The 57,333-nt window shown below is 66.4% G+C and carries 57 protein-coding genes (1 of these 57 only partly in view); 19 read left to right on the top strand and 38 right to left on the bottom strand.

All coding sequences use genetic code 11. The features are described 5' to 3' along the window. Positions 1-979, top strand: partial view of a nucleoside hydrolase gene (locus tag WBB07_RS15975; RefSeq protein WP_526309355.1) — the 3' portion only. Its footprint begins 104 nt before the window's first position; 979 of the gene's 1,083 nt are visible here — the last part of the coding sequence; its start codon lies beyond the left edge, outside the window; it ends in the stop codon at positions 977-979. 19 nt (positions 980-998) lie between these two features. Here WBB07_RS15975 and WBB07_RS15970 read toward each other — a convergent pair whose 3' ends face one another. The 3 genes from WBB07_RS15970 to guaA all read right to left on the bottom strand — a co-directional run bounded on the left by WBB07_RS15970 (position 999) and on the right by guaA (position 5,209). Then, complete coding sequence (locus WBB07_RS15970; protein ID WP_526309353.1) at positions 999-2,621, bottom strand: DNA polymerase Y family protein; 1,623 nt, start codon at positions 2,619-2,621, stop codon at positions 999-1,001. Next, positions 2,621-3,310: a DnaE2-dependent mutagenesis accessory factor ImuA' gene (imuA', locus tag WBB07_RS15965; protein ID WP_526309351.1), complete on the bottom strand. Its 690-nt coding sequence runs from the start codon at positions 3,308-3,310 to the stop codon at positions 2,621-2,623. Before imuA' ends, WBB07_RS15970 begins: the two co-directional genes overlap by 1 nt. 330 nt (positions 3,311-3,640) lie before the next feature. Next, positions 3,641-5,209 carry a glutamine-hydrolyzing GMP synthase gene (guaA, locus tag WBB07_RS15960; protein ID WP_526309349.1) on the bottom strand — a complete coding sequence of 523 codons (1,569 nt, stop codon included), beginning with the start codon at positions 5,207-5,209 and terminating at the stop codon, positions 3,641-3,643. A gap of 150 nt (positions 5,210-5,359) precedes the next feature. On the opposite strand from guaA, the gene WBB07_RS15955 reads away from it, so the two are divergent. Next, positions 5,360-6,100 (top strand): beta-phosphoglucomutase family hydrolase, encoded by a 741-nt coding sequence (locus tag WBB07_RS15955; protein ID WP_526309347.1) that lies wholly within the window; start codon positions 5,360-5,362, stop codon positions 6,098-6,100. Then, positions 6,097-8,463, top strand: a complete 2,367-nt coding sequence (locus WBB07_RS15950; RefSeq protein ID WP_526309345.1) for a glycosyl hydrolase family 65 domain-containing protein — start codon at positions 6,097-6,099, stop codon at positions 8,461-8,463. The genes WBB07_RS15955 and WBB07_RS15950 overlap by 4 nt, the downstream gene beginning before the upstream one ends. Before the next feature lie 27 nt (positions 8,464-8,490). Here the strand turns inward: WBB07_RS15950 and WBB07_RS15945 are convergent, their stop codons facing one another. The 3 genes from WBB07_RS15945 to guaB all read right to left on the bottom strand — a co-directional run bounded on the left by WBB07_RS15945 (position 8,491) and on the right by guaB (position 12,989). Continuing rightward, positions 8,491-10,227, bottom strand: coding sequence for a GMC oxidoreductase (locus WBB07_RS15945; RefSeq protein ID WP_526309407.1), 1,737 nt, complete (start codon positions 10,225-10,227; stop codon positions 8,491-8,493). Between the two features lie 133 nt (positions 10,228-10,360). After that, entirely contained in the window at positions 10,361-11,488 is a 1,128-nt protein-coding gene (locus tag WBB07_RS15940) for a GuaB3 family IMP dehydrogenase-related protein (RefSeq protein WP_526309406.1), read from the bottom strand. A 22-nt stretch (positions 11,489-11,510) separates the two neighbouring features. Then, the gene (gene guaB, locus WBB07_RS15935) at positions 11,511-12,989 is read right to left on the bottom strand and encodes an IMP dehydrogenase (protein ID WP_526309405.1); all 1,479 of its coding nucleotides are present in this window, start codon (positions 12,987-12,989) and stop codon (positions 11,511-11,513) included. A 294-nt stretch (positions 12,990-13,283) separates the two neighbouring features. On the opposite strand from guaB, the gene WBB07_RS15930 reads away from it, so the two are divergent. Then, positions 13,284-13,688: a DUF5319 family protein gene (locus tag WBB07_RS15930; RefSeq protein WP_526309343.1), complete on the top strand. Its 405-nt coding sequence runs from the start codon at positions 13,284-13,286 to the stop codon at positions 13,686-13,688. A gap of 16 nt (positions 13,689-13,704) precedes the next feature. Here WBB07_RS15930 and WBB07_RS15925 read toward each other — a convergent pair whose 3' ends face one another. The 3 genes from WBB07_RS15925 to WBB07_RS15915 form a co-directional block, all read right to left on the bottom strand. Continuing rightward, a complete protein-coding gene (locus tag WBB07_RS15925; protein WP_526309341.1) occupies positions 13,705-14,916 on the bottom strand; it encodes an anti-sigma-D factor RsdA in 1,212 nt (403 codons plus the stop codon). Continuing rightward, the gene (locus WBB07_RS15920) at positions 14,909-15,487 is read right to left on the bottom strand and encodes an RNA polymerase sigma factor (RefSeq protein WP_526309339.1); all 579 of its coding nucleotides are present in this window, start codon (positions 15,485-15,487) and stop codon (positions 14,909-14,911) included. The genes WBB07_RS15925 and WBB07_RS15920 overlap by 8 nt, the downstream gene beginning before the upstream one ends. 144 nt (positions 15,488-15,631) lie before the next feature. Then, on the bottom strand, positions 15,632-16,396 hold the full coding sequence (locus WBB07_RS15915; protein WP_526309404.1) for a hypothetical protein: 765 nt from the start codon (positions 16,394-16,396) through the stop codon (positions 15,632-15,634). A gap of 427 nt (positions 16,397-16,823) precedes the next feature. Between WBB07_RS15915 and WBB07_RS15910 the strand changes: the two genes are divergently transcribed. Then, positions 16,824-17,114 (top strand): WhiB family transcriptional regulator, encoded by a 291-nt coding sequence (locus WBB07_RS15910; protein ID WP_526309337.1) that lies wholly within the window; start codon positions 16,824-16,826, stop codon positions 17,112-17,114. A gap of 79 nt (positions 17,115-17,193) precedes the next feature. Here WBB07_RS15910 and WBB07_RS15905 read toward each other — a convergent pair whose 3' ends face one another. Beyond that, positions 17,194-18,162 carry a DUF4349 domain-containing protein gene (locus WBB07_RS15905; RefSeq protein WP_526309335.1) on the bottom strand — a complete coding sequence of 323 codons (969 nt, stop codon included), beginning with the start codon at positions 18,160-18,162 and terminating at the stop codon, positions 17,194-17,196. 83 nt (positions 18,163-18,245) lie between these two features. Here WBB07_RS15905 and WBB07_RS15900 point away from each other — a divergent pair, with 83 nt between their 5' ends. After that, positions 18,246-18,746 (top strand): nuclear transport factor 2 family protein, encoded by a 501-nt coding sequence (locus WBB07_RS15900; protein WP_526309333.1) that lies wholly within the window; start codon positions 18,246-18,248, stop codon positions 18,744-18,746. A 184-nt stretch (positions 18,747-18,930) separates the two neighbouring features. On the opposite strand, the gene WBB07_RS15895 is transcribed toward WBB07_RS15900, so the two are convergent. The 16 genes from WBB07_RS15895 to WBB07_RS15820 form a co-directional block, all read right to left on the bottom strand. Next, on the bottom strand, positions 18,931-19,263 hold the full coding sequence (locus WBB07_RS15895; RefSeq protein WP_526309331.1) for a hypothetical protein: 333 nt from the start codon (positions 19,261-19,263) through the stop codon (positions 18,931-18,933). Between the two features lie 182 nt (positions 19,264-19,445). Then, the gene (locus tag WBB07_RS15890; RefSeq protein WP_526309329.1) at positions 19,446-20,306 is read right to left on the bottom strand and encodes an 8-oxoguanine DNA glycosylase OGG fold protein; all 861 of its coding nucleotides are present in this window, start codon (positions 20,304-20,306) and stop codon (positions 19,446-19,448) included. Continuing rightward, a complete protein-coding gene (locus tag WBB07_RS15885; RefSeq protein WP_526309327.1) occupies positions 20,303-20,533 on the bottom strand; it encodes a hypothetical protein in 231 nt (76 codons plus the stop codon). Before WBB07_RS15885 ends, WBB07_RS15890 begins: the two co-directional genes overlap by 4 nt. 226 nt (positions 20,534-20,759) lie before the next feature. Then, entirely contained in the window at positions 20,760-21,035 is a 276-nt protein-coding gene (locus WBB07_RS15880) for a hypothetical protein (protein WP_526309325.1), read from the bottom strand. A 237-nt stretch (positions 21,036-21,272) separates the two neighbouring features. Next, positions 21,273-21,545, bottom strand: coding sequence for a DUF1883 domain-containing protein (locus WBB07_RS15875; protein ID WP_526309403.1), 273 nt, complete (start codon positions 21,543-21,545; stop codon positions 21,273-21,275). A gap of 435 nt (positions 21,546-21,980) precedes the next feature. Beyond that, on the bottom strand, positions 21,981-23,606 hold the full coding sequence (gene groL / locus WBB07_RS15870; protein ID WP_526309323.1) for a chaperonin GroEL: 1,626 nt from the start codon (positions 23,604-23,606) through the stop codon (positions 21,981-21,983). An 82-nt stretch (positions 23,607-23,688) separates the two neighbouring features. Continuing rightward, the gene (gene groES / locus WBB07_RS15865; RefSeq protein ID WP_068915716.1) at positions 23,689-23,991 is read right to left on the bottom strand and encodes a co-chaperone GroES; all 303 of its coding nucleotides are present in this window, start codon (positions 23,989-23,991) and stop codon (positions 23,689-23,691) included. A gap of 166 nt (positions 23,992-24,157) precedes the next feature. Beyond that, positions 24,158-24,607: a nuclear transport factor 2 family protein gene (locus tag WBB07_RS15860; RefSeq protein ID WP_526309321.1), complete on the bottom strand. Its 450-nt coding sequence runs from the start codon at positions 24,605-24,607 to the stop codon at positions 24,158-24,160. Next, positions 24,604-25,626, bottom strand: coding sequence for a tRNA (adenosine(37)-N6)-threonylcarbamoyltransferase complex transferase subunit TsaD (tsaD, locus tag WBB07_RS15855; RefSeq protein WP_526309319.1), 1,023 nt, complete (start codon positions 25,624-25,626; stop codon positions 24,604-24,606). The genes WBB07_RS15860 and tsaD overlap by 4 nt, the downstream gene beginning before the upstream one ends. Then, positions 25,623-26,102, bottom strand: a complete 480-nt coding sequence (gene rimI, locus WBB07_RS15850) for a ribosomal protein S18-alanine N-acetyltransferase (protein WP_526309317.1) — start codon at positions 26,100-26,102, stop codon at positions 25,623-25,625. Before rimI ends, tsaD begins: the two co-directional genes overlap by 4 nt. Continuing rightward, positions 26,099-26,737 (bottom strand): tRNA (adenosine(37)-N6)-threonylcarbamoyltransferase complex dimerization subunit type 1 TsaB, encoded by a 639-nt coding sequence (gene tsaB, locus WBB07_RS15845; protein WP_526309315.1) that lies wholly within the window; start codon positions 26,735-26,737, stop codon positions 26,099-26,101. The genes rimI and tsaB overlap by 4 nt, the downstream gene beginning before the upstream one ends. Continuing rightward, positions 26,734-27,201: a tRNA (adenosine(37)-N6)-threonylcarbamoyltransferase complex ATPase subunit type 1 TsaE gene (gene tsaE, locus WBB07_RS15840; RefSeq protein ID WP_526309313.1), complete on the bottom strand. Its 468-nt coding sequence runs from the start codon at positions 27,199-27,201 to the stop codon at positions 26,734-26,736. Before tsaE ends, tsaB begins: the two co-directional genes overlap by 4 nt. Further along, positions 27,194-28,279, bottom strand: a complete 1,086-nt coding sequence (locus WBB07_RS15835; RefSeq protein WP_526309402.1) for an alpha/beta fold hydrolase — start codon at positions 28,277-28,279, stop codon at positions 27,194-27,196. Before WBB07_RS15835 ends, tsaE begins: the two co-directional genes overlap by 8 nt. 22 nt (positions 28,280-28,301) lie before the next feature. Further along, on the bottom strand, positions 28,302-29,450 hold the full coding sequence (gene alr / locus WBB07_RS15830; protein ID WP_526309311.1) for an alanine racemase: 1,149 nt from the start codon (positions 29,448-29,450) through the stop codon (positions 28,302-28,304). 36 nt (positions 29,451-29,486) lie between these two features. Next, positions 29,487-30,869 carry a glutamate decarboxylase gene (gene gad / locus WBB07_RS15825; RefSeq protein WP_526309309.1) on the bottom strand — a complete coding sequence of 461 codons (1,383 nt, stop codon included), beginning with the start codon at positions 30,867-30,869 and terminating at the stop codon, positions 29,487-29,489. Positions 30,870-30,901: 32 nt separating this feature from the next. Beyond that, on the bottom strand, positions 30,902-32,314 hold the full coding sequence (locus tag WBB07_RS15820; protein ID WP_526309307.1) for an NAD(P)H-hydrate dehydratase: 1,413 nt from the start codon (positions 32,312-32,314) through the stop codon (positions 30,902-30,904). Between the two features lie 79 nt (positions 32,315-32,393). Here WBB07_RS15820 and WBB07_RS15815 point away from each other — a divergent pair, with 79 nt between their 5' ends. Next, positions 32,394-32,768, top strand: a complete 375-nt coding sequence (locus WBB07_RS15815; RefSeq protein ID WP_526309305.1) for a DUF4440 domain-containing protein — start codon at positions 32,394-32,396, stop codon at positions 32,766-32,768. A gap of 425 nt (positions 32,769-33,193) precedes the next feature. Further along, a complete protein-coding gene (locus tag WBB07_RS15810) occupies positions 33,194-34,615 on the top strand; it encodes an HNH endonuclease signature motif containing protein (RefSeq protein ID WP_526309303.1) in 1,422 nt (473 codons plus the stop codon). Positions 34,616-34,777: 162 nt separating this feature from the next. On the opposite strand, the gene WBB07_RS15805 is transcribed toward WBB07_RS15810, so the two are convergent. Beyond that, positions 34,778-35,677 (bottom strand): alpha/beta fold hydrolase, encoded by a 900-nt coding sequence (locus WBB07_RS15805; protein WP_526309301.1) that lies wholly within the window; start codon positions 35,675-35,677, stop codon positions 34,778-34,780. A 110-nt stretch (positions 35,678-35,787) separates the two neighbouring features. Between WBB07_RS15805 and WBB07_RS15800 the strand changes: the two genes are divergently transcribed. Beyond that, positions 35,788-36,195 carry a hypothetical protein gene (locus WBB07_RS15800; protein ID WP_526309299.1) on the top strand — a complete coding sequence of 136 codons (408 nt, stop codon included), beginning with the start codon at positions 35,788-35,790 and terminating at the stop codon, positions 36,193-36,195. Between the two features lie 37 nt (positions 36,196-36,232). Here the strand turns inward: WBB07_RS15800 and glmS are convergent, their stop codons facing one another. Beyond that, a complete protein-coding gene (gene glmS, locus WBB07_RS15795; protein ID WP_526309297.1) occupies positions 36,233-38,101 on the bottom strand; it encodes a glutamine--fructose-6-phosphate transaminase (isomerizing) in 1,869 nt (622 codons plus the stop codon). A gap of 66 nt (positions 38,102-38,167) precedes the next feature. On the opposite strand from glmS, the gene WBB07_RS15790 reads away from it, so the two are divergent. The 9 genes from WBB07_RS15790 to WBB07_RS15750 all read left to right on the top strand — a co-directional run bounded on the left by WBB07_RS15790 (position 38,168) and on the right by WBB07_RS15750 (position 46,814). Then, positions 38,168-39,010 (top strand): dienelactone hydrolase family protein, encoded by an 843-nt coding sequence (locus WBB07_RS15790; protein ID WP_526309295.1) that lies wholly within the window; start codon positions 38,168-38,170, stop codon positions 39,008-39,010. Positions 39,011-39,050: 40 nt separating this feature from the next. Further along, entirely contained in the window at positions 39,051-40,091 is a 1,041-nt protein-coding gene (locus tag WBB07_RS15785; protein WP_526309293.1) for an LLM class F420-dependent oxidoreductase, read from the top strand. A 163-nt stretch (positions 40,092-40,254) separates the two neighbouring features. After that, positions 40,255-40,998 carry a GntR family transcriptional regulator gene (locus tag WBB07_RS15780; protein ID WP_526309291.1) on the top strand — a complete coding sequence of 248 codons (744 nt, stop codon included), beginning with the start codon at positions 40,255-40,257 and terminating at the stop codon, positions 40,996-40,998. After that, positions 40,995-42,041, top strand: a complete 1,047-nt coding sequence (locus WBB07_RS15775) for an ABC transporter substrate-binding protein (protein WP_526309289.1) — start codon at positions 40,995-40,997, stop codon at positions 42,039-42,041. Before WBB07_RS15780 ends, WBB07_RS15775 begins: the two co-directional genes overlap by 4 nt. Further along, a complete protein-coding gene (locus tag WBB07_RS15770; RefSeq protein ID WP_526309287.1) occupies positions 42,038-42,874 on the top strand; it encodes an ABC transporter permease in 837 nt (278 codons plus the stop codon). Before WBB07_RS15775 ends, WBB07_RS15770 begins: the two co-directional genes overlap by 4 nt. Before the next feature lies 1 nt (position 42,875). Next, entirely contained in the window at positions 42,876-43,718 is an 843-nt protein-coding gene (locus WBB07_RS15765; RefSeq protein ID WP_526309285.1) for an ABC transporter permease, read from the top strand. Between the two features lie 25 nt (positions 43,719-43,743). Continuing rightward, positions 43,744-44,511, top strand: a complete 768-nt coding sequence (locus WBB07_RS15760; protein ID WP_526309283.1) for an ABC transporter ATP-binding protein — start codon at positions 43,744-43,746, stop codon at positions 44,509-44,511. Between the two features lie 28 nt (positions 44,512-44,539). Further along, complete coding sequence (locus WBB07_RS15755) at positions 44,540-46,078, top strand: aldehyde dehydrogenase (protein WP_526309281.1); 1,539 nt, start codon at positions 44,540-44,542, stop codon at positions 46,076-46,078. A gap of 1 nt (position 46,079) precedes the next feature. Further along, positions 46,080-46,814: an enoyl-CoA hydratase/isomerase family protein gene (locus WBB07_RS15750; protein WP_526309279.1), complete on the top strand. Its 735-nt coding sequence runs from the start codon at positions 46,080-46,082 to the stop codon at positions 46,812-46,814. 49 nt (positions 46,815-46,863) lie between these two features. Here WBB07_RS15750 and WBB07_RS15745 read toward each other — a convergent pair whose 3' ends face one another. The 8 genes from WBB07_RS15745 to rplM form a co-directional block, all read right to left on the bottom strand. Then, complete coding sequence (locus WBB07_RS15745; RefSeq protein WP_526309277.1) at positions 46,864-48,246, bottom strand: hypothetical protein; 1,383 nt, start codon at positions 48,244-48,246, stop codon at positions 46,864-46,866. A gap of 41 nt (positions 48,247-48,287) precedes the next feature. Continuing rightward, positions 48,288-48,587: an ESX-1 secretion-associated protein gene (locus WBB07_RS15740; RefSeq protein WP_526309275.1), complete on the bottom strand. Its 300-nt coding sequence runs from the start codon at positions 48,585-48,587 to the stop codon at positions 48,288-48,290. A gap of 46 nt (positions 48,588-48,633) precedes the next feature. Beyond that, the gene (glmM, locus tag WBB07_RS15735) at positions 48,634-49,971 is read right to left on the bottom strand and encodes a phosphoglucosamine mutase (protein WP_526309273.1); all 1,338 of its coding nucleotides are present in this window, start codon (positions 49,969-49,971) and stop codon (positions 48,634-48,636) included. 67 nt (positions 49,972-50,038) lie between these two features. Further along, entirely contained in the window at positions 50,039-50,515 is a 477-nt protein-coding gene (locus tag WBB07_RS15730; protein ID WP_526309271.1) for a hypothetical protein, read from the bottom strand. 188 nt (positions 50,516-50,703) lie between these two features. Further along, positions 50,704-51,228 carry a hypothetical protein gene (locus tag WBB07_RS15725; RefSeq protein WP_526309269.1) on the bottom strand — a complete coding sequence of 175 codons (525 nt, stop codon included), beginning with the start codon at positions 51,226-51,228 and terminating at the stop codon, positions 50,704-50,706. A gap of 205 nt (positions 51,229-51,433) precedes the next feature. Beyond that, positions 51,434-51,943, bottom strand: coding sequence for a hypothetical protein (locus WBB07_RS15720; protein WP_526309267.1), 510 nt, complete (start codon positions 51,941-51,943; stop codon positions 51,434-51,436). Positions 51,944-52,248: 305 nt separating this feature from the next. Beyond that, positions 52,249-52,680, bottom strand: a complete 432-nt coding sequence (gene rpsI / locus WBB07_RS15715; protein WP_526309401.1) for a 30S ribosomal protein S9 — start codon at positions 52,678-52,680, stop codon at positions 52,249-52,251. A 98-nt stretch (positions 52,681-52,778) separates the two neighbouring features. Next, on the bottom strand, positions 52,779-53,222 hold the full coding sequence (gene rplM, locus WBB07_RS15710) for a 50S ribosomal protein L13 (RefSeq protein WP_526309265.1): 444 nt from the start codon (positions 53,220-53,222) through the stop codon (positions 52,779-52,781). Between the two features lie 201 nt (positions 53,223-53,423). Between rplM and WBB07_RS15705 the strand changes: the two genes are divergently transcribed. Beyond that, the gene (locus WBB07_RS15705) at positions 53,424-56,705 is read left to right on the top strand and encodes an ATP-binding protein (protein ID WP_526309263.1); all 3,282 of its coding nucleotides are present in this window, start codon (positions 53,424-53,426) and stop codon (positions 56,703-56,705) included. A 40-nt stretch (positions 56,706-56,745) separates the two neighbouring features. On the opposite strand, the gene WBB07_RS15700 is transcribed toward WBB07_RS15705, so the two are convergent. Together WBB07_RS15700 and WBB07_RS15695 are read right to left on the bottom strand one after the other, a co-directional pair. Next, positions 56,746-56,952, bottom strand: coding sequence for a hypothetical protein (locus WBB07_RS15700; RefSeq protein ID WP_526309261.1), 207 nt, complete (start codon positions 56,950-56,952; stop codon positions 56,746-56,748). Positions 56,953-57,041: 89 nt separating this feature from the next. Beyond that, the coding region (locus WBB07_RS15695; RefSeq protein ID WP_526309259.1) for a response regulator transcription factor at positions 57,042-57,333 on the bottom strand (292 nt) is incomplete at its 5' end.

The raw sequence follows: 57,333 nt of genomic DNA, 5'->3' as shown, positions 1-57,333 counted from the left end.
TATCGAGATCGTCGGGATCGCATCGACGGGTGGCAATGTCCCGGTGGATCAGGTGTCCGAGAACAATCTGGGCCTGCTCGAGCTCTGCGGCGCCGACGATATTCCGGTGTCTTCCGGCGCCCCGCACCCTCTGGCGACGCCGCTGCGTACCGCCGAGGACACCCACGGGCCGAAGGGCTTGGGGTACGCCGACTTACCGCCCACCGAACGTCGTCTCACCGATCAGGACGCCGCCCAGGCGTGGGTACGGGCTGCCCACGCGCATCCGGGCGAACTCGTCGCGATCGTGACCGGCCCGCTGACCAACCTGGCGCTGGCGATGCGTAAGGAGCCTGGCCTGCCGCGACTGCTGCGACGGCTGGTGATCATGGGCGGCGCGTTCGGCTACAAGGGCAACACCACCCCGGTGGCGGAATGGAACATAAGTGTGGACCCCGAGGCCGCCGCCGAAGTCTTCAGCGGGTGGAGCGCGGCATGGGGACTGGACACCCCCGGGCACCTACCGATCGTATTGGGACTCAACGTAACCGAGAACATCGCGATGACACCGGGCGGGCTGGCGCGACTGGCGGCCGCCGCCGGTTCGGCCACTGTGACCATGAGTGTGCTCGACACCAGAGGCACGCGGTCGACGGCGGCAAATCCGCTGATCCGAGTGCTCGAAGACGCCATGCGCTTCTACTTCGAATTCCATTACGACCAGGGTGAGGGATTCCTGGCCCACCTCCACGACCCACTGGCCGCAGCGGTGGCACTGGATCCCGACCTGGTACGCACCAGGCCTGCCACCATCGACGTGGAATTGGTGGGCACCTTGACCCGCGGTATGACGGTGGCTGACTGGACCGGTATCTGGGGGCGCGAACACAATGCGTTGATCGGCATCGAGGTGAATCCGACGGTGTTCTTCGATCGGTTCACCGAACGGGTCGGCCGGTTCGCACGCTCCCTCGGGGGAGCGGCCGGCCACCTCCCCTGAGTCCAGCAGTCACACACAACTATTCATATACCCCCTCCACATACCAGCGCCGGCGTCGATAACACAACAGCAACGCCCGGGCGGAATCGACAGCCCGGGCGTCACTTTCCAACAAGACCTGCACCCGCGCGGTGCGTCCCGCCGATGCTGCCTGCGGGTCCCACCACCGCTCGTCAACCGGCCACGGACCCGCCCACCACTGCAGATCTCCACGAAACGATCCGGTCCTCACGCCTGGCGCAGCGGGGGCGTCCAGCCGGACCGGGTCGGCACTGAACAGACCGCGACTGGTGACGCGCACCGGATCACCGTGGGCGTCGAGCAGTTCCACCGGTTCATCGAGAACCACGGTGGGAGAGGGCTCCGGCAACTGACCTGGCCATGGCTGGGTCGGGTCTGCCCTGGGTACCAACTCATCACCGAAGGGCGTCAGCGTGATCCGTTCGATCGGACCACGCCCGCCGCTGAGGACCGGGATCCGCACCGCCTCAGGGCCGAGCAAACCTTGAACCCGCACCAACGCCCGCCGGGCCCGCAGCCGGTCCTCCTCCCCCAGCCCGCCCCACAACGGCAGCTGTAGCGCCCCCGCCGTGATCACCTCCACCGGTTCCAGCCGCAGCTGGATGATCGGAGCGCTGGGCCGATCACCGGGATTGCGCCGGTTCAACCAGCCGTCGAGCTGCCAGCGGATCCGGTCGGCGGTGGCGTCCTCGGTCAACGGTTCTGCACATCGCCAGACCCGTTCCAGCTCTTCACCATTGGCTGTCACCGCGCTGATGCCCAACCGGGTGCAGCCCACTCCGGAAGATTGCAGGTTGCGGTGCAGCTCGCTGGACAACGACCGGCCCGCAAACGCCGCCGCGTCCACCCGGTCGATCGGCGGGTCGCAGCTCATGACGGCTGTCAGCTCCGGTGGCGGCTCCTGACCGGACGGGCCCCGCATGGGCTCTGCCAGCACAAGCCGGTGAGCGAGAACGGCGTCGGCCCCGAACCGGGAGGCAACATCACTTCGAGACAGTTCCGCGAACTGTCCAAAAGTCTTGACTCCCATGCGCCACAGCAGGTCCGCCAGATCCACCCGCCCCGGTGAGGAAAGACTGGGTTCGGCGGCCAGCTGGCGGATCGACAGTGCGGACAGGAACTCGGCGTCTGCACCGGGGACGATGATGCGGCCCGTCCTGGCGGCGAACACCGCGGTGGGAAGTTGATCGGCGATCCCGATCTGGCATTCGGCGCCGCCGGCCGCCACAGCGTCGACCAGCCGTTCCGCGGCGGATTCCTCGGAGCCGAAGAACCGCGCGGCACCACGCACCGAGAGCACCAGCAGCCCTGGTCGCAGCACCTCCGCCTGCGGCACCAACGCGTCGACGGCGACCGTCACCTCCTCGAAGTACCTGGCATCACGCGCGGGGTCGGCGGTCACGACATGCAGCTCCGGACAACGCGCCTGCGCTTCCCTGCGGCGCAACATCCGCTTGACCCCAACTGCCCGGGCCGCCGCCGAGCACGCAATCACCCGGTTGGCCAGCGTGACAGCGACCGGCGCCGTGGCAGGCAGCTCTGCCGAGTGCGCCGCCGCCACCGCGGGCCAATCCATGCACCAGATCGCCAGCACCCGCGAAGGAGAACGCGACCCGGCCATCAGCCCGCCAACGATCGGGACCGCGCACCACGACCGGAACCGCGGAACGCCAACTGGACCCTGCCGATGCGCCCGCGTCCGGGCACCGATCCGACCGTCGTCTCATAACCGCGCACCCGCGCCTCCAACCGCATCGATGCCCCCGGCCAGTCCCCTCCGGTGGCCAGCAGGGTGCAACCTTTGTGCTGAGCCCTGGCCGTCACCGCACGCGCCCGAGTGGGCGCAACCGATCTGCCGTTCAGCCCGAGTACCACCAGATCCATGCCGTCCATCAACACGGCGGCCACTTCCACCGGATCGGTGCCGGGATCGGGGATCACGGCCAGCCTGCTCAGGTCCGCACCCATCTCCACCGCGGCCAGGAGCCCGACATCGGGATGTCCGACGATCGCCACGTGCCCCCCGCGGGCGGTCACCGCGGCCGCCATGCTCAGCGGCAGCGATCGGGCACCGGTCAACACCGCGACCACCCCTCGCGGCAACCCAGCCGGGAGCAGCTCAGCCAGCGATTCAGGCACCGGTAGCAAACTTTCCGAGGCCGGTAGCGGATCAACGGACCCCAAATCAGCCGGCTGAGCACGCCGACTCGACCCCACCTTCCCGGACACGCCCGCGATCTGACTGCGCAGCTGTTTGAGCAGCTCAGCGCGCTCAGCACCGGCATGAAGAGGCGAAACCGCCGTCGTCACCACACACCTCCCCACTGGGCCACCATCCCGAGCATTCGAACTCTTGTTCGACATGGCGAGTAAACACCCAGCCACCGACAGAATCAAGCCGACCGAGACGCCTGCCAACGGGTGGGGCCAGTGAGATTCACGGGATGTCACCGCACGACAAAACCCCGCCGTTTCCCAGGCCGCTGGGGATGGTGCCGAACCTGAAATCGGCGCGCGCCAGTGCTCGAGAAAGCCCGGACCGAAAAACCTCGATGCCGCGAGGGCGAGATGCCGTCAGCGCCGATCGAGTCGCCGGTCGCTCAGCTGCCCGCTGAGCTCAGCGGGAAATCGCCGAGCGGGTCACTCCCATTCGATGGTGCCCGGCGGCTTGCTGGTGATGTCAAGGACCACCCGATTGACCTCCGGAACCTCGTTGGTGATCCGCGTCGAGATCCGTTCCAGCACCTCATACGGCACCCGGGTCCAGTCCGCGGTCATGGCGTCCTCGCTGGACACCGGGCGCAGCACGATCGGGTGCCCGTAGGTGCGGCCGTCACCCTGCACGCCCACCGAGCGCACGTCGGCCAGCAGCACCACCGGGCACTGCCAGATATGGCTGTCCTGACCGGCGGCGGTCAGCTCCTCGCGGGCAATGGCGTCGGCCCGGCGCAGGGTGTCCAACCGCGGACCGGTGACCTCGCCGACGATCCGGATACCCAGACCCGGACCCGGGAACGGTTGGCGCCCAACGATTTCCTCCGGCAGTCCGAGTTCGCGACCAACGGCGCGCACCTCGTCCTTGAACAGCAACCGCAGCGGCTCGACGAGCTTGAACTTCAAGTCGTCGGGCAGACCGCCCACGTTGTGGTGGCTCTTGATGTTTGCGGTTCCGGTACCACCGCCGGATTCCACGACGTCGGGATACAACGTGCCCTGCACCAGGAAATCGACCTCCGGGCCGCCATCGGCGACCACGTCACGCACCGCGCCCTCGAACGCCCGGATGAACTCCCGGCCGATGATCTTGCGCTTGCCCTCCGGGTCGGTGACACCGGACAGGGCTTCGAGGAACCTGTCCTCCACATCCACGGTCACCAGGTTGGCTCCGGTGGACGCCACAAAATCGCGTTGCACCTGATCCCGTTCCCCGGAACGCAACAGGCCATGATCGACAAACACACAGGTCAGCCGGTCACCGATGGCGCGCTGCACCAGCGCCGCGGCCACCGCGGAGTCGACACCGCCGGACAGTCCGCAGATGGCACGACCCTCACCGATCTGAGACCGCACCTGCTCGATCAAGGTTTCGGCGATATTGGCCGCCGTCCACTTGGCACCGATCCCCGCGAACTCGTGCAGGAACCGGCTCAGCACCTGCTGGCCATGCGGGCTGTGCAGCACTTCGGGGTGGTACTGCACCCCGGCCAGCCGTCGTGCCCGGTTCTCGAAGCCCGCCACCGGCGCACCCTCGGAACTGGCGACGATCTCGAAACCTTCCGGCGCCTCGGTGACCGCGTCGCCATGGCTCATCCAGACCGGCTGCATCTCAGGCAAACCCGAATGCAACTCGCCGCCAACAACTTTCAGTTCGGTGCGGCCGTACTCACTGGTGCCGGTGTTCGCCACCGTCCCGCCGAGCGCCTGCGCCATCGCCTGGAAGCCATAACAGATACCGAACACCGGCACATCGAGGTCGAACAACGCGGGGTCCAGCTGCGGGGCGCCTTCGGCGTACACACTGGACGGGCCGCCCGACAGCACGATCGCCAGCGGATCCTTGGCCTTGATGTCCTCGACCGTCGCGGTGTGCGGAAGGACCTCGGAAAACACCCGCGCCTCACGCACGCGGCGGGCGATCAGCTGGGCGTACTGAGCACCGAAGTCGATGACCAGCACCGGGCGCGGTGACGAAGAGGAGTGAGCTGCCACCGGGACAGTCTAGTGACCCGAAAACCCTCCGACGATTCGAGAGGGATTCGAGAGGGAACTGGCGGACCGCGGGACCTTCTCCAGGTTTCCGAACCACCGGCCTTCGCCATCCCGACATACCGAGCGCCCCGATCGGGTAAGGGTGTAGTCGTGTTCGGATTACCCGAGAACGTACGAACCTGCCTGTTCGATCTCGACGGTGTGCTCACCGACACCGCCAGTGTGCACACCACGGCGTGGACCCGGATGTTCGACGCCTACCTACAGGCACGTTCCGGGGACGGCTACCTGCCTTTCGACCCCGACAGCGACTACCTCACCTACATCGACGGCAAGAAGCGCGACGACGGCGTGCGATCGTTTCTGACCAGCCGAGGTATCACCCTGCCCGACGGCCGACCCGACGACACCCCCGACGCCGAGACCGTGCACGGCCTCGGCAACCGCAAGAACGAGTTGTTCCAGCACACGCTGCACACCGAGGGGGTGATGGTCTTCGAAGGCTCACGCCGCTATCTCGAAGCCGTCAGCGCCGCCGGTTTTGCCGTCGCAGTGGTGTCGTCGAGTTCCAACACCGAGGAGGTGCTGGGCCTCACCGGGCTGGACCGATATGTCGACGTACGAGTCGACGGCGTGACCATGCGCCAGGAGAACCTCCCGGGCAAGCCGGCACCGGATTCGTTCCTGCGGGCCGCCCAACTGCTCGACACCCCGGCAGCAGCCGCCGCCGTCTACGAGGACGCGCTCGCCGGCGTCGAAGCCGGCCGGGCGGGTGACTTCGGCGTTGTCGTGGGAGTGGACCGCCGCCACCAGGCCGACGCGCTGCGTGCGCACGGCGCCGACATCGTCGTAGCCGATCTCGCCGAGCTGTTGAAGGAGCCCACCCCATGATCAGCCAGGACGTCTTCCCCGTCGAACCCTGGCAGATCCGGGAGACCCAACTCGATTTTGATCTGCTCGACGAGGCCGAGTCGCTGTTCGCGCTGTCCAACGGGCACCTCGGGTTACGCGGCAACCTCGACGAAGGCGAACCCCACGGCTTGCCGGGGACCTACTTGAACTCCTTCTTCGAGACCCGGCCACTGCCCTACGCGGAGGCCGGATTCGGCTATCCGGAGGCGGGCCAGACCCTGGTCAACGTCACCAACGGCAAGATCCTGCGACTGCTGGTCGACGACGAACCGTTCGACGTGCGCTACGGCGAACTGCTCGGCCACGAACGGGTCCTGGACCTCCAGTCGGGCACCCTGACCCGGGACGCGCACTGGCGCTCCCCCGCCGGCAAGCAGGTGAAGGTGCATTCGACACGGCTGGTTTCGCTGGTGCACCGCAGTGTCGCGGCCATCGAGTACATCGTCGAAGCAGTCGGCGAGTTCGTCCGTGTCACAGTGCAATCCGAACTGGTCACCAACGAGGACCAACCTCCGACCTCCGCTGACCCGCGGGTGTCCGCGGCGCTGAAAGATCCCTTGGAGCCCATCCACCACGAGCACACCGATCTCAGTGCGCTGCTGGTCCATCAGACCCGTGGCAGCAAGTTGATGATGGCGGCGGCGATGGACCACGACATCGACGTGCCGGGCCGGGTGGAAAGCAGCACCGACATCCACAAGGACGTGGCCCGCACCACCGTGATCTGCGGGCTCCGACCGGGCCAGAAGCTGCGCATCGTCAAATACCTGGCATACGGCTGGTCCAGTCTGCGGTCGCGCCCGGCGCTGCGCGATCAGGTCGCCGGCGCCATTGCCGGCGCCCGCTACGCCGGTTGGCAGGGGCTGCTGGATGCCCAGCGCGAATACCTCGATGCCTTCTGGGACGGTGCCGATGTCGAGGTCGAAGGTGACGCCGATGTCCAGCAGGCGGTGCGATTCGGCCTGTTCCACGTGCTGCAGGCCAGCGCCCGCGCCGAACGCCGGGCCATCCCGGGCAAGGGGTTGACGGGCAACGGCTATGACGGGCACGCCTTCTGGGACACCGAAGGTTTTGTGCTGCCGGTGCTCACCTACACGGTGCCGACGGCAGCCGCTGACGCGTTGCGCTGGCGGGCAACAACTCTCGACCTCGCCAAAGACCGTGCTCAACAGCTCGGCCTGAACGGCGCCGCATTCCCCTGGCGCACCATCAGCGGCGAGGAGTGTTCGGCGTACTGGCCGGCAGGTACCGCGGCCTGGCACGTCAACGCCGATATCGCCATGGCGTTCGAGCGCTACCGACTGGTCACCGGCGATGACTCGCTGGAACGGGACTGCGGTTTTGCCGTACTGGTCGAGACCGCGCGGCTGTGGATGTCGCTGGGGCACCACGACCGGCACGGGACCTGGCACCTCGACGGTGTCACCGGCCCCGACGAATACACCGCGGTGGTCCGCGACAACGTGTTCACGAATCTGATGGCCGCAGGTAATCTGCGGGGCGCCGCCCAGGCCTGTCTGCGACATCCCGATGCCGCACTGGATTTGGGCGTGACCAACGAGGAGACCGCTGCATGGCGTGACGCCGCCGACGCGGCGCACCTGCCCTTCGACGCCGAACTCGGTGTGCACCAACAGCACGACGGTTTCACCACGCTGCGTGAATGGGATTTCTGCGCCAACACCAGATACCCGCTGCTACTGAACGAGGCCTACGTCCGCCTCTATCCCGCCCAAGTGGTCAAACAGGCCGACCTGGTCCTGGCGATGCAATGGCAAAGCCACGCATTCACCGAGGAACAGAAGGCCCACAACGTCGACTACTACGAACGCCGGACCACTCGGGACTCGTCACTGTCTGCATGTACCCAGGCCGTGATGTGTGCCGACGTCGGACATCTCGAGCTCGCCCACGACTACACCTACGAAGCGGCGTTGATCGACCTGCGCAACCTGCACCACAACACCCGCGACGGCCTGCACATGGCGTCGCTGGCCGGCGGGTGGACGGCGCTGGTCGCCGGATTCGGTGGGCTCCGCGACGACGAGGGCTTCTTGTCACTGAACCCGCATCTACCCGACGGCATCAGCCGGCTGCGATTCCGGTTGAGCTGGCGTGGATTTCGCTTGACCGTGGACGTGACCCACCACCATGTGGCCTACACGCTGCGCGACGGACCCCACGGCGAGTTGACCATTCGCCACGCCGGTGAAGAACTCCACCTCGACACCGAGAAGCCGACAAGGGTGCGCGTCTTCCGCCGAGAACCGCTGCTGCCGACACCAAAACAACCGCCCGGTCGCGAACCGATGCGCAGACGGCTCAACGACCCGACCCGCTGAACTGCGGCCCGACCAGCGCCGAGGACCTCAGCCCGCCGAAGTCACCGGCTCGATAGGCAAGTGCCGCAACGCCGCCGGAGCGCTCTCGGGGACGACGGGGTGACGCGGCGCGACGGGTGCGAGCCGGCGGTAGGGCTGACCCTGGCTGGGCCGCTGGTCCTCTTCGCCCTTGTTGGGCCACAACGACGCCGCCCGCTCGGCCTGCGCGGTGATCGACAGTGACGGGTTGACCCCGAGATTCGCCGAGATCGCCGCCCCGTCTGCCACCGACAGGGTCGGATAGCCGTGCACCCGCTGATACGGGTCGATGACCCCGTGCTCGCGATCTTCGGCGATGGCGGCACCGCCGAGGAAGTGTGCGGTCAGCGGGATGTTGAACAGCTCACCCCAGGTGCCACCGGCCACGCCGTCGATCTTGGCGGCGATCCGACGGGTCACCTCATTGCCGGCCGGGATCCACGTCGGGTTCGGCTCGCCGTGGCCCTGTTTGCTGGTCATCCGACGGAACCCCAGACGGGTCTTGCGGGTATAGGTGGTGATCGAATTGTCCAGGTGCTGCATCACCAACGCGATCATGGTGCGCTCGCTCCACTGCCTCGGATTGAGCATCCGCAGCATCTGACGCGGGTTGTCACCGGCCTGGTCCAGCAGCTGCCGCCACCGCGGCACATCGGTACCACCGGGGCCGGAACCGTCGGTCATCAACGTCTGCAAGAGACCCATCGCATTGGACCCCTTGCCGTAACGCACCGGCTCGACATGGGTATCGGGTGTCGGGTGGATCGACGAGGTGATGGCCACGCCGTGAGTGAGGTCGAGATCCGGTCGCGCCTCGAGGCGGCCGGCACCGACGATCGATTCCGAATTGGTGCGGGTGAGCACTCCGAGCTGATCCGACAGGCCCGGCAGCCGACCGGTGTCACGCATCTTGAACAGCAGCTTCTGGGTACCGAACGTGCCGGCGGCCAGCACCACATCGGAGGCGGTGAAGGTGCGTTTGCGGCGACGGAGCGAGCTGCCGGTCCGCACGGTCTGCACCTCCCACAACCCGTCGCCCCGTTGCCTGAAACTGGTCACCGTCGTCATCGGATGCACCTGCGCCCCAGCAGATTCCGCGAGTCCCAGGTAGTTCTTCAGTAGCGTGTTCTTGGCGCCGAACCGGCAGCCCGTCATGCAGGAACCGCATTCGATGCAACCGGTGCGCTCGGGGCCGGCCCCGCCGAAATACGGGTCCGACACCCGCTTGCCCGGCGTCTTGGTGCCGTCGGGCCCGAAGAACACCCCGACCGGAGTGGGTACAAAGGTGTCGCCGACGCCCATGTCGTCGGCCACTTCTTTCATGATGCGGTCGGCATCGGTGAACGTGGGGTTGGTGACCACACCGAGCATGCGCTGGGCCTGCTCGTAGTGCGGCATCAACTCAGCGCGCCAGTCGGTGATCGACTTCCACTGCGGATCGTTGAAGAACTGCTCCGGCGGCACGTAGAGGGTGTTGGCGTAGTTCAGAGAACCACCGCCCACCCCGGCGCCGGCCAAGATCATCACGTTGCGCAACAAGTGGATGCGCTGGATTCCGAAGCAGCCGAACTGCGGCGCCCACAGGAACTTGCGCAGGTTCCAGGAGGTCTTGGCGAACTCTTCATCGGCGAAGCGCCTACCCGCTTCGAGCACACCGACGCGGTAGCCCTTCTCCGTCAGCCGCAACGCCGTGACGCTGCCGCCGAAGCCCGATCCGATGACCAGAACGTCGTAGTCCGGCGTCATTGAGCAATCAGGTGCCATGGGTCACATTATGAATCTACCCGCCGGTAACAAGCAAAGTTTTCTTCGGCGAGCAGTCACAAATTCGGGTGATCTCACGTCGCAGAGCCCGAGTTTGCGACTGCTCGGCGGGCAATCAGGAGCCGACCGCGAGACCGACCTTCTGGAATTCCTTGAGATCGCAGTAACCGGCCTTGGCCATCGAGCGCCGCAGTCCGCCGACCAGGTTCAGCGAGCCGAAGGGATCATCGGACGGGCCGTTGAGCACCTGCTCCAACGACGGCCGCTCCCCGGCGGCCACCTGCAGCAGCGCGCCGCGGGGCAACGACGGGTGCGCCGCGGCGGCCGGCCAGAACCAGCCGTCACCCTGCGCTTCGGCCGACGCCGCCAGCGGCGTGCCCAGCACCACCGCATCGGCGCCACAGGCGATCGCCTTGGCCAGCTCGCCGGAAGTGTGGATGTCGCCGTCGGCCAGCACGTGCACGTACCGGCCACCGGTCTCGTCGAGGTACTCGCGCCGCGCGGCGGCCGCATCGGCGATCGCCGTCGCCATCGGCACGCTGATGCCCAAAACCTCGTTGCTGGTGGTCACACCCCAGGTGGAGCCGTAGCCGACGATCACACCGGCCGCTCCGGTGCGCATCAGGTGCAGCGCGGTGCGATGGTCCAGGACACCGCCGGCCACCACCGGCACGTCGAGCTCGGAGATGAACTTCTTCAGATTCAGCGGCTCGCCATTGGACGCGACCCGTTCGGCAGAGATGATGCTGCCCTGGATGACCAACAAGTCGATACCGGCGGCCACCAGCGCCGGCGTCAGCTCCGCGGCGTGCTGTGGACTGACGCGCACCGCAGTGGTGACGCCCGCCTCCCGGATCCGCGTGACGGCGGCACCCAACAGCTCCGGATCCAGCGGCGCGGCGTGCAACTGCTGCAACAACCGCACCGATGCGGAGTCATCGTCGGCGGCTGCCGCAACTTCGACGACCTGCGCCACCTTGGCTTCCACATCGGCATGCCGACCGATCAGGCCTTCACCGTTGATCACGCCGAGCCCGCCGAGACGGCCCATCTCGATGGCGAACTCGGGCGACACCAGAGCGTCCGTGGCATGGCTGACCACCGGGATCTCGAACCGGTACGCGTCGAGCTGCCACGCCGTCGACACGTCCTTGCTCGACCGGGTGCGCCGTGACGGCACGATGTTGATGTCATCGAGTTCATAGGTACGGCGGGCAGTCCGGCCCATGCCGATCTCGACCATGTCACGCATCAGTGATGGACCCCTAGCGGGAGTAGTAGTTCGGGGCTTCGACGGTCATGGTGATGTCGTGCGGATGGCTCTCCTTGAGCCCCGCAGCGGTGATCCGCACGAATTGCGCCCGCTGCAAATGCTCGATGGACGACGACCCGGTGTAGCCCATTGCGGCCCGCAGACCACCGGTGAGCTGATGGATCACCGTGGACAGCGGGCCACGGAACGGTACCCGACCTTCGATACCTTCGGGCACCAATTTGTCCTCGGAAAGCACATCGTCCTGGAAGTAGCGGTCCTTGGAGAAGGACTTGCCCACGCCGCCCGCCGCGCCACGGCCCTGCATGGCGCCCAGTGATCCCATACCGCGGTAGCTCTTGAACTGCTTACCGTTGACCAGGATCAGGTCGCCGGGAGCCTCGGCGGTTCCGGCCAGCAGCGATCCCAGCATCGCGGTGGACGCGCCGGCCGCCAGGGCCTTGGCGATATCCCCGGAGTACTGCAGGCCACCGTCGGCGATGACCGGCACCCCGGCACGCCGGCAGACGGCGACGGCTTCCAGGATCGCGGTGATCTGCGGGGCGCCGACACCGGCGACCACCCGGGTGGTGCAGATCGAACCCGGTCCGACACCAACTTTGACCGCGTCGGCGCCGGCCTCGACCAGTGCGGCGGCGGCAGCCCGGGTGGCGACGTTGCCGCCCACCACCTCGACACGGTCACCGACCTCGGCCTTGAGCTTGCCGACCATCTCCAGGACCCGACGGTTGTGTGCGTGTGCGGTGTCGACGATGAGTACGTCGACACCGGCATCGGCCAACGCCATGGATCGCACCCAGGCGTCATCGCCGACACCCACGGCCGCACCGACCAGCAGCCGGCCGTCGCTGTCCTTGGTGGCAAAGGGATGCTGCTCGGTCTTGACGAAGTCCTTGACGGTGATCAGGCCCGTCAGCTTGCCGTTGCCGTCGACGATGGGCAGTTTCTCGATCTTGTGCCGCCGCAACAACCCCAGGGCGGCGTCAGCGGTGACTCCCTCGCGCGCGGTGATCAGCGGCGCCTTGGTCATCACCTCGTCGACGGGCTTGTTCTGGTCGACCTCGAAGCGCATGTCCCGGTTGGTGATGATGCCGACAAGAGAGCCTTTACCGTCGACCACCGGCAGCCCGGAGATCCGGAACCGGGCGCACAGCGCGTCCACCTCGGCCAGCGTGTTGTCCGGCGAGCAGGTCACCGGATCGGTCACCATCCCGGCCTCGGAGCGCTTCACGGTCTCCACCTGGGCGGCCTGCTCGGCCACCGGCAGGTTGCGGTGCAACACACCCATTCCGCCGGCACGGGCCATCGCGATCGCCATCCGGGACTCGGTCACGGTGTCCATCGCCGAGCTGACCAGCGGGACCCGCAACCGGATCTTCTTGGTGAGCTGACTGGATGTGTCGGCGGTCGCCGGGATGATGTCGGATGCCGCGGGCAGCAGCAGCACGTCATCGAACGTCAGACCGAGCATGGCGATCTTGTGCGGATCGTCGCCGCCGGTCGGCACGTAATCCTCGCTGAATCCGCGCACAGCAGCGGGCTCAGCAGAAGATGCGGTGACAAACGTTCCCTCGGCATCGGAAACAGGTCGAGCCATCAGTGGGGCCTCCAAGAAAAACAGTGCCTCCACGAACTATGCGGAGTGAAGTACCCATCCTATCGGCTCAGCACGGCGATCCGGACGGCGCGGTGACCCCTTCGGGTGTGCGCCGCGCAGGGGGTCATCAGCTAGCGCGATGCCGCGACGGCTGCGTACTGTAGAGGCGTGCGCGACCACCTTCCTCCGGGTTTGCCACCCGACCCCTTCGCCGATGACCCCGCCGACCCTTCGTCGGCCCTCGATGCGATCGAGCCAGGGCAACCTCTGGACCCGCAGGAGCGGACCGCGGTCGAAGCGGATCTGGCCGACCTTGCAGTGTATGAAGCACTGTTGGCGCACAAGGGAATTCGCGGTCTGGTGGTGTGCTGCGACGAATGCCAGCAAGACCACTACCACGACTGGGACATGTTGCGGGCAAACCTGCTGCAGCTCCTGATCGACGGCACGGTCCGCCCCCATGAGCCCGCTTACGATCCTGAACCGGATTCCTACGTCACGTGGGATTACTGCCGTGGCTACGCGGACGCCTCACTCAACGAGGCAGCATCCGAGAGTGACGGATATCGCTGACGGCGCAGCCGTCAGCTCAATTGACCTCCGGGATCGGCAGCTCGACCGGTCCGTCCGGCACCACGGTTGTGGTGGTCGGCGCAGTGACCGACGGCGCCTGACGCACTGACGTCGGAGCCTGCGCAGGCGTCGAAACCGTCTCGGTTTCTGCTTCCACCATCGTCGAACTCGGCACCGATGGCTCCGCCGCCGGCGCCTCGGCAGCCGGCGCCGGCAGAACCGTCGTTGTTGTCGTGGTCGTGACGGTCGGTGCCGTTGTCGTGGGTGCCGTTGTTGTCGGTGCCGCCGACGTCGTGGTTGTCGGTGCCGCCGACGTTGTGGTTGTCGGCACCGACGACGTCGGCTCGGTCACCGGGCTCGGCTCAGTTGTCGAACCCGGCTCGGTCGTCGGGCTCGGCTCGGCGGTCGGGCTCGGCTCAGTTGTCGAGCCCGGCTCGGTCGTCGGGCTGGGAGTCTCGCCCGAGGTCTCCCCCGGCGGCGTCGTCGTTTCCGACGGAGGAGTCGTCTCCTCCGAGGACGGGGTGGTCGGCGTCGTCGCCTCGACAACGGGGAGCGGCAACGTCAATGCCGGTTCACCTGGGGCCGGCGGCGGCAGCGTCGCGGCAGGATCGCGCGTCTCCACCTTCTTGTTCAGCTCGTACCACTCGTTGACAAGTTCCTGCTGACGCGTCGCGTCGCCGACATCGGCCACCGCAGTGGTGACGGTCTCCAGCTTCTGCTGCGCCTGTTCCCAGTCGCCCTGGTCGATCAGCCGCTGAACCTCTGCCATCTCGGTCTGAGCTGCCAGTGCCACCCGGTCGTCACGCACCGACTGTGGCTCACCGAACAACGCGGTCCGCACGCCGTACAGCGAATCACCCGGCCCGGCGCCGGCAACAACGGCACCGAAGCCGCCGATACACAGCACCGCAGCGGCGATCGAACCGACGGCGGCAAGATGCCTGCGGGTGCCCTTGTGCACGGAAGGTCGCGCTGCGACCCCACGCTGTATCGCCGCGGCAGCTTCACGTTCGTTGATCAGGTCGCCGGCCGGGGGCCGACGCACACCGTCACGCCACCCTTCGAGCAGCGCAAGAAGTTCCGCTTCCCCGGCGTCACCTGCGCGTACCCGCTGCTGACCACCGGCCAAGGCGTCGAGTAGCTGGTCGCTGCGTGCGATGTCATCGAGGGATTCGGGGTCGCGTGCCCGTCCAAAATCGGCGCCTGAGCCCCGTCCGAAATCAGGCATAGTCGTATCCCGTCGCCGTGATCTCGGTCTTCAGCCGCGCCAATGCCCGGTGCTGCGCAACACGGACCGCACCGGCGGTGCTACCCACGGCCTCGGCGACCTCTTCGGCGGACATCCCGACCACCACACGCAGGATCAGGATCTCGCGTTGCTTCTCCGGGAGGATCTTGAGCAGCGCCTCCATCCGGGCGGCCGCATCGGAGTTCATGGCCAGCTGTTCGGGGCCGGCGTCGACACTGAATCGCTCCGGCACCACCTCGGTGGGGTCAGACTTGTTCCGGCCTGCCGCACGATGTGCGTCAGCTACCTTGTGCGCTGCGATGCCATACACGAAGGCCAGGAACGGTCGTCCCTGATCCTGGTACCGCGGCAACGCCATCATGGCGGCCAAGCACACCTCCTGAGCCACGTCATCAGCTGAGAGACCGCTGCGCTCCGCGATCCCGATGCGAGCCCGTACGTAACGGACCACAATGGGGCGGATGGTCTCCAGCACTTCCCGGAGCGCATTCCGATCGCCGGCCACTGCCTCAGCAACGACAGCGTCGAGACGTTCTCCTGGAATTGTCATCGACGGCGGTATCTCCAACGTTACGAACCGGACCTGAGAACCGGGCTAGCGCGGCTGATTGGCTCAGCTAAACAATAGCGACCGCTCCTCCGATGGGACGCCCCGCAGCCGTCGGGGCGTCGGCGCGTCGCCGTAATTCCCCGCTCAACCGGCGAAGACACCGCCGCGCTGCCGGATCTCCTGGGCGGCCTGATGCCGGATTTCGGCGATCTCACCCGCAGAGCGCTGCGCGCTGCCGATACCGCCGAGCAGACTGGAGACCGCCCAGGACAACGGCACCAAGCCGCTTGACGCGGTGGACGTCAGCGCAAGGTCCGCCACGGCACGCGCGTCGCCGAGTTCACCGGCACTGCACTGGGCGGCTGCCAACACCACTTCACTCTTGAGCCGGTGCCGCAGCGAGCTCAGGCCGGTGGCGAGCTCGACACCGCGACGGGCGTGCCGCACCGCCTCGGCACCCTCGCCCATCACCATCGCCAATTCGGCGCTGACCCAGGCCACCCTGACGGGATGCCGGGCCGGCCCCCCTTCGAGGCGATCGGCTTCGGCGAGCAAGCGGGCCGCCACTGCGAACCTCCCGACACCCAGCGCGTCGGCGGCCAGGCCCACCAGCGCGTCGCCGCGGGCCTCGGGGTCCTCCCCGGAAAGCCGCAGCGCAACGCTGTCCCAGTGTCGGGCCCGGTCATGCCAGCCCAGCTGGCGCAACAGCGACGCGGTGGTGCTGTAGGCCAGAGATGCCGGCGGACCGTGCTGTGGCAGCTGTCGACGCAGGTGCGCCAGGTCGGTGTGAGCGCTGGCGTAGCGCCCCTGCCCACCCGCGGCCACTGCTCGCAACCAGAGTTGGACCGGCGTCTTCGCCGGCGGCAGCGGCCACATTGGCACCGCGTCACCGAACGCCGCTTGCTGCAGCGCCTCCTGAGATGACGAGCTCTCGGATTGCGAGGTCACCGTCGGCACGGTACCAATCCTGGGGACTGGATTTTTTACGTCGGCGATGGTTAACAGTTTGTCGTCGGGAAGTTACCGGGAGATCAACTACCGAGCGGGCGCTAGAAATTCAAAGCCCGCCGAGCTCCGATCCGAACTGCTGTTTTGTCCGATCGTCGGCAACATCCGGCAGGCCAGTACCACACATTGCGCCGCCCAGCACGTCTACGGATGAACGCGGTGTTAATTCTCGCGCCGCGACTATGCGGTTAAGCACATCTTCAGGCTATTGACGGAGTTTCCTAAGCACACCTACTTTGTCCTCACGGGTAGTCATCGGCGACAGCGCTCGGATCGGTTCCACAACTCTCGCGATGTCCAAAAGTGCGCGGAGAGAGGGGTTTTCCAAATGCCACAGCCGCAGCAGTTACCTGGCCCCAACGCAGACATCTGGGATTGGCAGATGCACGGACTTTGCCGGGGCGTCGATTCCTCGGTGTTCTTCCACCCCGATGGGGAGCGTGGCCGGGCCCGGTCCCAGCGGGAAATGCGCGCCAAGGAAATGTGCCGGCGCTGCCCCGTGATCACCCAATGCCGTTCACATGCCCTCGGCGTCGGTGAGCCTTACGGGATCTGGGGCGGACTCTCGGAGTCCGAGCGCGAAATGTTGCTGAAACGCGGTATCCGCCGCACGGCCTGATCACCTTCGAGGACACAACACCCGACTTCAGCGTGAGCCCGGGTGTTGTTGTTTGTACGGTCGTCGCCTGCGCGGTGTCTCACCCCCGAGTTTCCGGATCGGACACCGCTGCCGGTTCCTCATCATTTTTGTCGGCGCCGTTGCTGTCTGCGTTGTTGGTGGCGTCTTTGGCGGCCGCAACCGGCGAACGCTGCCGACCGCCGAGCAAGCGGGTCAGGCCGTAGCAGAGGACAGCCACGACACCCAGGACAGCAAGCCAGGGCAACGCCAGCCCGAAGAGCAGAACACCGCTGCCGATCACCGAGATCAGGCCGTCCCAGCCTCGGTGGATCTGCCCCGAGAATCCTTGGTACTGCTGCGGCGCCGGGCCGCCGATACGTTCGGCGGTGAAGGTGACGTTGACAGTGCTGTAGTCGACGCGATCGCCGAGCGCTTCTCGCTGCGCCCGCAGACTGTCCAGATCGGCCTGCCGCTGCGACAGCGCGTTTTCGGCGGAGATCAGCGCTTCGGGATCGCGCGCATCATTCATGATCGCCAGCAGCCGGTCCACCGAGGTCTGCAGCGCCCGGATGCGTGCGTCGAGATCAACACGCTGCGCCGTCACATCCTCGGAGGTGGTCTCGGCGTATTCGACGGTGCCCAGATCCTTGAGGTCACGCACCACCCCGTCGAGTTCAGCAACGGGGACCCGCAGCACGATCATGGTGAGCGCCCGGCCGGTTCCCGAACCGGCATCTTCGGTGCGGCTGTCGACCCTACCTCCGACGTCTTCGACCAGCACCGCGGCGTCGTCGGCGGCCTTGGACGAATCGGCGACGGTGATCCGCATCGTCGCGGTCTTGACGACGTCCCGTTTCTCGAACGGAACCTGCCCAGGGACGTTCTGCGGCATCGGCGCGGCGGCGGCGACACTGCTGTCGGCGACCCTGCTCTCGCCAACACCGCCGCCGGCTCCGCTGGATTCGGGTGAATCGGAGCCACCGGCACACGCCGTCAGCGCTCCGAGCACAGCGATTGCAGCGACCAGTTGAGCCCACCTCTGTCTCATACCGGCAACTTAGCTGTTCGGCCCGTCTGGATGGGAGTACTGCACCCTGCCGGTGCTGCATCGATATCACTACGTTTCGAACCATGACCACAATTCGATGGACCACCAGGGCGCTGGCCGCCGCATTGGGAACAGTCGCCGCCTTCGGCGCAGGCGCCACCGCGCACGCCGCACCCACCACGGATGTCGAACAACGCAACGTCCAACTGATTCAAGAGGCATTCGCGCGCGGTGTCGGCGCGGACGACACCTTTTACGCGATCCTGGCCGACGACGTGCAGTGGACGGTGGCCCGCGCGGACACGCCGTCGACGTACACCGGCCGACAAGACTTCCTCGACAATGGCGCCGCACCCATCGTGGATCGGCTGAACGGCGAAATCCGAGCCCAGGTACAGGAATTGGTCGCCGACGACAATCAGGTGGCGGCCCGCTGGCACGGCACCGCAACGGCACGAGACGGCCAGCCCTACGTCAACGAGTACGCCTGGTTCATGACCATGGAGAACGAGCGGGTGACCCGGGTGGTGGCCTACCTCGATCTTGTTGCGCTCAATGACCTGATCGAACGGGTACCGGTGTGAGACCTTCTGCAGTGAGGTGAACACCTTCCGCCCCTGCGGATCTCGGGGACCGCTTGTCGCCGAAGCGAATCCGTGAGGCCGCATTCAACATGCGCGATACTGCGAAAACATCCACGGGCCAACGGAAGTGGTCCCCGGAAGCCAGGCTCTGAGGCCATGACTGGCCGCGCGAACTGGGCAACAGCTAGTTCCTCAACACCTCCGACAGCTCAGTGCGCATGTCGTGGAGCTGCTTTTCCATGTAGAACGCGTTAAACAGCGACAGCGCCAACAGCACGACGGCAAGCCCGCGTACCCACTTCGCGGCACCCATGAAAAATGCGACAGCCGTATCGGCTCCCACCACCCCCACGCCTGTCCACACCGGGCCGGTACCCGTCAACAGGCTCACCGATTGCATCGACATCACGAGCCCAATGACGACAAGCACACAGATGCCGATGGCAACGGGCAGTCTGGCGCAGCGGGAGGCAGAGCGCCAGGCCGACGAAGTGGCCGCGATGTCGACGGCGGACATGATCCGCTCGATGCTCGCCGAAGATCACGCCCGCAGGGTGCCTCAGACTGCGACAGGCACCACCCCCATACGGGCACGGACTACGACTCTGACAGATCCGCTACCGCTCAACGGCCCGCGACTGCAGCAGGCAGCCGAGGCCATACTCCGGTGACCCGCCGGCGAAGATTCTTCGGTCGGCCTTAGTCTGCGGCGCGACCCGCTATAAATAGCTCGGCCTCCGCAGCCTCAGGGTCGGCGGGGTTCTGGTCCTGGCAGTAGGTCAAGTACCGCTCATACAGGGTGCTCGGCCAGTCAGCATTGTCAGCCTTGGGACCGAATACACCTCGGGCTCGAAGCTCGGTCGCGACTCGCTTATCCAGGATCAATGGACGCAGCCCGGTCACCGCTGAGTTCTGGTAGCCGATGAAGAACAGGAACTTCGTGAAGTAAGCCGGACCCATGAACTTGGTCTGAGCCTCACCGCCGCGCAGCATTGACTGGTACGCGGCCACCGCGCCGTCACTCTCCAGGATTGAAGCCGACTTTCGCAGGTTGTCCTCTACGGTGTCTGCGTTGGTGGTGAAGGCGCGCACGAGGCGCCCAATGGAGTAGGCGTTCTCCCCCAGGCCCCAGACATACGCCGCGACAGCCGTGTGCAGTTCGCGGTGTTCGGATTCAGTGGCGGCCAGGGCGAATACATCGCTACGTGAGAACCAGCGATACCCGTTGTTGTCTATTTCCGGCTGATCCAGTTGCGTTGGCCAGAAGTAACTCAACTCTCCTGTGAAGTATCGCGTCCACCACTCCGACCGATACTTTGCCCAGTCGTCGTAGGCCCGTACGTCATCCCCCGTGACAGTATGAGCGGAGTACGCAGCAACGCACCGACGCTTCGCAGCAAGATCAACCTGCGGTGTCGCTAGGCCAGCGCCTGCACCCTGGGCATCACCCCTATGAACGTGAAGGACTTCGACGCGGGTGAAGAACTCGTCGGCGATGTCGACATCGGCCAGCTCGATACGGCTGCTGTCGACGGGGTGGTGCCAGTCGTGGTCGCTCACGCGCCGAGGCAGATGTCAGAGCACCACGCCGGGACGATCTCGTACGGCCACGCGATCAACTGGCCGGCCTGAGTACCGTCTGCGTTGACTGGTCCGCAGATCTCGCTTCCATATGTGACGTAGGAGAAACCGTGCTCGTCTTCCTCGATCTGGGCTGCGGCAACAGCAGGTGATGCCCCGACGGTTGCAACGAGAGCGATTGCAACAGAGGCGATTAAGCGATTCATCTGAGTTCCTTCGGTGGCGGTGGGGGTGTTCCCGGCTGGGACGGCAAGACCCCGACACAGTCGAGAGACCCCTGCCAACGGCTGAGGTACTCAGATGTCCTGTGCTGCAACAACAGTGGATCGCAAAGGCGAATGGGGAGGCAGGGTGCAAACGCCAGCTCCGAGCGAGCGACATCCCGGACGGCGCTGCCTACCAACTACCAAGCGACATCGCACAGTGGCCCCCTCAGCGATGACGCAGCGACCACCACACGTATGTCCAGGCGGCAGACCAGAGGAAGAGGAATCCGTGGATGTTCGACTGAGCCTCGGATAGGACGTACCCCAGCCCGAAGAACGCCGTCGGCAAGGCCGAGAGCACCGCCAGCATGACGAAGAAGGCGTTGAGCTTCGGCTTGGTATCAGGAGTTGGCGGGGCGTCCCGCCAAGTCGTTCCATCCCAGTAGCGGAAGCTTCCGTCCCCTTTCGGATACCACCCTGGCACTGGCGACGACTGAGTCATGCTGGATTCCCCCTGTGAACTTGTTGTTCGTCGTGCTCGGGGGAGAATAGCAAGCTGCTCAGACAGGCGCGGCCGGGACGACACTGACCAACTCGACAAAGGCGCATGCACGTGATCGGCGCAGACGACGTGGCGCAGTTGCGCCGAATCCTGCTGACTCACGACTAAGCACGGATGCTGGCGAACCAGCAGAGGGACCGGAGCCGCTTGGGCGAATCCGGTCCCCCTGCAGGATTGCTACGCGGCGTTGACCACCTGGTACTCGAAGCTCGCACGACCGGGGAGGCCGCCAAAGTCGATCACCAGATGCCAGTGGCCGGAATGCGGAACCTGGATTGACACCGGCGACCGCCGCGCGTGGCCACCGTAGCCAGTAGCTCGCTGACCGAACTTGAATGCTCGAAAGTTCGAGCTGTCGAAGATCCGTACATTAGGCCCGCCACCACGGATGGCGACGTGAACAACAGATCCAGCGGAGAGGCTGCCAAGGTCGGCAGTGGAGAATTGCATGGTTTCTTCCCACGACAGCACTCGTTGCCGCCCGCCACAACCTGGTGGATTCCCGTTCTTTGGACGGACCCAGGCGGTTGAGCTACAGTCGGCAGCGCATCTAGGCAATGCAACCAACTGAGACCCCAACCGGGTGGACAACCTCCCGCGTTGGGATTTCGGCGCTGTCGCGCTTCAGACACTACCCCTAGTGGCCGACGACGCGAAGTGGCACAAGATGTGCCGCGCCCCATTTTCGCGGCACCCAACCCACCTCAATCGAGGCAAACGGGACAAACAAGCAGGTAGCAACATCAACAAGCACCCATTCTAAGTTTTTCGCTTAGAACATACGTTCGGGCGTGTCGCCATTCAGCTTTGCTGAAAACAGACGCTAGCGACGAGAACGCCCCCGGCCTCACGGCCGGGGGCGTCTTCGAACTGCAGAACTACGAACTAGTGAGCGTGGCCGTGATGGCCGTGCCCGTGTCCGTCATCCTCGACCGGAGCCGGCTTGTCGACAACAGCGGTCTCGGTGGTCAGGATCATCCGCGCCACCGAAGCGGCGTTGAGGACCGCAGAGCGGGTCACCTTCACCGGGTCGATCACGCCGTCGGCCACCAAGTCGCCGTAGACCAGGGTGGCGGCGTTGAAGCCGTGGTTGGCCGGCAGCTCGGAGACCTTGTTGACCACGACGGCACCGTCGAGACCAGCGTTGGCCGCAATCCAGAACAGCGGAGCCGACAGCGCCGAGGCGAAGACGTCGACACCGACGGCCTCGTCACCGGACAGCGACGCCCGCAGTTCCTTGAGGACCGCACCGGCCTGCAGCAGAGCAGAACCGCCACCGGCGACGATGCCCTCTTCGACCGCAGCCTTGGCCGCCGCCACCGCGTCCTCGACACGGTGCTTGCGCTCCTTGAGCGCGGTCTCGGTGGCAGCGCCGACCTTGATGACGGCCACGCCGCCGGCCAGCTTCGCGAGGCGCTCTTCGAGCTTCTCGCGATCCCAGTCGGAGTCGGTGGACTCGATCTCGGCACGCAGCTGCGAGACGCGACCGGCCAGGGCCTCCTTGGTTCCGCCGCCGTCGACGATCACGGTGGAGTCCTTGCTGACCACAACGCGACGGGCGGTGCCCAGCACGTCCAGGCCCGCTTCGCGCAGCACCAGACCGACGTCGGGGTTGATGACCTGTCCGCCGGTGACGATGGCAAGGTCCTCGAGGAACGCCTTGCGGCGGTCACCGAAGAACGGCGCCTTGACGGCGACGGCCTTGAGCGTCTTGCGGATGGAGTTGACCACCAGGGTGGACAGCGCCTCGCCTTCGACGTCCTCGGCGATGATCAGCAGTGGCTTGCCTGCCTCGGCCACCTTTTCCAGCAGCGGCAGCAGGTCCGGAAGCGAGCTGACCTTGTCGCGGTGCAGCAGCACCACCGCGTCCTCGAGCACAGCTTCCTGCGAGTCGAAGTCGGTGACGAAGTAGGCCGACAGGAATCCCTTGTCGAAGCCCACCCCCTCGGTGACCTCGAGCTCGGTGCTCAGTGTCGAGGATTCCTCGACAGTGACGACACCGTCGCTACCAACCTTGGTCATGGCCTCGCCGACCAGCTCGCCCACTTCTTCGTCCCGCGAAGAGACGGTGGCGACCTGTGCGATCGAGGTCTTGCCCGACACCGGGGTGGCGGCAGCCAGCAAAGCCTCGGAGACCGCGTCAGCGGCCTTGCCGATGCCCAGGCCGAGCGCGATCGGGTTGGCACCAGCCGCCACATTGCGCAGACCGGCCTTGACCAGTGCCTGCGCCAGAACGGTAGCGGTGGTGGTGCCGTCGCCGGCAACATCGTTGGTCTTGGTGGCAACCGACTTGACCAGCTGGGCACCCAAGTTCTCGAACGGGTCCTCCAGGTCGATCTCACGGGCGATCGTCACACCGTCGTTGGTGACGACCGGGCCGCCGAACGCCTTGGCGAGCACCACGTGCCGGCCGCGGGGGCCGAGGGTCACCTTCACGGCGTCGGCAAGCTTGTCGACACCTGCCTCCAGGGCGCGACGCGCAGTTTCGTTGAATTCGATCTGCTTACTCATAGGTCTTTCCCTTGAATACGCGCGCCGCCCCGGACATCCACCGCACACAGGGTGCGGGGATAGCCGGGGCGGTCACGGTCGCTTACTTGGAGACGACAGCCAGCACGTCGCGAGCAGACAGGATCAGGTACTCCTCGCCGCCGTACTTGATCTCGGTGCCGCCGTACTTGCTGTAGATAACGACGTCGCCCTCAGACACGTCCAGGGGAATCCGCTTTTCGCCATCCTCATCCCAGCGGCCGGGGCCAACTGCGACGACGGTGCCTTCCTGCGGCTTCTCCTTGGCGGTGTCGGGGATGACCAGACCGGAAGCGGTCGTGGTCTCGGCCTCGTTGGCCTGAACGAGGATCTTGTCCTCGAGTGGCTTGATGTTCACGCTCGCCACGATGGAGCCCCTTCACTCATGTTGATGCGGCCCGGGCGGTACCCGAACCAAGGTTTGGTATTTCAGGTGTTCGGCAATCGGTCACACCCTCGCGCCGTCGTCGCGGGTGCCGACACAGGGGGTGTCCGTCTGCCATCTAGCACTCTATACACGCGAGTGCTAGCGCTCAAGGCTTGGGTGTGCCCAGTCCCCGGAGGTTCATCATCAGGTGGGCCGAGACGTCCCCCACCATTTCCACATCGACCAGCCGTTCTGTGAAGTACCAGCCGTCGTCGTCGCGGCCGAATGTATCGGCGTACCGGCCCACCACGATCGGCTGCAAGGGCACGGTTTCGGTCTGCTGCACCACACAGAACGTCGACCGTGCGGTGGCGTTGTCGCCGTTCACCGAGACGATCGGGTTGAGGACGAGGTGGCGTGTGCGCGGTGCGTTGCCGACGTCCGGATATCGCCGGGTGGTGTTCACGAACAGCGAAGCGATGGCCTCGGCGCCCGCCACGCCCATGAACTCGCCGCGTCCCAGCAACTGACCCACCCCGACAAAATCCCCGGCGTCGATGAGCTCGGCGTAGCGGTACAGCAGTTCGGCGATCTCCAACTTGTCGGAAGCACTCACGCGACCTGCCCCTGGACGACGGGCAGGCCGGGATCGCTGGCCACGTGCAATGGCGACGGGGCCGCCCCGGCGGCTATCAGGTGCGCAGTAAATGAGGCGATCATGGCCCCGTTGTCGGTGCACAACCGTGGTCGCGGCACCCGCAGGGTCACCCCGGCGGCCGCGCAGCGTTCTTCCGCGAGCTCCCGCAGCCGGGAGTTGGCGGCCACCCCACCGGCGATCAGCAGGGTGTCGACGCCCAGATCGGTCGCGGCGCGCACCGCCTTCATCGTCAGCACGTCGGCAACGGCCTCCTGGAAGCCCGCAGCCACGTCGGCGGTGTCGAAGTCCGGATGAGACTCCACGTACCGGGCGACAGCGGTCTTGAGTCCACTGAAGCTGAACGCATTCCGATCATCGCGCGGCCCGGTCATCCCGCGCGGGAAGACGACGGCCTGCCGATCGCCGGTGCGGGCCAGGTCGTCGAGCACCTTGCCGCCGGGGTACCCGAGCCCCAGCAGCCGCGCCACCTTGTCGTAGGCCTCCCCCGCCGCGTCGTCGACGGTGGTGCCGAGTTCGACGATGGGCTCACCCAGCGACCGCACATGCAGCAGGTGGGTGTGCCCACCCGAAACCAGCAGACCGACGCTCTCGGGTAGCGGGCCGTGATCGAAGACGTCGGCGGCCAGGTGCCCGCCCAGATGGTTTACCCCGTAGAACGGCACCCCCCAGGCGGCGGCATAGGCCTTGGCGGCGGCCACCCCGACCAGCAACGCCCCCGCCAGCCCGGGGCCGATGGTGGCAGCCACCACGTCAGGGCGTTCGATGCCGGCGGCAGCCAGGGCCCGGCGCATGGTCGGCCCGAGCGCCTCCAGGTGCGCCCGGGACGCGATCTCGGGGACAACCCCGCCGAACCGGGCGTGCTCATCGACGCTGGAGGCCACCTCGTCGGCCAGCAGGGTGACGGTGCCGTCCTCGAGCCTGGCGATACCGACGCCGGTTTCGTCACAGGAACTCTCGATCGCGAGGATCACCGTCATTCGGACTCTCCTGGGGGTTCGCGGCGCATGGTGTAGGCATCGGCGCCGCTGCCTTGGTAGTAGCGCTTACGTAAACCTATGGTCGTGAAGCCCGTCGTCTCGTACAAGGTGATCGCAGCGACGTTGTCGGTTCGGACCTCGAGGAACACCGCCGCGGCGTCGGCATCGGCGCGTTCCAGCAGTGCAGCGAGCAGCCGTCGGCCGATACCGTGGCCCTGACAGGCGGGGTCGACTCCGATGGTGTGCACCTCGTACTCGAACGGCGCATCGTTTCCCAGTCGGGCGATCCCGCCGTAGCCGACCAGGCGGCCGTCGGCGCGGGCGGCCACGTAGTGATTGTGGCCGGCGGCCAACTCCTGCAGGAACGCCTGAGCGGGCCACGGATCGTCGCCCGGGAACAACGTCTCCTCCAACTCGGCGCAGCGCTGTGCGTCAGCCGGGGTCAGCAGGCCCAACACCACCGGGCCGGCGGTCACCGTCCAGCCTGCCGTTCGGCCAACGATTTGGCATCCGGGCGCCGCAGGTACAGCGGCACCAGCGGTTGCGGTTCGACGTCCCAATCCGCAACGGCGGCAACAAGTCCGGCGGGCACTGGATATTCGGGCCCCGACACCGGCAAACCGAACAGCCCCGCGTGGGCCGGCGATCCGGCGACCACCGCCGCCGCACCCGTCACCACGTCGGCGGGTGCTGCGACCGCGGGTCCGTCGACACGCACACCGTCGCGGTACCGGGCCCAGTACACCTCGCGGCGACGGGCATCGGTGACCACCAACGACTCCCCGGGCAACTCCCCACCGATGCCGTCGAGGCTGCACACGCCGAACACCGGGATCTGCAGGGCATGACCGTAGGCGGCCGCACTGGCCATCCCCACCCGCAATCCAGTGAAAGGACCCGGCCCGACGCCCACCACCACCGCATCCAGATCGGCCATGGTCAGGCCACTGTCTTCAATGGCGGCAAGGACATTCGGGGTCAACGTCTCAGCGTGCGCGCGAGGGTCGACGATGCGGCGCTGCGCCAGCGTGACGATGGTGTCACCGACGGTGACGACGGCGGCAGTGACCGCCGGGGTGGCGGTATCCAGAACCAACACGGTGCGAGTCATGTTCCACTCCACTGCCACACCGCGGTGCGGCCTTCGGAATCGGTGAGACGTTCCAGCCGAACGTCGAGGTGGTGATCGGAGAGGCGTTCGGCCAGCCCTTCACCCCACTCCACCACCACCACAGCATCGTCGAGGTCGGTGTCGAGGTCCAGCGAGTCCAGCTCGGCAACCAGGTCGGCGGCGGCATGATCGAGTAGCCGGTAGACGTCGACGTGCACCAGGGCGGGCGCGCCCAGGCGGCGAGCGCGGTGCAGCCGGGCCAACACAAAGGTCGGCGACGTGATCGGTCCGTCGACATCCATCGCTTCGGCGATCCCCTTGGTGAGCAACGTCTTTCCCGCACCCAGCGGACCGGAGAGCACCACCACGTCGCCGGCGCGCAACCCCGCGCCGAGCCGGCGACCCAGCGCCAGGGTGTCGTCGGGGCCGGCGAGTTCCGCAGTGCCCGCATCGAGTTCAGCCACGGGGACGTGCCCGTTGCTTCAGCTGCCGGGTGCGCGCCACCAGCGTGCTCGGAGTGGACCGGTCCACCAGTCGCACCAACGCCTCGTCGATCGGGTCCGGCTGTTCCAGTTGCACCAGATGCCCTGCGCCACCGACAATCAGCAGTTCCGCTTTCGGCAGCTCCGCGGCCATCTCCTCGGAGTGCTCAGCTGTGGTCAGGACGTCCTTGGAACCGCAGGCGATCAGCGTCGGGATCTTGGCCAGCACCGGCAGGGCCGCACTCTCGTCGTGCACACCGAGGGCATGCAGGAAACCGACCATGGTCGGCACCGGAGTGTCGTGGATCATCTCCTCGGCGTACTTGACCACCGTCGGACTCACCCTGTCATCGCCGAACGACGCCGCCTGCAGCACCGGCGCCAAGACCCAGCGCACCGCTCCCCTGCCACGATGCACCAACCCCGGGACGTAGCGTGCCGCAAATCGGGCCGCCTCCAGCGCCGGGTTCTGCAGGATCTCACCAAGAGGTGACCGCGAAAGTCCTTCGGCGGCTGAGGAAATGATGGCCGCACCGACAATGTGCGGGCCGTACCGGCGGGGGAACTGGCGGGCGTGCGAGAGCACCGTCATGCCTCCCATCGAGTGCCCGATCAGCACCACGGAGCCCTTGGGCGCCATGGTCACCAGCACGGTCTCGAGGTCCCGTCCGAGCTGCTCGACGGTGTAGGTGCTCGGCGATGCCCATCCGGACCGGCCGTGACCGCGCTGGTCGTAGAACACCATCCGCACCTGGTCACCCCACGCGAGACTGAGTTCACGGCGCTGAAAGTGAAAGGCCCCCATGTTCATACAGAACCCGTGCGCAAAGACCACCGTCACCGGCGCATCCACCGGACCCACCTCACGCACCACCAGGTCAACGCCGTCGGGTGTGGTGACAACGCAGCCGCGGTCAGCCTCCAGCAGCGCAAAGTCCTCGGCGGTGTAGGGATCCTGGACCAGCTCGCGGCGGGTCATGGATCTGGCAATCGAGGCCCCCGCCACCGCGCCGACCGCACCCAGTCCGGTGGCGCCGGCCAGCCAACCGCGGCGCCGCATCAGCGCCTTCTCGGCGTCGGACTCACTCAACGCCGGCACCCCCGCGGTAGCTGCGAACCACCCGTCCTCGTGGGCTCGTCGCGATTTCGTAGTTGATGGTCCCGGCGATGTCCGCCCAATCTTGGGCGGTCTGCTCGCCGGATCCACCGGGCCCGAACAGGATCGCCTCGTCACCGACCGCAACGTCAGCAGTCCCGAGGTCGACGACAAACTGGTCCATGCAGACCCGGCCGACATTACGACGTCGTACACCGTTGATCAGTACTTCGATCCGTCCGCCCAGCGCACGGAAGATGCCGTCGGCATAGCCCAGCGGAATCAGGCCCACTGTCGTGTCACGGTCGGCCACCCAGGTGTGACCGTAGGACACACCCTCGCCGGCCTTGAGTGACTTCACCAGCGTCACAGGCGCTTTCAGCGTCATCGCCGGGAGCAAACCAAAATCTCCCCGACTGGGAATCGGACTCAGGCCGTACACCGCGATCCCCGGGCGCACCATGTCGAACGCCAGATCGTGGCGGGCGACGGTGGCCGGCGAGTTGGCGATGTGGGCTACCTCGTAGTCCACCCCCTCCGCGCGGGCCAGCGCGCACATCTGGGTGAACCGTTCCCGCTGCATGTCATTGACCGGGCTCTCCGGATCGTCACCACAGGCCAAATGGCTCATGATGCCGCGCACCCGGATTGCCTGATCGGACACCGCGCGCCGCAATGCCGCCAGCAGCGCCGGATACTCGTCGGCAGGCACCCCGTTGCGGTTCAGCCCGGTATCGACCTTGATTGTCACGGTTGCACTGACGCCGGTGCGCTGGGCGGCATCGAGCACACCGTCGAGCTGGGCGAGCGAGGAAACACCGAGCTGCACGTCGGCTGCCAGCGCCGGCGCGAAGTCGGTACCCGGAGGATGCAGCCACGCCAGTACCGGGGCGGTGACGCCGTCCCGGCGCAGTGACAGGGCTTCCCCGACGGTGGCCACCCCGATTTCGGCTGCGCCGGCGGCCAGCGCAGCACGTGCCACCGGCGCGGCGCCGTGACCGTAACCGTCGGCTTTCACCACGGCCATCACCGCCGCCGCACCGGCGTGCCCAGCAAGGATCCGCACGTTGTGCGAGATCGCGTCGAGATCCACCTCCGCGCACGGGGTGACCAAGGGGGTCCGGGTTGTGTTCACCGTCGTAGATTGTCCCAGACTCGTGAGTCCAGCCGGTCAGTGGGCGAAGTGCTGCACGTCGTCGAAGTTGCCACGCGGCTGCAGCTTGTCCAACCGGGCGAGCACCTCGATCAGGTCATCTTTGAGCGCGCGGGCCAGGTCGGTGGACAAGCCCTCCCGGACCACCACCCGCAGCACCGCAACGTTCTCAGCACCCTCGGGCATGGTGTAGGCCGGCACCTGCCAGCCGTAGCTGCGCAGCGCCGCCGAGACGTCGAACTCGGTGTAACCGAAGTCACCGGCAAGGCGGAACGCCACCACCGGGATCGCCGAACCATCGGAGATCACCTCGAAGTGTTCGCTCTTTTCCAGCTCATCGGCGAGCCAGCGGGCCGTGTGGGACAGACAGCTCATCACCTGCCCGTACCCGGCGCGGCCCATCCGCAGGAAGTTGTAGTACTGGCCTACCACCTGGTTGCCGGGCCGGGAGAAGTTCAAAGTGAACGTCGGCATGTCACCGCCGAGATAGTTGACCCGGAACACCAGATCTTCGGGCAGCGCATCGGCGTTGCGCCACACCACAAAACCGATGCCGGGATACGTCAGCCCGTATTTGTGGCCGCTGACGTTGATCGACGCCACCCGCGGCAGCCGGAAGTCCCACTCGATTTCAGGATGCAGGAACGGCACCACAAAGCCGCCGCTGGCCGCGTCCACGTGCACGGGTACGTCGGGTCCGCCGTCGGCGGCCAACTTGTCCAGGGCAGCGCAGATCTCCGCGATGGGTTCGAGCTCACCGGTGTAGGTGGTACCCAGGATGCCCACCACCCCGATGGTGTCGGCGTCGACGTGCTCGAGCACCTGCTCCGGGGTGATGACGTAGCGCCCCTCCTCCATGGGTAGGTAGCGCGGCTCCACTTCGAAGTAACGGCAGAACTTCTCCCACACCACCTGGACGTTGGCGCCCATCACCAAGTTGGGAGTTCTGTTCTTCCACTTGTCGCCGACACGTTCCTTCCAGCGCCACTTCAGGGCCAGCCCACCGAGCATGACGGCCTCGCTGGAGCCGACGGTGGACACCCCGACCGCGGTGGAGGGATCGTCGTCGCGCAGGTTCTCGGCGTGGAACAGGTCGGCCACCATGCACACGCAGCGCTGCTCGATCGCCGCCGTCGCCGGGTATTCGTCCTTGTCGATCATGTTCTTGTCGAACGTCTCTGCCATCAACTTCTCGGCCTCGGGATCCATCCACGTGGTCACGAAGGTGGCGAGGTTGAGCCGGGAGCTGCCGTCGAGCATCAGCTCGTCGTGGATGAAGCGGTAGGCCGCAGATGGTTCCATCGCCTCGTCGGGCAACCGCAGCGACGGGATCGGGGCGGTGAACAACCGCCCGGTGTACGCCGGGGCGATCGATGACGAAGCACGGTTGATGTGCGGCATGGTGTCCTTCCGATTGTGGAGCTGGTTGTTCGTTACAGGCCGGCGATCGACGAGCGGAGATGAGCGAGGATAGGAGACGCCGACACCGGCGCCGGGCGCGGGCCGGGATCGGCGGCGGCCAGACCGGCGGCCCGGGCATGGACAAAGGCGGCAACAGCGGCAGCCTCGACGGCGGGCAACCCCGACGCAAGCAACGCCCCGATCACCCCAGACAACACGTCCCCGGAACCGGCGGTGGCCGCCCAGGACTGACCGGCGGGATTGAGGTAGACGGGTCCGTCGGGATCGGCGATGACGGTGACGTTGCCCTTCAGCAGCACCGTCACTCCGAAGTTGTCAGCCAGCCGGCGGGCGGCGCCGATCCGGTCATCGCCCGGTTCACGACCGGCCAGCCGCTGATATTCACCGGCGTGCGGGGTGAGCACCGTCGGCGCTTTCCGGCTCTGCAACAGCTCCGGGTGGGCAGCCAAGATGGTGAGCGCGTCGGCGTCGACGATCACCGGCAGCTCGGTATTCAGCGCAAAGGCCAGCGCCCGGGCGCCGTCCTCGTTGGTGCCCAACCCCGGACCGACCACCCACGCCTGCACCCGGCCGGCGGAGGCCAGGTCATTGGTGGCGATGACTTCCGGCCAGTGTGAGACCACTTCGGCGGCCGCGGTTCCCGCGTAACGCACCATGCCGGATGTGGCCGCGACGGCAGCTCCGGTGCACAGGATCGCGGCGCCGGGATAGGTTGCCGAGCCGGCCAGGATGCCGGTGACGCCCTGGGTGTACTTGTCGTCGCGGCGGCCCGGGATCGGCCAGTGCTCGCGGACATCGGTCGCCTCGAAGCCGACGATGTCGGTGTCGGGCAGATCGAGTCCGATGTCGATGAGATCGACACGGCCGCAGTCGGCCAGCGCATGAACCGGCTTGAGACCACCGAAGGTCACCGTAACCGCGGCGTGCACGAAGTCGCCGGGGGTCGCGCCGGTGTGGACGTCGATGCCGCTGGGAATGTCCACCGCCACCACGGGCGCCGAGCTGTTCTTGAACACCTCGACCGCATGGTCGCGCAGCGGGCCGGATCCCGAGATCCCGACCACCCCGTCGATCACCAGATCTGTTGTCGCCGAGATCTTCTCGACAATCCTTCCGCCGGCTGCGCAAAACGCCGCCAACCCTGCGACATGGGCACGTTCCGGGTTGAGCAGGATCGCCTCGGCCGCCACCCCGCGGCGTCGCAGCAGCGTCGCCGCCCAGAGTGCATCCCCACCGTTGTCACCGGAGCCGACGACGGCGGACACTTTCCGTCCCGTCACTGCGCCGGTGCGGGTGCGCAGCTCGCCGACGATAGCGGTGGCCAGGCCATAGGCGGCACGACGCATCAGCGCACCCTCGGGGAGGCTGGCCAACAGCGGAGCTTCGGCGGCGCGGATCGCCTCAGCAGAGAAGTAGTGCCGCATCAGTCCCAGTCTCGTCGGTGTTTGCTTTCTGCCCTGATTGGCTCAGGTTACGTGGTCGTCACTGTTAGCGTGGGAACGTATGGTGGACGACCTGTTCAACGTGCTGGTCACGCTCGAACACCGCGGCTGGCAGTCGCTGTGTGATGGCACCGGCGGTGAGTTCTGCCGCAATGTCCTGGCCGACGATGTGCTGATCGAACTCGGCAACGGGACGGTCATGGACAAGGTTGCGCTGGCACAAACACTGGCAAAACCCCTGGCGATGCCGCCGTGGTCCAGCTATCAGATCACCGGGGCACATCTGGTGTCCGTCGGCGCCAAGGCCGCCGCTCTCGAGTACATCGGCACCGGCTATCCCGACACCGGCAATCCCACGTTCGTCGGGACGCTGTGTTCGATGTACCGACGCAGCGAGGACGGCTGGAAATTGGTGCTCTGCAGGCATACCGGCTAGCGGCGGCAGGCGCCGCTACTGCTGTCGGCATTTCCTGCTCCGTCGCTGTTGCCTTCCCTGCCAGTTCCTTCTCTGCCAGTTCCTTCTCTGCCACTGTTCCCTCTTCCTGCCCCGGCTCCCTCCTCCTGCCCAGACCTCTGCTCTCCTCAGTGTCACTGCCCCTGTCTTGTCTTGCCTTGTCTTGTCTTGTCTTGTCTTGTCTTGTCTTGTCTTGTCTTGACGCCGCTGTCACCATCATCGTCGTTGCACCTCCCCGTCGCTGTCGTGATCGGTTGTGGGTGTCGTGATCGGTTGTGGGTGTCGGCCTGTGGATGAAGTGTGATCTGTGGACTGTTGATGTTTGGCCGAAAGTTGCTGTGTCACTTGCGACTCTGCTGTCACAATGGGGCGGGGTGTTGTCAGTGGGTCGGGCTAGTTTCGCAGGTATGGGATCCCCGGCAGCCGCAGACAAAGAGGCGCTGCTTGCTGCCCTGCACCAGTTCGAAACCGCTTCCGCCGCCCTGGGAACGCTCTCGATCGACGGGTTCAACCCGACCGAGTTGCTGGCCATCCAGGCTCGCCGCGAAACCATCGCCCGCCAACAACCCGTCCTCGATCACAAGATCTACCAACGACTCCGCCACGACACCACCCCCACCGCTCTGGGCGACACCACCTGGAAACGGATCCTGGCCGAACGACTCCGCATCAGCGACAGCGACGCTCAACGCCGCCTCGACCACGCCGACGTCTTGGGACCACGCACCTCGTTGACCGGGCAACCCCTGGAACCGGTGTATCCGAATACCTCAGCAGGCCAAGCCGTCGGGGCCATCGGCGCCGAGCACCTCACCACCATCACCCGATTCTTCAAAAAGCTCCCGAAAAGTATCGACTACCAAACCCGCGAAGAGGCCGAGGCCACTCTGGCCCAACACGCCACCCAACTCGGCCCTGACAGCTTCCGCCAGGTCGCCAACCGGCTGCGCTACCTGCTCAACCAAGACGGCGAGTTCACCGACGTGGACCGCCAAGCCCAACGCTGCCTACGCAAAGGGAAGCAGCGCGACGACGGGATGGTCCCGATCTCCGGCTACCTCACCCCCGAAGCCGCCGCCGCATGGGAAGCCGTAGAAGCCAAACTCGCCGCACCCGGAATGTGCAACGCCGCCGACGAGCACCCCACCGTCGATGGACAACCCACACCGGAACAAGTCGCCGCAGACACCCGCACCCCAGGACAACGCAGCCACGACGCGTTCCTGGCCCTCAACCGAGCTATGCTGGCCTCCGGTGACCTCGGCCAACACAACGGTCTACCCGCCACCATCATCGTCACCGCCGAACTCAAAGACCTCGAAAAGGCTGCCGGACAGGGACTGACCGCAGGCGGCACCTTGCTACCGATGAGCGATGTACTGCGCTTGACCTCACATGCCTACCTGTATCTGGCGCTCTTCGACGGCAAAGGCATCCCACTGCACCTGGGGCGCACCCGGCGCACCGCCTCCCCCGGCCAACGCATCGTCCTACACGCCCAACACCGCGGCTGCACAGCCCCGGGCTGCACCACCCCCGGCTACCGCACCCAAGTGCACCATGCGAACCGGGACTGGAAAGACGGCGGCCTCACCGATATCGAAGACCTGACCCTGGCCTGCGGCCCCCACAACCGCCTCATCGAAAACACCGGCTGGACCACCCGAAACCGCACCAGCGACGGCATCACCGAATGGCTTCCTCCACCCCACCTCGACAACGGCCAACCCCGCACCAACACCTACCACCACCCCAACCGCATCCTGACCCCCAACGGGGAAGACAACCAACAAAGCAGCGACGACGAGAGCGGGGACGACCCACCCTGACCAGGCCGATATCGGTGGAACCCCTTCGCTGACAACATAAGTCAGTGAAGCGTGCGGGGCATGCGTGACCGGGCATGCGTGACCGGGCATGCGTGACCGGTGACGCGGAGGCCGGGAACGCGGAGGCCGGGAACGCGGAGGCGGCCAGGATTGGCGCAGGAACTAGCGCGCAATCCCTTCCCAGAAGCGGTGCGCGCGCTGCGCGATCTCCCGCGGGTACTCGCCGTTGATGGCGTGGGTGGCCTCCGGCCATTCCTCGATCTCCGCGTGAGGCAGCAGTTTCCGCGCATGGGCGGCGGCGCGCGACGCGCGCAACACCACACTGCGGCCCGCCAGTAAAGCAAGCACCGGCAGCTGCAGCCCACGCAACTGCTCGTCGGTGAACAGCGTCGGCGCCGGCAACGCCATCACAAAATCAGTTGTGGCAGCGGTTATCAGATCGGCCACTGCAGCCGCCTCACCGATATCGGAACCACCCGTGATCCAACTCAACACCCGACGGCGCACCGCGGTGGGCACCGCCGGAAACATCATCGGGATCGATGCCAGCAGCATCGGCACCGGGATGCGGTCGAATGTCATCGCCGGATCCAGCAACACCAGCGACGCGACGCGGCCCGGCCGTCGTACCGCGTAGTTCACCGCAGCCCAACCGCCGATCGAGATCCCACACAGGTGTACCCGAGAAAGCCCCAGCCCAGCCACTGCCTCGTCGAGCCAGCTCGCCTGGTCGTCGGTATCGGTGATGGGTGCCGTCTGCACGGACAAGCCCGGCTCGCCGAGCAGATCCAAGCAGTAGACATCACGGTGTTCCAGCAGCGGAGGCAGATTGGTCCCGTACACCGGGGTGGGTCCGTTGCGGCCGGGCAGCAGCAGGACCGGCGTTCCGTCGCCCCGCCCGCTGAACCGGTAGACCCGCACGGCGCCGAATGCGGTCGGCACGTCGTGCAGCTCCGCGATCGGCGGCAGCGCGGCAAAACAGCCGCGGTAGTGATTCAGGAAGTGGGTGAACGCATCTGCACCACGGAAGTACCCCACCTTCACATGGGCGCCCAGCTGCACGTCGGGAACGGCGAGGTCGAACGTAGCGTTGATGGGCTTCTCGAACGGAGTGTTGATGGGCCCAGTGTAGGAAAACAGCTCCGAGCCGTCACCCCGCCTAGACTCTCCGCATGGTCTACGGGATGCCGCAAATGCTGCCGCCACCGCCTCCTGTTCCACGCAAGCCGCCCATCTCTGGCGTCGATCTCGGGATCTCCATCACCGCAATCCTGCTGACCGCCGCGTTCGGCGCGGTTGCCGCGTTCATCGGCGTGTTCATGCTGGCGTTCCTCGACACCTGCCCGCCCGCCACGTGCAGTGTTGAGGGGGCGATCGGCTCCGTCGGCGGCGCGCTGCTGATCGCCGCGGCTGTCGGAGTCTCCGGGATCACCTTCACGATCGTCCAGTTGACCCGCCGGGCCAGGGCGTGGCCGATCGCCGTGGGCACTTTGGTGCTGTGCATCGTGATCTGCGTGATCGGCCTGTTCGCCTTCGGCGCGGCCGTCGGCGCCGAAGACGGTTGGCTGAGCTTCAGTTAGAGCGGCGCGCGCGACGACCCGGACACGTGAGTGCGCCCTATTCGACCGTGACGGACTTGGCCAGGTTGCGCGGCTTGTCCACGTCGTAGCCCCGCGCCTGGGCAACCGCCGCGGCGAACACCTGCAATGGGATGGTCGACAGCAACGGCTGGAACAGTGTGGACACCGCCGGGATCTCGATCAGGTGATCGGCGTACGGCCGCACCATTTCGTCACCCTCCTCCGCGATCACGATGGTCAGTGCGCCGCGGGCCTGGATCTCGCGGATGTTGGACAGCAGCTTGCTGTGCAACATCGCCGCCCCCTTCGGAGAAGGCATCACCACGATCACCGGCAGATCATCTTCGATCAGCGCGATGGGCCCGTGTTTCAGCTCGCCCGCGGCAAAGCCTTCGGCGTGCATGTAGGCCAGCTCCTTGAGCTTGAGCGCACCTTCGAGCGCCACTGGGTAGCCGACATGGCGCCCCAGGAACAGCACCGTGGACGACGCTGCGAACCGGCGGGCGATGTCGTGGACCGGCCCCATCCGGGTCAGCACCTCCGACACCAGATCCGGCATCGCCTCGAGTTCCTGATATTCACGCAGCACTTCGTCGGGGTATTTGGTGCCACGCGCCTGCGCCAGTGCCAGCCCGACAAGATAGTTGGCGGTCACTTGCGCCAGGAACGTCTTGGTGGACGCCACCCCGATCTCCGGTCCAGCACGGGTGTAGAGCACCGCGTCACATTCACGCGGGATCTGGCTGCCGTTGGTGTTGCAGACGGCCAGCACCTTTGCCTTCTGCTCTTTGGCGTGCCGCACCGCCTCCAGCGTGTCGGCGGTCTCGCCCGACTGGCTGATCGCGATCACCAGCGTGCTGCGGTCCAGCACCGGGTCCCGGTACCGAAACTCACTCGCGAGTTCGACTTCCACCGGCAGCCGGGTCCAGTGCTCGATCGCATACTTGGCCAGCAGCCCCGAGTGATACGCGGTGCCACACGCGACGATGAACACTTTGTCGATCTCGCGGAGCTCCTGATCGGAGAGGCGCTGCTCGTCCAAGACGATGCGATTGTCCACAAAATGGCCCAGCAGAGTGTCGGCGACCGCGGCGGGCTGCTCGGCGATCTCCTTGAGCATGAAGTACTCGTAGCCACCCTTTTCCGCGGCTGAGAGGTCCCAGTCGATATGGAAAGGCCGGTACTGCACCCCGTCGGTGCTGCCGGAGAAGTCGGTGATCGTGTAGCTGTCGGCGGTGATCACCACTGCCTGATCCTGGCCGAGCTCCACGGCCTCACGGGTGTAGGAGATGAACGCCGCCACATCGGAGCCGACGAACATCTCCCCCTGCCCGATGCCGACCACCAGCGGGGTGGACCGTCGGGCCGCCACGATGGTTCCGGAATCGTCGGCATTGGCGAAGACCAGGGTGAAGTGCCCCTCCAGTCGGGGCAGCACGGCGTAGACGGACTGCACGAAGTCTCCGGCGGTGGGCCCGTCGTGGTAGGCCTTGGCAACCAGGTGCACGGCCACTTCGGTGTCGGTGTCGCTGACGAACTCGACGCCGGCGGTCTCCAGTTCCTGACGCAGCGCGACGTAATTTTCGATGATTCCGTTGTGCACGACCGCGATGCGGCCCGCCGCGTCCCGATGAGGGTGGGCGTTGCGATCGGTGGGACGACCATGAGTTGCCCACCGGGTGTGTCCGACCCCGGTGCTGCCCACCAACGCGGCCGCGTCCGTCTCGGCCAGCGCGGCCTCGAGGTTGGCCAACCGGCCCGCCCGCCGACGCACCGTCATGCCGCCCTTGCCGTCCAGCAGCGCCACGCCGGCGGAGTCGTAACCGCGGTACTCCATGCGCCCGAGCGCGTCCACGACGACGTCGCGGGCATCACGAGTACCCACATATCCGACGATTCCGCACATAAGGGACCAGGGTAGTGCCTCAGCCCAGATACCCCAGCCTGGTAACGGTGCGGCTAGGGTGATCCGGTGGCCAGCACGAAGAAACTCTTCGCCAAACTGCGGCGACGCGGTCCCTACCGTGTTCTGCGCGGTGACCTGGCCTTTGCCGGCCAACCGGGCATCGTCTACACACCGGCCTCCGGCTTCAATCTGCCCGGTGTGGCGTTCGCCCACGATTGGCTCACACCGGCACACAGCTACGAAGACACCTTGGAACATCTGGCGTCCTGGGGCATCGTCGCCGCCGCACCGGACACCGAAAAGGGGCTCGCGCCGTCGGTGCTGAACCTGGCGTACGACCTGGGCACCACACTCGACATCATCACCGGGGTCCGGCTCGGCCCCGGGCAGATCAGCGTCCATCCGAACAAGTTGGGGGTCGCCGGTCACGGATTCGGCGGGTCGGCGGCGGTCTTCGCCGCTGCCGGTGCCCCGTCCCGGGTCAAGGTCGTCGCACCGTTGTTCCCGTCCGTCACCGCACCACGGGCCGAGGAGCCGGCGGCCGGACTGACCGCCAAGGGCCTGGTCCTCACCGCCCCCGGTGACCAGATGACACTGCGATCCAATGCCGTCGAACTGGCCCGGGTCTGGAAATCCGGCACACTGCGCCTGGTCAGCGGGGGTGTAGCCGGCGGACTCGTGGAGGGTCGACGACTGGCCCGCGCCGTCGGCCTGCCCGGAGCCGACACCGGCACCCAGAAAACGGTGCGCGCCCTGCTGACCGGTTTCCTGCTGGCGGAGCTGGCAGGGAAGCGGGAGTACCAGGACTTCGCCGATCCTGAGGCCGTGCTGCCGAAAACCGAACCGGCCGACCTCACCGAGGACTCGGTTGATCTCGAGAGCAGGGTCGTGGCCCTCCTCAAGCCGTAGCACCGATCGCCAACCAACTGGTTGGGTGTATAACTCGTCTATGCGGACAGGCATCTTTCTCAACTACGCCGGCGGGTTTCGCGAAGCCGCCGAACAGGTCGCCCAGCTGGAGAAGGTCGGCATCGACATCGCGCTGGTGCCCGAGGCCTACTCGTATGACGCGATCAGCCAGGTGGGCTTTCTCGCGGCCAAAACCTCGACGATCGAGCTCGGCACCGGCGTCGTCCCGATCTACACCCGCACCCCCACCCTGCTGGGCATGACCGCCGCCGGCCTCGATTACGTCTCCGACGGGCGCTTCCGGCTGGGCATCGGCACCTCCGGACCCCAGGTGATGGAGGGCTTCCACGGCGTGCCCTTCGAGGCACCGATGGGCCGCACCCGCGAGGTGGTGGAGATCTGCCGGCAGGTGTGGCGCCGTGAGAAGCTCTCCTACGACGGCAAGCACTACCAGATACCACTACCCGAAGGACAGGGAACCGGACTGGGCAAGCCGCTGCGGCTGATCAATCATCCAGTGCGCGAACGTATCCCCATCACCATCGCAGCACTGGGTCCCAAGAATGTGCAGCTGACCGCCGAAATAGCCGAGGGCTGGCAACCGGTGTTCTACTACCCGGAGAAGGCCGACGACGTGTGGGGCGACTCGCTGCGGGCCGGCTTCGCCAAGCGTGACCCGGAGCTGGGCCCATTGGACATCATGGCTTCCGCCAGCCTGGCAATCGGCGATCACGTGGAGGATCGATTGTCATGGGCCAAACCACAATTGGCCCTCTACATCGGAGGCATGGGCGCCCGCGGCCAGAATTTCTACCACAAGCTGGCCACCCGCTACGGCTACGGCGCCGAGGCCGATCACATCCAAGACCTGTTCCTGGCCGGCCGCAAGCAGGAGGCGATCGACGCCGTGCCAGATGAGTTGGTGCGCAACGTATCCCTCATCGGACCGCGAAGCTTCGTCAAGGAACGCCTGGCCGCCTACGCCGAGGCGGGCGTCACCACCATGCTGGTGCATCCACTGGCCGCCGACGACCGTGAGGCGCTCGGCTTCGCCGAAGAACTGGTGGCCCTGACGGCCTGACCAACAGCTCCACAAGCGCCCCCGGCTCCGGAACCCTCCGGCCGGGGGCTTTTTGCATCCCACCCGCTGGTCATGTGATGCCAATCGCATGCCATTTCGTAAGTGATTGACACCACATCAACGACTGTATACATTCATGCAAGATCGTAGACAGGGAGAGCAGATGGCATACCAAAGCGCGGCCAGTCGCATCGCCGGGGAGCTGCGCGTCGAGATCTTGCATGGGCACATCGCCCCGGGGTCCCGACTGTCGCAGCTGAGCATCGCCGAACGATTCGGGGTCAGCCGGATCCCGGTCCGCGACGCACTCCAACTACTGGCCGGTGAAGGTCTGGTGCATCCGACCTCCAATGCCACCGCCGTCGTCACCGGTATGTCGGTACCCGAACTCCAGGAGCTCTACGAACTCCGGGAGGCTGTCGAACCATTGGCCACTCAGATCGCCGTTCCCAACGTGGGCCGAGCCGACATCCTCATGATGCGCAAGCAGATGTCGGTGATGGAAACCAGCAATGAGGCACCGGTCTGGCTGGCCGCCAACGCCGAATTCCATGCCGCCGTGTACAAGCGGGCGAGTCGGCCCCGAATGATCGAACTCGTCGAACAGCTGCGCCGGCTCACCGACCGCTACCTGTACATGCACCTGGAAGTCATCGGGCACACCGAGCATCTGCACGCCGAACACGCCGCCATCATGCGCGCCGTCGAGAGCGGGGACGCCGGACTGGCAGCCCGTCTCACCCAGGAACATCTGGCCACATCACACGACTTCATCCTGTCCTACCTATTGGAACACCCAACCGCGATCGGCGGCGATGACGTCATCACCTACCACGATCGCGGCAATGAACCCGCACCCAAGGCGACGAAGCCTCGGGGCGCTCGAGTGAAGGGAACACAATCGTGAATCGTCTGGGGCGCCGTCTCGCGGTAGCACTGATCGCGGCGGGAACTGCCGTCTCGATGTCCGGATGCGTTTCGCGGCCCGATTCCGGAGACAGCGGAGGCGGCGAAGGCGGCACCATCCGCTTCACCTTCGCGCCAGATCCGGTGTGGGACTTCATCAAAGATCAAGGGATCCTTGCCGAGATGGAGAAGGAATCCGGCATGAAGATCGACGCGTCGTCCACCTGGGACGAATTCGGCGTCTTCGCCGGCGGACACGCCGATATCGTGTCCTCGGCCTCCTATGAGGTTCCGGTCATCGAACAAGAAACCGGCCGGGACACCATCATCATCGGCAAGTACAACATGGACCGCAGCGTCATCATCGCCCGCGCCGACAACCCCGCCAACACCCTCGCCGACCTCAAGGGCGAAGACATCTCCGCATTCACCGCGGTCTCGGCCACCCTCGTCTGGGGCGCATACGCCAAGAAGCTGCATGACGTCGACTTCCGTTCCGGTGGTGGGGATTACAACATCATCGTGTCCGACCCACAACAGCAGGCCGACCTGGTCGAAAGAGGTGAGGTGGCCGCGTGCGTGTGCCTGCCCGAATTCGCCGCCCCCGGGCTGCGCAGCGGTGAGCTCAAGGTGCTCTACGACGGCAAGGCATCCTCGGACATGTACTCCGAACTCGTGGTCGCAGGCCACGAGGGGCCGATGATCAACGTCTTCCTCGCCGGAAACGAATGGGCTCAAGAAAACCCGGAGCAGGTCGAATTCTTCCTCGACGTGTGGCAGCGCGGTCTGGCGGAGTGGGAAGCCAACAAAGCCACCATCATCGAGACCTACCCCCAGCACTTCGCCGTGGAAGCACCTGAGGACATCGTATTCGTCCAGAACTACGTCGACGATCACGACTGGTTTGTCCGCGACATCCGGTTCGACCAGACCTGGGCCGACAACGAATCGCAGGTGTTCACGCTGCTGAAGGAAACCGGCTTCATGGAGCAGGAGCAGGCACTGCCCAAGTTCCGCCCATCTGAGCAGGGCGGCACTTCGTGACCGTGACCGCCGACCAATCCACAGACGCGACGAGCGCCCCCCAGGGAACTGGGGCGGCGCCCGCGCGCCCGCGGGCCGCAGCCGCCCGCCGAGTAGGGCTCCACCTCATCGGTTACGCCGTCCTGGTGGCGATCTGGTCGTTCTGCTCACTGGTGTTGTTCACCGAGTATGTGCTTCCGGCGCCCTGGACGGTGGGCGCGGAGATGTGGCACCTCGCCTCCGACGGCACCGCATTTGTCCAATTCGGTTCCAGTATCGTCAAGATCGCGCTCGGGTTCGCCATCGGCACGGTGATCGGCGTTCCCCTGGGCCTGCTGATGGGCCGGGTCAGATACCAGAAGTACTTCTGGCAGCAGCCGCTGCTGGTGCTGGGCAATGTCCCCGGCCTGGCCTTCGCGGTCTTTGCGTTGATCCTGTTCGGTATCGGCGCCGTCGGCCCCATCGTGGTCGTCGCCTTCGTGGCGTTGCCCTACGTCGCACTCAACGTGGCTCAGGGCGTCGAGGAAGTGGACCGCCGGCTGGTCGACATGAGCATGGTCTACGGGCTCGGCAGAGGTGAGATCGTCAAATCGGTCTTCCTGCCCTCGGTGATGCCGTTCCTGTTCGCCGCTCTGCGCTACGGCTTCGCCATGGCTTGGAAGGTCGAGGCCCTCACCGAGGTGTTCGGCGGCCGCAGCGGCATCGGATTCATGATTCGCCAGTCATACCAAGAGTTTTCAGTTGCCGGTGTCCTCGCCTGGACGGGATTCTTTGTGATCTTCATCCTGTTGATCGAACGAGTGTTCCTGGCCGGCCTGGAACGACGGTTCTTCGCATGGAGAGGGGGCCGCTGACATGAGCGCACCCGCAACAGAGCGTGCCGACACGGTCACCGCCCGCCGCTCGGGTCAGCCCACCTGGCTGACCGGCCCATTCGGGGCCAGCACCGCCGCCGCCCTACTGTTCCTGGTGATCTGGCAGCTGGTCGGCACGGTCAGCGCCCGAATCCCCGGCCCGGTCCCCGTCGTGCAGGCGGCGATGAACGAGATCGAGCGCGGCGAGTTCTTCTACAACTTCGTCATCAGCATGCAGCGCTTTGCGATCGGAATGCTGATCTCGATCGTTCTGGGCATCGCCATCGGTATCGCCATCGGCTCCTTCCGGGTCTTCGACGACCTGTTCGGTGACATCAACCTCGTCGGACTGGCCATCCCGGCAGTGATCTGGGCGTTGTTGTGCGCCATGTGGTTCGGCTTCGCGGATACCGCCCCGATCGTCACCGTCATCCTCTCGGCGGTACCCTTCGTGGTGGTCAACGTCGCCGCCGGCGCCAGATCGATACCACCGGCGCTGCTGGACATGTCGCAGTCCTACGGAGTGCCTCCGACCCGCCGGCTACGCCACGCCGTCCTTCCCGCGGTGACCGGCTACGTGGTCGCCGGTATCCGCTTCGGGGTGATGTCAGGCTGGAACGGTCTGCTGCTCTCCGAATGGTTCGGCTCCGCCGACGGCGTGGGGCACCGTGCCCGCTACTGGTACGACGCCAACCAACTGGCCGGCTTCGTCGCCTGGATCGCATTTTTCATCATCTTCATGGTGCTCACCGACCGGGTGTGCCTCGAGCGCCTGTCTCGGCGCGCATTCCGTTGGCGTGACGGCGAATCGAGCACCGGACAACCCGGCTCGGCCGCCGCGTAGGCATCCCCCGACTCAAGGAATCCTCATGGCAAACGTCATAGTCACCGATCTGCTCAAGGTGTTCGGTACCCCCACCGGACCGCAGACCGTCATCGATCACCTCAACTTCGAGATCGCCGACCGCTCATTTGTGTCTCTGGTCGGCCCCTCCGGGTGCGGAAAAACCACTCTGCTCAACATCATTGCCGGAATCGAACCCGCCAGCTCGGGCACCGTCAGGATCGGTGAGTCCGGTCAACAGGCCAAGCTGGCCTATGTTTTCCAGGAACCCCGGCTCCTGCCGTGGCGATCGATCTTCGACAACCTGATGTACGTACAGAAGGTCCGCGACGACGCCGCCAAGGAGCGGGTGCACGAGGCGCTCAAACGCGTCGGCCTCGGACATGCCGAAAAGAAGTGGCCCGGCCAACTCTCCGGCGGCCAGCAGCAGCGTGTCGGCATCGCCCGCGCACTGTCCATCGAGCCGCACGTACTGCTGATGGACGAACCGTTCAGCCACCTCGACGCGATCACCGCACGCGGACTGCGCGAGCACCTGCAAGAACTCTGGGCGCAGACCCGCAAGACCGTCGTCTTCGTCACCCACGACGTCAAGGAGGCAGCCGAACTCTCGGACCGGATCCTGATGCTCGCACCGGGCGGCACCATCCACGAGGACATCACCGTCGACCTGCCCCGCCCCCGCAAAGCCTCCAACGAAGAAGTGGCCGTGCTGGAGTCGTCGATCCTGCGGCGGTTCGAAGACCTCGAAGCCAGCTCGCGCCGACGCGCCACCACTCCCGCCAGTGCTTGATCACTGACCCACACCAGAAAGAAACCGAATGTCTGACCCGGTAATGACCTCTGCCGCTACCAATGGCGCTGTCGACGACAATCAGGTGCACGCGCTGCTCATCAACGGCGAGCATCGGCCTGGTCGCGGTGACGTCCTCGAGCTGATCAATCCCGCCACCGCGCAGGTGTTCGCCCGCTGCCACAGCGCCAGCATCGAGGACACCGACGACGCGGTGCGCTCCGCGCGCGCCGCCTTCGACTCCGGTGTGTGGTCCCGGATGCCGATCCACCAGCGCTCCCGCATCCTGAACAAGTTCGGTGATCTGCTGGAACGGGACATGCACAAGCTGTACCGCCTGGAGACCGACAACAACGGCCGGCCCATCACCGAGACCAAGGCTCAGATCACCCGGCTTCCGGAGTGGTACCGGTACAACGCGGCGCTGCTGCTGGCCGGCCGGGACTCCGTGGTGCCGATGTCGGGTCAGTACCACTCCTACACCTCCCGATTCCCGTTGGGAGTGGTCGCGACGCTGTCGTCGTTCAACCATCCACTGATGATCGCCTCCAAGAGCGTGGCCCCGGCTCTGGCCACCGGAAACAGTGTGGTGCTCAAACCTTCTGAGCAAACCCCTCTGACCGCACTGCTCATCGGTGAACTGGCGCTGGAGGCCGGGATCCCGCCCGGGGTGTTCAATGTCATTCCCGGGTTGGGCCCGGTCACCGGTGCCGGCCTCGCCGAACACCCGCTGGTCGACAAGGTGGTGTTCACCGGTGGAACCGAGGTGGGCCGGATCATCTCCGTGGCCACCGCGTCCCGATTCGCGAAATCCACCGTGGAGCTGGGCGGTAAGACCCCGGTGCTGGTGTTCGACGACGTTCCGACCGAGGTCTCCTCGCGGGGCGCAGCCTTCGGCGGCTTTGTCGGCGCGGGTCAGACGTGCATCGCCGGCACCAGGATCCTGGTGCAGGAAACGGTCTACGACGACTTCGTCGCCGGATTGGTGGCCCAAGCCGAACGTATCCGGGTCGGAGATCCCAGCCAGGCCGGTACCCAGCTGGGGCCGGTGATTTCGGAACGGGCCCGGCAGCGCATCCTGAACTACGTCGATATCGGTGTCGCCGAGGGCGCGACACTGGCCACCGGGGGCCACGCCGTCGATGTGCCGGGGCTGGACGGCTATTTTGTTGCCCCGACCGTGCTTTCGAACGTCACCAACCAGATGCGGGTCGCCCGCGAGGAGATCTTCGGCCCGGTCGTGGTGGTGATCCCGTTCCGTGACGAGCAGGACGCCATCGCAATCGCCAACGACTCACCGTACGGTCTGGGTTCGTCGATCTGGACACGTGATGTGTCCCGGGCGCACCGGGTGGCCTCCCAGCTGGAGCACGGCATCGTCTGGGTCAACGACCACCACCGGCTCGACCCCTGCTCACCGTGGGGTGGGGTGCGCGAGAGCGGCCACGGCCGCGAAGGCGGCACCGAGTCGTTCGACGAGTTCACCCACGTGCGGGCGGTCACCGTCCGCACCGCACCCGACGACGTTGACTGGTACGGCGGTATCGCACTGGAAAGGCTGAACTGACATGACTGCGACGCAAGAGATCTCGACGGCCCCCGGCCTGGTTTTCGAACGCGACGGCGCGGTGCTGACAGCACAGCTCGACAGCCCGGACGGCAACCTGATGACGATGGCGATGTGCGACGCCCTGTCGGCGGTATTGACCAATCCGCCCGCCGGGGTACATGTCCTGGTGTTGTCGGCTGCCGGTGACCGGTTCTGTATGGGCCGGGAACGCACGGCGGCCACTCCAGACGATCTGCCCGGTGAGGTGCGCAGGCTGATCGCGGTCAACGATGCGCTGGCAGCAACAGATTTGGTCACCGTGGCTCGGGTGCACGGTGATGCCGCCGGTTTCGGAGTGGGGTTGGCCGCGCTGTGCGACGTCGCGGTCGCCACGAGTGCCGCGCAGCTGAGCTTTCCCGAGGTGCGCATCAACCTGGCACCCGCCCTGGTGCTGGCTTGGCTGCCCAACATGGTGGGCCGCCGCGCCGCGTTCTGGCTGACAGCCAGCGGCGCACCGGTTTCCGGTGATGAGGCTGTGCGCCTGGGCTTGCTCAACGAAGTCACCGCCGATGTCGAAACCCTGGACAACGTAGTGGCTGCCCGAGTCGCAACATTGTTGGCCGCCCAACCACGGGTGCACACCGAGATCCGGGCGATGCTGCGGTCGGTGGAGTCCTTGTCGCAGGGGCAGGCCTACGAACTGGCCAGCGATCGACTGGTGCTGGGATCGTTGCGCCGCCTGCACACCCGGTGATCGAGGGCGCCGTCGCCGCGGTCCGGCACCTACCGGCGTGGCGGCGGCGTCACTCCCCCACCTGCGGAAGTTCGTCGGCGGCAATCTCGCATGGGGTCCGCGCCGGGTCGGCGGCCACGGGCAGGGCCGGGCCGTCTTCCGGGTGATCCAGCTCGGTCGGTGCCGCGGCCTCGGTTGATGCCGGGTCGCCACCGGGATCGGTGAGTTCGGCGTCCTGGCTATCCGGTCCGTCCAGTTCGTCCTGTTCCTCGGCTTCCTCGTCGGCAACCGCTTCATCGGCTTCCTCGTCAGCGGCTTCCTCACCGCTTTCTCGGTCGGAGGCTTCCTCGTCGGCTTCCTCATCGGCGGCTTCCTTCTCGGCAGCCGAGACATCCCCCGGCACCGTGCTGTCCCGAGCGGAATGCGGCGACCCGAGTTCCGGCGGTACCAGCGGCTCCAGGTTCGCAGCCCCCGGGAAGCCTTCCGGGGCGGCCGAGCCTGAACCGAGCAGCCCGCCGAGACTCTCGGCAAGGCGCGTGGGCGCCGCTGTCAGCGCCGACCCGAGTTCCGGCATCCCGGCCAACGGCATCCCGGTCGGCAGTGCGCCCATCGAATCTGGCTGAGCGACAGCAGGATCGACCATCGAACTCGGTGGCGGCGGAGCCGGTTCACCGGTCGGCGGGAGAACTGTCGCAGCCGGAACACCGCGCCCCACCGGAGCCATCGACACCGGATCCGCCGCTACCGGAGCCATCGACACTGAACCCGGCAACACCGGAGCCATCGACACTGCAGCCGGGGCGACGGCCCGGGGCCCCAGATCGCCGGGAACGTCGAACCGTGCGGGCGACCGCGTCGCCACGGCACCGACGGCCCCACGGTAGGCGTCATCGACTGCGGTCTCGGCGGCACGCATGGCCGCCACCCAGTCGCCACCGATCGCAGTCGCCACAAACGGCATGATCTCGGAATCCACGAGGCTGCCCGCGTCGCCGGAAGCATGGCCCACCAGCACCTCCCGCGCTGCCGCCAGCCACGGGGCACGTCGCGGCGCAGCCCGCCCGTCGATGTCGACCGCTGCGACCACCTTTGTCTCGACCGCGCGCCACAGCTCATCCCGAAGTCGTTCACAGCAAGCAGCTGCAGTATCGAGCGCGTCGACGACCTGTCTCGCCTGCTGCACCTGGCGGTCCAGGAAATCCCCGGCAACACGGCCACTTTCACCACTCCAGGCCGCCCCCAGGGCAGTCCGGAGTGTCTGCAGCAACGCCAACGCCTCCCCCGCCGAGCTGCCCGCCGCCCGCAATGCCGCAGAGTCGGCATCGAGGGCACGCAGATCCAGACCGTCTTCGGTGCCGTACCAGTCCCGGACCTGGGCGCCGTGCATCGTGAGGTCAGGATGGTGATAGCCACGCGAAGCGGCGGCGCGGACGTAGGTTTGCGTATCCTCCACTGCGCCAAGACCTTCGCTCAACCGGGCAGCCACATCGAACGTCATCGTCGGATCCGTTCTGCCGCAGCGTCGTCGGCGTCACGGAACCGGTGCGCCCCCACCCGCACCGCCGCACCGGTCTCCGCGGCGGCCCGAGCCCACATCAACAGATCGGCCAGCAGCGCGTCCACCGCACGGCGCAGTTCGGCGCCCTGGCGCACGTGCGCGCGACCCGCCACCGCGCCGTCGAAGACCAGTCGGGTGCGCGCGGCTCGTTCGATCAGGACAACAACGTCATCGAGTCGGTCGCTGACGGCCACAAGTGCGGTTACGTCAACGCCGGCGGCATACACATCTCCCATGCCCCACTCAGACGCACGGAAGACCGAACCGGTTCCGCCGGGGAAGCTAGTTGTGGTCGCTGACCGATTCCGCGACCCGGACGGCAAGCTGACGGGCGGTGTCCTCGTCGGCAGCTTCGACCATCACCCGAACCAGTTGTTCGGTACCGGAGGGCCGCAACAGGATTCGCCCGGTATCGCCGAGCTCCGCCTCTGCCTCCCGGACCGCGGTCTGCACACTCGGGGCGGCGGCGACCGTCGTCTTGTCGGTGACCTGGACATTGATCAGCACCTGCGGCAAGGTCTTCATCGGCGCGGCCAGCTCCGCCAGCGATTTCCCGGTCTGCGCCATCCGCGACATCAATCGCAGCCCGGTGACGATACCGTCGCCGGTGGTGCCGTAGGCGGGCAACACGATGTGGCCGGACTGCTCGCCACCAAGGCTGAACTCGCCTGAGCGTAGCTCCTCCAGCACATACCGGTCGCCGACGCCGGTGGTGCGCACCGTGATTCCGGCGTCACGCATCGCCAAATGCAGGCCCTGGTTACTCATCACGGTGGTGACCAGAGTGTTGGAGGCAAGCTCGCTGGCATCGAGCATGGCCAGCGCCAGGACCACCATGATGGCGTCACCGTCGATGACCTCACCTGCGGCATCGACCGCCAGGCACCGGTCAGCGTCGCCGTCGTGCGCCAGGCCCAGGTCAGCATGGTGTTCCCGCACCGCCGCGCGCAGCCCGTCCATGTGAGTGGAGCCACAGTCGGCGTTGATGTTGAGCCCGTTGGGTTCGGCGTTCATCGTGATGACATTGGCGCCCGCCGCCTGATAGGCGCGCGGTGCCGCCGCGAAGGCCGCTCCGTGGGCACAGTCAACCACCACCGTGATGCCGTCCAGCGGAGCCGAGGCGGCCTTACCGGCATGTCGAAGGTAGCGGTCCAGTGCATCCTCGGCGTCGAGAATCCGGCCGATATCCGCCCCCACCGGTCGCTCCACGGAACCCGCGGACACCAGTTCGGCGATACGGTCCTCGGTGGCGTCGTCGAGTTTGTGACCGCCCGGTCCGAACATCTTGATCCCGTTGTCGGGCATCGGGTTGTGCGAGGCGGAGATCATCACCCCAAAATCGGCGTCGTAAGCGCTGGTCAGATACGCCACCGCCGGCGTCGGCAGCACACCGACCCGCAGCGCGTCCACGCCCTCGCTGGCCAGGCCCGCGATGACCGCCGCTTCGAGCATCTCACCACTGGCACGGGGGTCACGACCGACGACGGCCAGCTGTCGCCTCCCCGGACCCACCCGGCCCAGGCGGCGTGCCGCAGCTGAACCGAGGGCAACTGCCAGCTCGGCGGTCAGGTCACGGTTGGCGACTCCGCGAACCCCGTCGGTACCGAAAAGTCGAGCCATGGACTCCAACTTCTCACACTTGGGGGCTTGTGAGCCAACCGCCGCACCGCCTGGCTGCCGAGGTCCGTCAGTTCTTCGAGGACATGTTGTCAGGAGCGGTCGGCAAGCTGTTGCCGATTTTGCCGCCGCCGGCCGGAATGTCCTGGGCGGGGTCCGACTTGATCAGAGCCTTTGTCCCCGGCACCACCGGTGATCCCTCGCCGACTCCCGGCAAATTCTGCACCAGCTCCACGGCGCCGCCCTGGGCCGTGCACGCCGTCTGCCTGCCGCCGGGTGAATTCACCCGAGCCACCACCGCACTCGCGGCTGCCTCCGGCATGGCGCACAGCTGGGTGACAGCTTGGGCGGCTTGCGCCCTGGGCACGTTGTCCATGGTCATCACGCCGCCCACGACGACGCTGATCATGCCGGCGGGCCCCGGGGGCGGCGGCGTAGGTGGCGTCGGTTGCGCCTGCGCCATACCCAGGCCTGCGGTGAGCAGCAGTGCTGCGCCCAATGCGGTGCCGAATGCTGCGGTTCTTGCGTACTTACCAACGATCTTCATTTGGGGGCACCTTCCAGTGCGCGTCGGGCGGACCGGGTAAGGGGCGCATGCCCTTACCTCTTTCAGTGCTACACCTCGGAAACGCGCCTGCCCACTCTGTGACCTGGAAAGGCAGGTCCTTCACAGACAACGCACCGCCCGCACCCAAACGGGCACGGGCGGTGCATCTGTCAGGCTCAGGCAGCCAGTCAGTTCATCGTCGGGTTGTTGGGCTCCGGCCTGGTCTCCCCCTCCGGAACCTGTGGCGGTTCGGCGGAACCGGCACCGGTGAGGTCGCCCTGGTTGCTCTCCTCGGAGCCTGTCGGTGCCGGTGCCGTGGACTCGCCGTCGACAGTGGCATTGGTACCGGGCACCACCGGCGACGGTTCCAGCGCCGCGACCGCATTCTGGGCCACGATCACCTCACCGGAGGTCTGCCCGGCACACGCCGTCTGGCTGACCCCGTTGGCGTCGACCTGGGTCGCCATGGCGCTCACCGCGGGTGCCGGTAGTGCACACATCTCGGCGACGGCCTGGCTGGCCTGCTCGATCGGCACGCTGTCCAGATAGTTCACGCCACCGACGACCACGGTCACCAGCCCGTCCGGACCCGGAGTCGGTGGTGGCGGGGTCGGCTCGGCCGTCGCGATGCCGATGCCTGCGGTGACAAGCAGTGAGCCACCGAATACGGCTGCTACTGCGCTTCTCGTGAAGTTCTTGCTGATCGACATCATCAGTTACCCCTTCCGTCGGTTCCTGGTGGTTCCAGTTACGCGATGTCGCGGTCAATCCATCTATCGCGGCCTCGGGGCGCACCCGAGCTGCGGTGTCCTACTCACAAACTGTTGACACGATGCGTGGACCTCAAACCCTGAACACAACCGCCGCCCGCATCCGGGGCGGATGCGGGCGGCGATCTGCGGTCCTGGGCGGGTGCCCTCAGTTGGCGCCGTGTGCACCCTCGGTGGTGGGCTGCTCCGCCGCACCGGCGCCGCTGGCGGTGCTTCCGGAGCCCTCCGACGAACCCGTCGGCGCCTCGGCGGCACCGGCACCCGAGGTGCCCTCCGCGGAGGTCCCGGACTCGGTACCCGGCACCACCGGCGAGGTCGTCGCGTTGCTCACATTCTGTGTCAGCACCAGGTCACCGCCGGGCAGACCGGTGCAGACCGTCCGGTTGACGCTCTGGGTGTCAACCTCGTCGACAAGCACGCTCACGTCGGTGGCTGCGGTGCCGCACAGTGCGGCGGTGGTACTGGCGGCAACGTCAGCCGGAACGTTCGACAGGATGGTGGTGTCGCCGACGGCGATGTCCACAGCGCCGTCCGGCGCCGCCACCGGCTCGGCTCCGGCAACACCGAGGCCAGCCGTGAACAGCAGCGCTCCCCCGAACAGGGTGCAGCCTGCGACCCGTTTGGAATCTGTCTTCAAATTCTTGCTGATGGCTTTCATCAGTGACCCCTTCCGTTTGGCGAAGTCGCGGTCCGGCAGAAGTTGCCCTGCCGGCGTCACTGAAACGCCCGCGGCTCCGGTTCCGAGGCTGCGCACCCCGAACCGGAAACACAACCTCGGCGCCGGCGATCACCGACAAAAGTGCGGCGCGCTAAGTAACTGCGTCAGCGTCGCCGCCGGGGACAGCACTGCGGGACTTTCCTGAAGTCAGCGTGTGCAACACCTCACACTGCAGGTGAAAGCCCCCACAAACGCCGAACGCCGAGCACGTTGACACGTGCTCGGCGTTCGGGTTGGGACGTAGATCAGCGCTTCGAGTACTGCGGCGCCTTACGGGCCTTCTTGAGGCCGTACTTCTTGCGTTCGATCGCACGCGGGTCACGAGTGAGGAAGCCGGCCTTCTTCAGTGCCGGGCGGTCCTCAGGTGTGACGAGAATCAGCGCACGGGCGATGGCCAGGCGCAGCGCGCCGGCCTGACCGGACGGTCCGCCACCATCGAGGTGAGCGTAGATGTCGAAGCTCTCAAGCCGGTCGACGGTCACCAGCGGAGCCTTGATCAGCTGCTGATGCACCTTGTTGGGGAAGTACCCCTCGAGGGTGCGGCCGTCGAGATCGAACTTGCCGGTGCCCGGTACCAGACGCACCCGGACAACGGCTTCCTTGCGGCGGCCGACAGTCTGGATGGGACGGTCGATGTAGATGGGCTCGCGTACTGCAGCCTCTTCGATGTACTCCACGTCTGCGCCGTCTTCGATCGCTGCGACCTCTTCGGCCACAACCTCATCGGCCACAACTTCGTCGGCGACGAAGTCTTCGGTGGTGTCGGTGGTGTCGGTCACTGGCTCACCTGCTTGATTTCGAACGGAATCGGCTGCTGGGCGGTGTGCGGGTGCTCGGCGCCCACATAGACGCGCAGCTTCTTCTGGATCTGGCGGGACAGCTTGTTGTGCGGCAGCATCCCGATGATCGCCCGCTCGACCACCCGGTCGGCGTTCTTCTGCATCTCGTCGCCCAGTGCGCGTGAGCGCAGACCGCCCGGGAAGCCCGAGTGGCGGTAGGCGAACTTGTTCTGGAGCTTGTCGCCGCTGATGGCGATCTTGTCTGCATTGATGACGATGACGAAGTCGCCACCATCAACATTCGGGGTGAATGTCGGCTTGTGCTTGCCGCGGAGCAGCTTGGCTGCTTCGACGGCGAGCCGGCCGAGCACCACATCCGTGGCGTCGATGACGTACCACGAATGGGTGGTGTCACCTGCCTTGGGCGTGTACGTAGGCACAGCGCTACCTTCTCTTCTCGGGCCCGTCACGGGCAGTGTGATCCCGGTTCTCACCAGGTGTCGGCCTGGCGTTGCGGTGACATTCCGGCGACCGACACTGACCCGGAAATGACATGTACTGCGCTACCGCACGCCGACCGAGCAGCATACGCGTAGCCGTCGGCGCAGGTCAAAACACGATCGGGCGGATCTGCCCTATCCTTGTCGAGTCGGGGCACCGAGCCGTCGCGTCAGGGCACCAAGGCATCCGCTCAGGGCACCGACAAGCACGGATCGGGAGTACGGGACCGCGAGATCGGCGGTGGCCAGATGGCAACAAGCTTGGTATGCCGGGCTTGCGGAACTGACCTGCGGGCACACGCCAGATTCTGCGACCAATGCGGCATACCGATCTCCGCGGCTGGTAGCCCCGCAAAATACAAGCAGGTCACCGTACTTTTCACCGATGTGGTGCGATCGATGGACCTGGCGGCCAGGGTCGATCTCGAGCGGTTGCGCGACATCATGACCCGGCTCTTCGAGCGGTCGGCGAGCGTCGTCCGCCGCTATGGCGGCACCATGGAGCACACCGGCGACGGCGTGATGGCCCTGTTCGGCGCCCCTGTCGCGGTCGAGGATCACGCCTTTCGGGCGTGCCTGGCGGCCCTGGACATCCAGCAGGAGACGAACCGGCTGGCCACCGAGATCGACCTCCCGCCTGACGTTTTGTTGCAGGTTCGAGTGGGGCTGAACTCGGGCTTGGTGATCGCCGGCGATGTCGGCTCAGGGGCTCTCGGGTACACGGCGACGGGCGAGACCATCGGGTTTGCACAACGGATGGAATCAGTGGCGCCCGCGGGCGGGATCGTGCTGTCGGAGACGACCGCACGGCTCGTCGAAGACACCGCGATCCTGGCTGCGCCGCACTGGGTGCACATCAAGGGTTCCGACAAACCGGTGTGCGTGCGCCGACTGGAGGCGATGAGCGCCAAGCTGGGCCCAGTGCACCGCGCCGAGGTGAGCTTGGTCGGCCGGCGCTGGGAGATGGCGACGCTCGACGCGATCATGAACCGTGCCATCAGCGGCCACGGCGGTGTGATCCACGTGTCAGGACCACCGGGCATCGGCAAGAGCCGGATCGCCCGCGAGGCTGCGTCCCGAGCTGCCGGCCGCGGAGTCGCGGTGTACTGGACGTTCTGTGAGTCGCATGCCCAACAGATCCCGTTCCATACGGTGACGGGCCTGCTCCGGTCCCGGCTGGGCATCAGCCGCCTGCCGGCCGACGCCGCCCGGGACCGTGCGCGGGCACAGGCGCCGGGAGCCGATCCGCAAGATCTATTGGTGCTCGACGATCTGTTGGGTATCGGCGACCCGGCAACACCACCGCCGCAGATCGACCCTGACGCCCGGCGAAGGCGGCTGGCGGCAGTCCTCAAGACCATGACGGTGGCGCGGACCCAGCCGGCACTCGTCATCGTGGAGGACGCGCAGTGGATCGACGCTGTCAGTGACTCGATGGTGGCGGACTTCCTCGCGGACTCTCCAGAGACCCCATCTCTGATACTGGTCACCTCCCGCCCTGACTATGCGGGAGCGCTCACCCGGATGCGCGACGCGCAGGCGATAACGCTTGCCCCACTGTCGAATTCCGATGTCTTTGCCATGGTCACCGAACTGGTGGGCTCGGACCTCACCCTCGGAGAACTCCCGGCGACCATCGTCGACCGGGCGGGCGGGAACCCGTTCTTTGCCGAGGAGATGGTGCGTGAATTGGCGCAACGGGGTGTGCTCTCCGGAGCGCGCGGCGCGTATCTCTGCCACCACGATGTCACCGAGGTGAGCGTGCCGGCCACCGTGCAGACCGCCATCGAAGCCCGGATCGACCGCCTTGACGCCCGCAGCAAGCGAACATTGAACGCGGCGGCGGTGATCGGGGCACGGTTCGAGGCCGAGCTGGTGACCGCGGTGCGAGTCGACGCGGCCTTTGATGATCTGATCGACGCCGAACTGATCGATCAAGTGAGCTGCACCAGCAAACTGGAGTTCACGTTCCACCACCCGCTGATCCGCGCGGTCGCCTACGAATCCCAGCTGAAATCCGATCGCGCCCACTGGCACCGACAACTCGCAGCGGCCATCGAGGAGCGGGCCCCGGCCATGGCCGAGGACAACGCTGCGCTGATCGCAGGCCATCTCGAGGCTGCCGGAGACATGCATGCCGCCTACAGCTGGCACATGCGGGCCGCCGCCTCGTTGACCAACCGTGATCTGGATGCGGCGCGGCTCAGTTGGGAACGGGCTCGCTGCATCGCCGACGCGCTGCCCGCCGACGACCCCAATCACCTGGCGATGTGCATCGCCCCCCGCACCATGTTGTGTGTCACCGACTGGCACCCGCTGCGGGAAAGCCCGGACAGCTTCGCCGAACTGCGGGCACTGTGCGAGGCGGCCGGAGACAACGAATCGTTGGCCGTCGCGATGACAGGTCCGGCCACCGTGCTCCTCTATACCGGCCGGTCACGGGAGGGATCGCAAGTGTCGTCCGAACAGATGGTGCTGCTGGACTCCCTGGGCGACCCGGCACCGCTGATGGGGTTGGCTTTCATCGCCTTTGCCAACTGGTGCGACAGCGGTGAAGCCGGCCAGATCCTGCGGTGGTCACAGACCGTCATCGACCTGGCCGACGGCGACTCCACCAAAGGCGGAGACTTCGGTCTGGACTCACCGCTGGCGGTCGCGTTGGCCTGGCGGGGTTACGCCCGGTGGTGGCTGGGCCGTTCCGGCTGGCGCCACGATATCGAGGACGCCCTTGCGATAGCCCGGAGCAGCTGCAGCCCCACGACTCTGTCTGCCGTTGTCGCCTGGACGTATGGATTGGCGATCCAGTACGGGGTGCTCCGCTGTGATAACAACGCGCTGCGCACGGCCGAAGCATCGGTGCACGCCGCTGCGGGGTCCAGTAACGATGTCGCGCTGCGCCTGGCCGAATACACCCTCGGTGTGGCACTCCTGAACCGCGATGCGCCGGCCGACCGGGGGTGCGGCTTGTCGCTGATGGCACCGCTGCGAGACTGGTTCCTGGAGCACTCCACTTTCCTGGTTCCGGTTGTCGAATTATGGTGCGCTCGAGAACAATCCAGACAAGACCTCGATGGGGCCCTGCCGGCGATGCGCCGGGCTGTCGACGAGCTACACGACTGCAACCGGCTCGGGTACGCCGTGTGGGGCTTCGGCGTCCTGACCGAGACCCTGTTGGAGCGCGGCACGGCAGCCGATGTGGCCGAAGCCGAACAGGCGATCGACCGGTTGACAGCACTGCGCGCTGACCGGCCCGCAGCGGCCCGCGAGATGACCCTGCTGCGGCTGCACGCGCTACTGGCCCGCGCCCAGGGTGAGGCAGCGCTCTACCGAAAGATTGCAAACCGGTATCACTTGCGCGCGAAATCGCTGGCCTTCGAGGGGCATCTGGCAGCGGCGGAGGCGATGCTCGCCGATTGTCAGTAGTACCCGCCGCGCCGGGCGGCCGTATCCCGACGGTGCGGGGTCACAGCCGGTACATCTCGCGCGCCATCGCCGCCTTCTCGAGAAACATGGCCCGCCGCGGCGGGTAGTGCCGGGGGACCTTGGTCGACTCTTGCGCCGGAGCGGGCTCCGGTACCGGAGCACTGGTCGCTGCCGGAACTGGTGCCGTCTGCCCGGGATCGTCCTGGACAACCGGCGCAACGCCGGGTCTTGTTGCCAACTCGGTCATTTCGCACCTCCCTACGGTGCCGTGACCGATCCATCATCACGTAGCCGCGGCAGTCGCGGCGTCAGTAGTGCACTACCGCAGTTTTCGGCTCACCCCAGTCGCGAGCGCAGAACCAGGGCGCCGAGCTGCTCGCGGTCGGTGAGTCCGGTCTTCAACATGGCCCGGTAGAGGTGGCTCTCCACGGTGCGCACCGACAGCGTCAGCGCCTCGGCGATGGCCCGATTGGACAGTCCCCGGCCCACCAAGGTCGCCACCTCGGACTCGCGACGGGTCAGCGGTAACCGTTGTGACGCCAACAGCAGCGCAGGTGTCGTCGCCCCGCCGCACCGCTGCGCCAGGGTCTCGGCCCGCGCCGAGCTGCTCAACGCCGAACCCCGCCGG

It is taken from the genome of Mycobacterium sp., assembly GCF_049647605.1.
Classification (GTDB): Bacteria; Actinomycetota; Actinomycetes; order Mycobacteriales; family Mycobacteriaceae; genus Mycobacterium.
The sequence above is the reverse complement of the archived record's forward strand: the minus strand, read 5'-3'. Positions and strand labels throughout refer to the sequence as shown.

Bases quoted from the DNA above. Each gene is read 5' to 3' on its own strand.
- WBB07_RS15815 (WP_526309305.1), top strand. From the start codon at position 32,394: ATGGTGGACGACCTGTTCAACGTGCTGGTCACGCTCGAACACCGCGGC.
- glmM (WP_526309273.1), bottom strand. From the start codon at position 49,971: ATGGCTCGACTTTTCGGTACCGACGGGGTTCGCGGAGTCGCCAACCGT.
- WBB07_RS15780 (WP_526309291.1), top strand. From the start codon at position 40,255: ATGGCATACCAAAGCGCGGCCAGTCGCATCGCCGGGGAGCTGCGCGTC.
- tsaD (WP_526309319.1), bottom strand. From the start codon at position 25,626: ATGACGGTGATCCTCGCGATCGAGAGTTCCTGTGACGAAACCGGCGTC.
- WBB07_RS15940 (WP_526309406.1), bottom strand. From the start codon at position 11,488: ATGGTCGAGATCGGCATGGGCCGGACTGCCCGCCGTACCTATGAACTC.
- WBB07_RS15785 (WP_526309293.1), top strand. From the start codon at position 39,051: ATGCGGACAGGCATCTTTCTCAACTACGCCGGCGGGTTTCGCGAAGCC.
- WBB07_RS15885 (WP_526309327.1), bottom strand. From the start codon at position 20,533: ATGAATCGCTTAATCGCCTCTGTTGCAATCGCTCTCGTTGCAACCGTC.
- WBB07_RS15835 (WP_526309402.1), bottom strand. From the start codon at position 28,279: ATGCGGCGCCGCGGTTGGCTGGCCGGCGCCACCGGACTGGGTGCGGTC.
- WBB07_RS15895 (WP_526309331.1), bottom strand. From the start codon at position 19,263: ATGTCCGCCGTCGACATCGCGGCCACTTCGTCGGCCTGGCGCTCTGCC.
- gad (WP_526309309.1), bottom strand. From the start codon at position 30,869: ATGCCGCACATCAACCGTGCTTCGTCATCGATCGCCCCGGCGTACACC.
- tsaB (WP_526309315.1), bottom strand. From the start codon at position 26,737: ATGACTCGCACCGTGTTGGTTCTGGATACCGCCACCCCGGCGGTCACT.
- WBB07_RS15820 (WP_526309307.1), bottom strand. From the start codon at position 32,314: ATGCGGCACTACTTCTCTGCTGAGGCGATCCGCGCCGCCGAAGCTCCG.
- WBB07_RS15720 (WP_526309267.1), bottom strand. From the start codon at position 51,943: ATGAAAGCCATCAGCAAGAATTTGAAGACAGATTCCAAACGGGTCGCA.
- WBB07_RS15970 (WP_526309353.1), bottom strand. From the start codon at position 2,621: ATGGCCGGGTCGCGTTCTCCTTCGCGGGTGCTGGCGATCTGGTGCATG.
- WBB07_RS15880 (WP_526309325.1), bottom strand. From the start codon at position 21,035: ATGACTCAGTCGTCGCCAGTGCCAGGGTGGTATCCGAAAGGGGACGGA.
- WBB07_RS15925 (WP_526309341.1), bottom strand. From the start codon at position 14,916: ATGCCTGATTTCGGACGGGGCTCAGGCGCCGATTTTGGACGGGCACGC.
- WBB07_RS15760 (WP_526309283.1), top strand. From the start codon at position 43,744: ATGGCAAACGTCATAGTCACCGATCTGCTCAAGGTGTTCGGTACCCCC.
- WBB07_RS15765 (WP_526309285.1), top strand. From the start codon at position 42,876: ATGAGCGCACCCGCAACAGAGCGTGCCGACACGGTCACCGCCCGCCGC.
- WBB07_RS15905 (WP_526309335.1), bottom strand. From the start codon at position 18,162: ATGAGACAGAGGTGGGCTCAACTGGTCGCTGCAATCGCTGTGCTCGGA.
- WBB07_RS15750 (WP_526309279.1), top strand. From the start codon at position 46,080: ATGACTGCGACGCAAGAGATCTCGACGGCCCCCGGCCTGGTTTTCGAA.
- WBB07_RS15875 (WP_526309403.1), bottom strand. From the start codon at position 21,545: ATGCAATTCTCCACTGCCGACCTTGGCAGCCTCTCCGCTGGATCTGTT.
- WBB07_RS15900 (WP_526309333.1), top strand. From the start codon at position 18,246: ATGACCACAATTCGATGGACCACCAGGGCGCTGGCCGCCGCATTGGGA.
- WBB07_RS15755 (WP_526309281.1), top strand. From the start codon at position 44,540: ATGTCTGACCCGGTAATGACCTCTGCCGCTACCAATGGCGCTGTCGAC.
- groL (WP_526309323.1), bottom strand. From the start codon at position 23,606: ATGAGTAAGCAGATCGAATTCAACGAAACTGCGCGTCGCGCCCTGGAG.
- WBB07_RS15740 (WP_526309275.1), bottom strand. From the start codon at position 48,587: ATGGGAGATGTGTATGCCGCCGGCGTTGACGTAACCGCACTTGTGGCC.
- guaB (WP_526309405.1), bottom strand. From the start codon at position 12,989: ATGCTCGGTCTGACGTTCGATGACGTGCTGCTGCTGCCCGCGGCATCC.
- WBB07_RS15810 (WP_526309303.1), top strand. From the start codon at position 33,194: ATGGGATCCCCGGCAGCCGCAGACAAAGAGGCGCTGCTTGCTGCCCTG.
- WBB07_RS15725 (WP_526309269.1), bottom strand. From the start codon at position 51,228: ATGATGTCGATCAGCAAGAACTTCACGAGAAGCGCAGTAGCAGCCGTA.
- WBB07_RS15920 (WP_526309339.1), bottom strand. From the start codon at position 15,487: ATGACAATTCCAGGAGAACGTCTCGACGCTGTCGTTGCTGAGGCAGTG.
- WBB07_RS15730 (WP_526309271.1), bottom strand. From the start codon at position 50,515: ATGAAGATCGTTGGTAAGTACGCAAGAACCGCAGCATTCGGCACCGCA.
- WBB07_RS15950 (WP_526309345.1), top strand. From the start codon at position 6,097: ATGATCAGCCAGGACGTCTTCCCCGTCGAACCCTGGCAGATCCGGGAG.
- WBB07_RS15800 (WP_526309299.1), top strand. From the start codon at position 35,788: ATGGTCTACGGGATGCCGCAAATGCTGCCGCCACCGCCTCCTGTTCCA.
- WBB07_RS15700 (WP_526309261.1), bottom strand. From the start codon at position 56,952: ATGACCGAGTTGGCAACAAGACCCGGCGTTGCGCCGGTTGTCCAGGAC.
- glmS (WP_526309297.1), bottom strand. From the start codon at position 38,101: ATGTGCGGAATCGTCGGATATGTGGGTACTCGTGATGCCCGCGACGTC.
- WBB07_RS15945 (WP_526309407.1), bottom strand. From the start codon at position 10,227: ATGACGCCGGACTACGACGTTCTGGTCATCGGATCGGGCTTCGGCGGC.
- WBB07_RS15910 (WP_526309337.1), top strand. From the start codon at position 16,824: ATGCCACAGCCGCAGCAGTTACCTGGCCCCAACGCAGACATCTGGGAT.